Below are 57,671 nucleotides of genomic sequence, written 5' to 3'. Positions count from 1 at the left end.
CCGCCGCTGCGTCCCGACGTCACCCCGGCCGTCGAGGTCACCGATCTGACCAAGCACTTCCCGCTGATGAAGGGCTCGGTCTTCCCGCGCCGCATCGGCACGGTGCGCGCCGTCGACGGCATCTCGTTCTCGATCCAGCCCGGTCGCACCATGGGCCTGGTGGGGGAGTCGGGGTGCGGGAAGACGACGACGATCCTCGAGATCATGGAGATGGTCGCCCCCCAGAGCGGCAGCATCCGCATCAACGGCACCGACGTGGCCACCGTGAGCCGCACAGACAAGGCGACGCTGCGCAAGGGCATCCAGATCGTCTTCCAAGACCCGATGGGCGCGATCGACCCGCGCCTGCCGGTCGGCGAGGTCATCACCGAGCCGCTGCTGGTGCAGGGCGTGCCCCGTGCCGAACGCGACCGCAAGATGACCGAGCTGCTCGAGCTCGTCGGCCTCGACCCCAACATGTCGGACCGCTACCCGCACGAGTTCTCGGGCGGTCAGCGTCAGCGCATCGGCATCGCCCGCGCCCTCGCGACCGACCCCGCCGTCGTCGTGCTCGACGAGCCGGTCTCGGCCCTCGACGTCTCGATCCAGGCCGGTGTCATCAACCTGCTCGAAGACCTCAAGGAACGCCTCGGCCTGTCGTTCCTCTTCGTCGCGCACGACCTCGCCGTGGTCCGTCAGATCGCCGACGACGTCTCGGTCATGTACCTCGGGCGCATCGTCGAGCAGGGTCCCGTCGACGCGGTGTTCGACAACCCCCGGCATCCCTACACCAAGGCCCTCATCTCGGCCGCGCCCATCCCGGATCCGCGCATCGAGCGCGCGCGCACCCGCATCCTGCTCGACGGCGACCTGCCGAGCCCGACGCAGGAGATCTCCGGATGCCGCTTCCGCACGCGCTGCCCGCTGTACCGCCTGCTGCCCGACGCCGACCGGCGCCGGTGCGACTCCGACGACCCCGGTCTGCGCTCTTCGGCGCGCTCCGAGGTGGCGTGCCACTACGCCGAACGCTCCGACCTCGTCCTCGAGACGGCGTCGGTCGCGTCCCCCCGAACGTCTTCGATCGACGGCACCACGGCGTCGGAGACCCTCCCCGATCACCAACGAGAGGACTGATCACATGAAGATCCGCAAAGCGAAGGGGCTCGGCGCCCTCACGCTGCTGAGCGTCGCCGCCCTGGCGATCGCCGGCTGCGCGCCGGGCAACACGGCGGCTCCGTCCGCCAACCCCGAGGACCAGAACTCGCTGCCCTCGACCGCGTGGGTCCGCGCCGACGCCGCCGACGTGCAGGACGGCGGAACCCTCACGCTGGCCGTCGACTCGATGCCTGTCAACTGGAACAACTTCCAGATCGACGGCAATGAGGCCAACACCAACGACATCATCTCGGCGATGCAGGGTGGCCCCATCAAGATCGACGAGTCGGGCAAGCCGGTCGTCAACGAGGACTACGCCTCGTCGGTCGAGCTGACCAACGAGAGCCCCCAGACGGTCGAGATCAAGCTGAACCCGGATGCCGTGTGGGAGGACGGGACGCCCATCACCGTCGCCGACTACCAGGCGACCTGGAAGGCCAACAACGGCTCGAACCCCGAGTACGTCGTCATCTCCACCACCGGCTGGGACCAGATCGAATCGGTCGAGCAGGGCACGGACGAGTTCGACGTCATCATCACGTTCTCGTCGGTGTACGCCGACTGGCAGGGTCTGCTCGGTCAGATCCTCCCCGCCTCGGCCGCGAGCGACCCGAACACCTTCAACACGGGCTACCTCACCACGGCCCTTCCCTCTTCGGGTCCCTTCCTCCTGGGCTCGTTCGACTCGACGGCCGGCATCGCCACCCTCGAGCGCAACCCCAAGTGGTGGGGCCAGGCGCCCAAGCTCGAGACGATCGTCTACCGCGCGGTGAGCCAGGACCAGCAGGGCACCTCGTTCAGCAACGGTGAGATCGACGCGCTGAACATCAGCGCCAACGCCGACCTCTACCAGACCGCTCAGAACGTGCAGGGCGCCGAGATCCAGGCCTCCAACGGTCTGACCTGGACGCACATCACCATGCGCGCCTCCGACGGTCCGCTGGCCGACGTCAACGTCCGCAAGGCCGTGGCATCCATCGTCAACCGCGAGCAGATCGCCAACACGGCGAACTCGCCCGTCGGCGTCCCCGCCATCACGCAGGGCAGCTACGTGTTCATGCCCGGTCAGGACGGCTACACCGACGAGGCGCTGCCCTACGACACCGACGCCGGTGCCAAGTACCTCGAAGACGCCGGTTACACCAAGGACGGCGACTCCTGGGTCAAGGACGGCACCCCGCTGAAGTTCTCGGTCACCGTCCCCGCCGACACCGCCACGAACATCCAGCGTGCCGAGCAGATCCAGGCCGACCTCAGCGAGTTCGGCATCCCGGTCGATCTGAACACCGTGCCCGTGGGCGGCTACTTCAGCGACTACATCATCCCCGGTGACTTCGAGATGGTGACGTTCTCGTGGCGCGGTACCGCGTACCCGATCTCGTCGAGCGAGTCGCTGTTCTCGCCCGTCGACTCGGCGCAGAACTACACCGGCATCGCCGACCCGCAGCTCGCGGACCTGTGGCAGAAGGCCAACACCGACCTCGACCCCGACTCGCGCCTGAAGACGGCCGAGGAGATCGACAAGGTGCTGTGGTCGTACGTGCCGATCATCCCGATCGCGCCGCTGCCCAACGTCTACGCCGTCAAGCAGGGTCTCGTGAACTGGGGCGCCACCCAGTTCGAGACCGTCGACTGGACGATCGTGGGCTTCCAGAACAGCTGACGCACCTCGTGAAAAGGGGGGCGGGGTCCTGCGGGATCCCGCCCCTTTCGTGCGTCCGGACCGTTCCTGAACGTCCGCTGCCGGGAGTATCGGCGCGGGCCGGTAGACTAGAGACGCCCGATTCCGGGCACCACCCCGAATTTTCCTGGAGACCCTCCATGGCGCACGCCCTTCGTCCTGACCTCCGTAACGTCGCGATCGTCGCGCACGTCGACCACGGCAAGACGACTCTCGTCGACGCCATGCTCCGCCAGACCGGCTCGTTCGGCGACCACGCGCACGTCGAAGAGCGCGCGATGGACTCGAACGACCTCGAGCGCGAAAAGGGCATCACGATCCTCGCCAAGAACACGGCGATCACCTACAACGGTGTGCACACCGAGGTTCCGGTCACGATCAACGTGATCGACACCCCCGGCCACGCCGACTTCGGTGGAGAGGTCGAGCGCGGCCTGTCGATGGTCGACGGCGTCGTGCTGCTCGTCGACGCGTCCGAGGGCCCGCTGCCCCAGACGCGCTTCGTGCTGCGCAAGGCCCTCGAGGCCAAGCTCCCCGTCATCCTGCTGGTCAACAAGACCGACCGCCCCGACGCGCGCATCGCCGAGGTCGAAGAAGAGGCGCACGACCTGCTGCTGGGCCTCGCGTCCGACCTCGTCGACGACGTGCCCGACCTCGACGTCGACGCGCTGCTCGACGTCCCCGTCGTGTACGCCTCGGGCCGCGCGGGTGCCGCGTCGCTCAACCGTCCCGACAACGGCTCGCTGCCCGACAACGAAGACCTCGAGCCGCTCTTCGGTGCGATCCTCGAGCACGTCCCGGCTCCCGCCTACGACGACGAGGCTCCGCTGCAGGCCTGGGTCACCAACCTCGACTCCTCGCCGTTCCTCGGTCGCCTCGCGCTGCTGCGCGTGTTCAACGGCACGCTGAAGAAGGGCCAGACCGTGGCCTGGGTGCGCGCCGACGGCACCACCAGCAACGCCCGCATCACCGAGCTGCTGAAGACCCGCGCCCTCGAGCGCTACCCCGCCGAAGACGCCGGCCCCGGTGACATCGTCGCCATCGCCGGTTTCCCCGACATCACCATCGGCGAGACCATTGCCGACCCCGACGACGTGCGCCCGCTCAAGGCGATCACCGTCGACGACCCGGCCATCTCGATGACCATCGGCACCAACACCTCGCCCCTCATGGGCAAGGTCAAGGGCCACAAGCTCACCGCCCGCATGGTGAAGGACCGCCTCGACCGCGAGCTCATCGGTAACGTCTCGCTCAAGGTCGTCGACATCGGACGCCCCGACGCGTGGGAGGTCCAGGGCCGCGGCGAGCTGGCGCTGGCCATCCTGGTCGAGAACATGCGTCGCGAGGGCTTCGAGCTCACTGTCGGCAAGCCTCAGGTGGTCACCAAGCGCGGCGAAGACGGCAAGCTCAAGGAGCCCTTCGAGCACCTCACCATCGACGCGCCCGAAGAGCACCTCGGTGCGATCACGCAGCTGATGGCCGCCCGCAAGGGCCGCATGGACAACATGACGAACCACGGCACCGGCTGGGTGCGCATGGAGTTCGTCGTGCCCTCGCGCGGTCTGATCGGTTTCCGCAGCGAGTTCCTCACGATCACGCGCGGCACCGGCATCGCGAACGCGATCTCGCACGGCTACGACGACTGGGCCGGCTCGATCACGACCCGTCAGAACGGCTCGATCGTCGCCGACCGCATGGGTGTCGTCACCCCGTTCGCCATGATCGCCCTGCAGGAGCGCATGAGCTTCTTCGTGCAGCCCACCGAAGAGGTCTACGAGGGCATGGTCATCGGCGAGAACTCGCGCGCCGACGACATGGACGTCAACATCACCAAGGAGAAGAAGCTCACGAACATGCGTTCGTCGACCTCCGACTCCTTCGAGTCGATGACGCCCCCGCGCATCCTCACGCTCGAGGAGTCGCTGGAGTTCGCTCGCGACGACGAATGCGTCGAGGTCACGCCCGAGAAGGTGCGCATCCGCAAGGTCGAGCTCGACGCGACCGCGCGCGGTCGCTCCGCTTCGCGCCTGAAGCGTCAGGACGCCAACGCGTAAGCATCCCGTCCCGAACGGCCCCGCCCAGCCTCGTGCTCGGCGGGGCCGTTCGCGTTCCGGGATGCGTGGCCAGGTGGCTGAGCCTGGCGAAGCCCTCGGTTTCGCCGCGGAGGTGGCTGAGCCCGTCGAAGCCCCCGGTCCCGGCGCAGGTGGCTGAGCCCGTCGAAGCCCCCCGTCCCGGCGCAGGTGGCTGAGCCTGGCGAAGCCTCCGGTCCCGGCGTAGGTGGCTGAGCCTGTCGAAGCCTCCGGTTCCCCGCGTAGGTGGCCGATCCTGTCGCAGCCCCCGGTCCCTTCGACAGGCTCAGGGACCTTCGCCGGTCGCGCGCTGCGACCTCAGCCCTGGGCGGCAGGGGCAGGAGTGCGCATGACCTTCGCGAGCGCCTTACCCTTCGCCAGTTCGTCGACGACCTTGTCGAGCAGGCGGATCCGGTACATCAGCGGGTCGTCGATCTGCTCGACCCGCACTCCACACACCACGCCGGTGATCTCCGACGCCTGCGGGGTGAGTCGCGCGTCGTCGAAGAACTCGCGGAACGTGGTCGTCCCCCGGGCATGGCGGGCGAGCTCCGCCTCACTGAACCCGGTGAGCCAGCGGATCACGGCGTCGAGCTCGTCGACGGTGCGCCCTTTGCGCTCGACCTTCGCGACGTACAACGGGTAGACCGACGAGAAGGGCATGTCGAAGACGCGGGACATGCCTGCACGATAGCTTCGCCGCCGGCAGCTGTCGACGCGCGCCCTCGCTCGCTGGCGGCGGGTTCGAGACATCTCGAGTGTCCACAACACTCCGCTGGCCGTCGACAGATCCGGCGTGTCGTGGACACTCGACCGGGTGTCGCGCGGCGCAGACCTGTTGAGCGTCCCGGACACACCGCTGACCACAAAAAGGGTGCGGCGTGTTCTGAACACTCAACGAGGGGGCGGGGCGCCAGCCCGGGGCGTCAGCGCGACTCGACCACGCACACCGCGCTCATGCCGGGCGTGAGCGCCTCGAACACGTGCGGGGCATCGCCCGGATACGACAGGTAATCGCCGGGCGAGAGCTCGAAGGGGTCGTCGACCGGGCCGACCATTCCGCGCCCCGACACCATGACGAGGTGCTCGATCGTGCCGCGCGGGTGCGGGTCGGACCGTCGCGGCGTGCCGGGCTCGGCCGACAGCAGGTAGATGTCGCGGCGGGCGTGCGGCGGGCTTGCCGAGAGCAGGACGGCGATGTAGTCGGATGCCGACGACGCCACGGCCGTTCCGGCTTCGCCCGCGCGGATCAGGGTGGGGGAGTGCACCCCCTCGTCGACGAAGTCGGCGAACGGGATCTCGAGGGTCGACGCGAGAGCCCACAGCGTCTCGACACTGGGATTGCCGCCGCCGTTCTCCAGCTGCGACACGGTCGCCTTCGCCACGCCCGCGCGCCGCGCGAGCTCGCTGACGCTGAGATCGCGCCTCTCGCGCTCGCGCCGGAGGGTGGTCGCGATGCGGTCGCCGAGCTCGGTCATGCGTTCATTATGCTCACCGTTCGTTCGACTTGACGAACGACCGCCCGATCGTTCACGATGATGTCCATGCGTTCGATCCACCGAACACCCGAGGGGGTGGCCGCCCGGCAAGGTCTCGCCGTAGCCCTCGCCACGAGCGCCTACGGTGTCTCGTTCGGCGCCGTGTCGGTGGCATCCGGACTCGACGTGTGGCAGACGTGCGTGCTCAGCCTGCTCATGTTCACCGGCGGCTCGCAGTTCGCGTTCGTCGGGGTGATCGCGGCGGGAGGACTAGCAGCCGCCCCCGCGGCTATCGCGTCGTCGGTGCTGCTCGGTGTGCGAAACGCCGCGTACGCGATGCGCATGGCGCCGATCGTCGGTGGGGGAGGGTGGCGCAAGGCCGCCGCGACGCAATTCACGATCGACGAGTCGACGGCGGTCGCGCTCGCCCAGACCGAGCCGCGTGCGCGTCAGACCGGGTTCTGGGTCACCGGCATCGCGATCTGGGTCGGCTGGAACCTCTCGACTCTCCTCGGCGCGCTACTGGGGGACGTGTTGGGCGATCCGCGCACGTACGGCCTCGACGCCGCAGCCGCCGCGGCCTTCCTCGCCCTGCTCTGGCCGCGCCTGCGCGGGCGTCAGCCCCTCGCCGTCGCCGCAGGCGCCGCTGCCGTGGCGGCGCTGCTCACGCCGTGGCTCATGCCCGGCATCCCGGTCATCGCCGCAGCCGGCGTCGCGATCGCGGTCGGACTGTTCGACCGGCGCCCCGCAGCGGTGTCGTCAGAGGGGCGGATGCCATGACCCTGTGGACCGCCGTGCTCGCGGCATCCGTCATCTGCGTCGCCCTCAAGGCCACCGGCTATCTGCTGCCCGCGCACTGGCTCGACAAGCCCCGCCCCGCCCGCATCGCCGATCTGCTGACCGTGGCCCTCCTCTCGGCCCTCGTCGTGGTGCAGACCCTCGGCGTGGGCCAGGCGATCGTCGTCGACGCGCGGCTGCCCGCGGTCGGCGTCGCGGCCCTGCTGCTGTGGCTGCGCGCCCCGTTCCTCGTGGTCGTCGTCGGTGCGGCGGTGACGGCGGCGCTGCTGCGCCTGTGGGGCTGGGCGACCTGAGCCTCGGGTGGCGCATAGCCCGCACTCCTAGACTGATCCGATGGGTTCCACTGTGCTTCGGATCGTCGGCTGGGCGGTCGCTCTCCTCGTCGGCGCCTTCTACGGCGCGGCCGGAACCGTCGGGCAGGCGTTCATGCTCGGCCCCGTGCCGGTCGGCCTGGTGCTCGCCACGATCGGCAGTGCCGCGTTGCTGATCGCTCTGCGCACGCTCACGGGCGACCGCGTCAACGCGCTGTTCGGGGGCCTCGGCATCACGGCGGCGACCTTCCTGTTCTCGCAGGTGGGACCCGGAGGCTCCGCGATCGTGGCCGCACCGACCCCGGGTACCGAGTGGGTGCCGCTGCTGTGGACGATCGTCGGCCCCGCGCTGATGGCGCTGGTGGCGTTCTGGCCCGACCTCTCGCACCTGCGTGCGCCGGCGGCATCCGCCCAGTCCTGACGGCCGGGGAGGTGGCTGAGCTTGTCGAAGCCACCGGACGTGCGTGCGCGCGGTTCCGGTCGGGGAGGTGGCTGAGCCAGTCGAAGCCCCCGGGCGCGTGTGCGTGGGGTTCCGGCCGGGGAGGTGGCTGAGCCTGTCGAAGCCCCCGGGCGTGCGCGGGGGGTTCCGGCCGGGGAGGTGGCTGAGCCTGTCGAAGCCCCCGGGCGTGCGCGGGGGTCCGGTCCCTTCGACAGGCTCAGGGACCTGGGCGGGCGTGCGTCCCTTCGGTCGGGGAGGTGGCTGAGCCTGTCGAAGCCCCCGGGCGTGCGCGGGGGTTCCGGTCCCTTCGACGGGCTCAGGGACCTGGGTGGGCGGGCGTGCGTGGAGTCCGGTCCCTTCGACAGGCTCAGGGACCTGGGTGGGCGGGCGTGCGCGGGGGTCCGGTCCCTTCGACGGGCTCAGGGACCTGGGTGGGCGGGCGTGCGCCGGGTTCCGGTCCCTTCGACAGGCTCAGGGACCTAGGTGGGCGGGCGTCTGTGGGGTTCCGGTCCCTTCGACAAGCTCAGGGACCTGGGCCGCGGATCATAGGTCAGCGGCTCGGCGGCGAGGCCGGGTGCCCGGGCGCGATTAGACTGAGCGGGTGACTTACGTGATCGCCCTCCCGTGTGTCGATGTCAAAGACCGCGCCTGCATCGATGAGTGTCCTGTCGACTGCATCTACGAGGGTGAACGATCGCTCTACATCCACCCCGACGAGTGCGTCGACTGCGGTGCGTGCGAGCCGGTCTGCCCCGTCGAGGCCATCTACTACGAAGACGACCTTCCCGAAGAGTGGTCCGACTACTACAAGGCCAACGTCGAGTTCTTCGACGACATCGGCTCGCCCGGTGGTGCCGCCAAGGTCGGCGTGATCGCCAAGGACCACCCGGTCATCACCGCTCTGCCTCCGCAGGCGCACTGACCCGTGGGCGTCGCCGACCTCGCCGACTACCCGTGGGACGCGGTCGCCCCCTACGCGGAGCGCGCCCGACGCCACCCTGACGGCATCGTCGACCTGTCGATCGGATCGCCCGTCGATCCCACGCCGCAGGTCATCGCCGAGGCTCTGGCCGACGCGACCGATGCGCACGCTTACCCGCAGACCGCGGGCACCCCGGCGCTGCGCGAGGCGATCGCCGAGTGGTACCACCGCCGTCGCGGGGTTCCCGGCCTGAGCGCGGCGAACGTGCTGCCGACTGTCGGCTCGAAAGAGCTGGTGGCTCTGCTCCCGCTGCTGCTCGGCCTCGGACCGGGTGACGCCGTTGTGCACCCGCGGGCCGCGTACCCCACCTACGAGGTCGGCGCGCGTCTCGTCGGCGCCGAGCCGGTGGCATCCGACGACCCTTCCTCGTGGCCCGCGCACGCTCGGCTGATCTGGATCAACTCCCCGGGCAACCCCGACGGACGCGTGCTCTCGACGGACGAGTTGGCGGATGCCGTGGCGCGAGCCCGCGAGATCGGCGCGGTCCTGGCTTCCGACGAGTGCTACGCGGAGCTCGGGTGGGACGCCCCGTGGGACCAGCAGCCCGTGCCGAGCGTGCTGGATCCCGCCGTCGTCGGCGACGACCTCACCGGCGTGCTGTCGGTGTACTCGCTCAGCAAGCAGTCGAACCTCGCCGGGTACCGCGCAGCTTTTCTGGCCGGCGACCCCGCGATCGTCGAGCGCCTGCTGACCGGGCGCAAGCACCTCGGCCTCATGCCTCCCGCCCCCGTGCAGCGAGCGATGACCGTCGCGCTCGGCGATGACGAGCACGTGGCTGCGCAGCGCGAGCGCTACGCCCGCCGTCGTGCGGTGCTCAAGCCCGCGATCGAGGCCGCCGGCTTCACGATCGACCGCAGCGAGGGCGGCCTGTACCTCTGGGCCACCGAGGGGCGCGACGCCTGGGAGAGCCTCGACCGTCTGGCCGATCTCGGCATCCTGGTGGGGCCGGGGCACTTCTACGGCACGCACTTCCCGCAGCATGTGCGCTTCTCGCTCACCGCGACCGACGAGCGCGTCGCCGCCGCGGCGGAGCGTCTGCGGGCCTGACCAGGAGGTTCCCTCCATTCGATGGGGGCGACCTTTGGCGGTGTCATCTGTACGCCGGAGTGCCTACTAGGCTGTAAAGGCAGGTCGTTCGGGGTCATCCTCCGCGCGCCCCGCCGACCCGGATGCCATTCCCGTGGCATCCAGAGGGCGAGAAGATCGCGGGGTGCCGCAACCCCCCGCGTTCGACCACACGGGCGACCAGAAATCGCAAGGAGGCGCGGTGAGCGACGCGGGCACGCAGCAGGACAAGGCCACTCTGACGGTAGGGGGCTCCACCGCCGAATTCCCGGTCCTGCGAGGCACCGACGGCGTCCCGAGCATCGACATCGCGTCGCTGACCAAGCAGACCGGGCACACCACGCTCGACTACGGCTTCGTCAACACGGCGTCGACGAAGTCCGACATCACCTACATCGACGGCGACCAGGGCATCCTCCGCTACCGCGGGTACCCCATCGAGCAGCTGGCGAAGAACAGCACCTACCTCGAGGTCGCCTGGCTGCTCATCTACGGCGAGCTTCCCTCGGCATCCGAGCTGGCGTCGTTCGACGAGCGCATCCGCCGTCACACGCTGCTGCACGAAGACCTCAAGAGCCTCTTCTCGGCACTGCCGCCGACGGCTCACCCCATGTCGGTGCTCTCGGCCGCGACCGCCGCCCTCTCGACGTATTACGAGTCGGAGTCCGACCCGCACAACCCCGAGCACGTCGAGCTCAACACCGTCCGCATGCTCGCCAAGCTCCCCGTGATCGCGGCGTACGCGCACAAGAAGAGCATCGGTCAGGCGTTCCTGTACCCCGACAACTCGCTGTCGTTCGTCGACAACTTCCTCAAGCTCAACTTCGGCGTGCACAGCGAGCCCTTCGAGGCCAACCCGGTCATGACGAAGGCCCTCGACCTGCTGCTGATGCTGCACGAGGACCACGAGCAGAACGCCTCGACCTCGACCGTGCGCCTGGTCGGCTCGACCGGAGCGAACCAGTTCGCGTCGATCTCCGCCGGCATCCAGGCGCTGTCCGGCCCCCTGCACGGTGGCGCGAACGAAGCCGTGCTGCAGATGCTCGCGCGCATCCGCGACTCGGGCGAGAGCGTCGAACGGTTCGTCGAGCGGGTGAAGAACAAGGAGCAGGGCGTCAAGCTCATGGGCTTCGGTCACCGCGTCTACAAGAACTACGACCCGCGCGCGAAGCTCGTCAAGGAGTCGGCCGACGAGGTGCTCACCGCGCTCGGAGTCAGCGACCCGCTTCTCGACCTCGCCAAGGAGCTCGAGCAGATCGCCCTCGAGGACGACTACTTCAAGGAGCGTCGCCTCTATCCGAACGTCGACTTCTACACCGGCGTGATCTACAAGGCGATGGGCTTCCCCACGCGCATGTTCACGGTGCTGTTCGCGATCGGCCGCCTGCCCGGCTGGCTCGCCCAGTGGCGCGAGGCGATCAACGACCCCCAGACGAAGATCGGCCGCCCGCAGCAGCTGTACACGGGTGCCGCCGAGCGCAACTACCCCGGAGTCTGATCCGGCCGGAAACGCCCCGTCCCTCTTGCGAGGGGCGGGGCGTTTCGCCGTGTGCGGCGGGGATGTGTCGCTGATTCTCCCCATGTCCCACTTTGTGCTGTCTGGGGTGCCGCCAGGGAGCCGTTTTTGGGACATGGTCTGCGCACATCGGGACATGGTCGGCGAGGGCGGTTCGCCCTGCATCCATGTCCCACTTTGTGCTGCCTGGGGCGCTGCCAGGTAGCCGTTTGTGGGACATGGTCTGCGCATATGGGGACATGGTGGGCGAGGGCGGTTGGACCTTCACCCATGTCCCACTTCGTGCTGCCCGGGGCGCTGCCAGGCAGCCGTTTGTGGGACATGGTCTGCGCAGATGGGGACAGGGGGAGCGCCGAAGAGAACGGATGCCACGTGGCCCCGCCGACGCCGATGACGCGACCAGTAGGGTCGGGGCATGCCGCGTCTGTTGGTCCGTCGTCCGTCGCCCCGCCTCGCCGAGGGCGAGCTCACCCACCTCGACCGCGTGCCGGTCGATGCCGATCTGGCCCTCGCGCAGTGGCGCGGGTACGTCGAGGCGTTCCGCACGCGCGGATGGGAGATCGTCGAGATCGATCCGGCCGACGATCAACCCGACGGCGTGTTCGTCGAGGATGCGGTGGTGATGTTCGGCGACCTCGCCGTGCTGTGTCGGGCCGGCGCGGTCTCGCGGCGGGGCGAGGCGGAGAGCGTGCGGGCCGGGGTCTCGGCATCCGGGATCGCCCTCGAAGAGATCGCGGAGCCCGGAACCCTCGACGGGGGCGACGTGCTCAAGGTGGGCCGGACCGTCTACGTGGGCGCGTCGTCGCGGACGAACGCCGAGGGCATCGCCCAGCTGCGGGCTCTGCTCGAGCCGCGCGGGTGGGAGGTGCGCGAGATCCCGGTCACCAAGGTGCTGCACCTGAAGTCGGGGGTGACGGCGCTTCCCGACGGCACGGTGGTCGGGTTCGAGCCGCTCGTCGACGATCCGTCGCTGTTCCCGGCGTTCGCGGGCGTCCCCGAAGAGCACGGCACCGCCGTGGTGGTGCTCGACGACGACACGGTGCTGATGTCGGCGGACGCCCCGGCGACGGCCGAGGAGCACCGGTTCCGCGGCCTCGACGTGGTGACGGTCGACGTCAGCGAGTTCGAGAAGCTCGAGGGCTGCGTGACCTGCCTGTCGGTGCGGGTGCGCGACTGAGGCTCGCGGAGACCGCTCACCCCCACGCGCGATCCGCGCGCATAAACGCGATCCGCGCGAAAAGCGTTCATGCGTGAATCGGAGCCCGGCCTCAGGCGTGCAGCGCCTCGTTCAGCGTCACGCCGACGCCGGCGCGAGCCGAGGCCTCGACGGCGCCGGTGAGCGAGTTGCGGCGGAACAGGATGCCGTCGCGACCCGACAGCTCGCCCGCCTTGACCGTCTCGTCGCCGACGCGCACCTTCGTGCCGGCGGTGACGTAGAGGCCGGCCTCGACGACGCAGTCGTCGCCGAGCGAGATGCCGATGCCGGCGTTCGCGCCCAGCAGGGTGCGGGAGCCGATCGAGACGCGGTGCGTGCCGCCGCCCGAGAGGGTGCCCATGATCGAGGCGCCGCCGCCGATGTCGGTGCCGTCGCCGATCACGACGCCCTGCGACACGCGGCCCTCGATCATCGAGGAGCCGAGGGTGCCGGCGTTGAAGTTGACGAAGCCCTCGTGCATGACGGTCGTGCCGGGGGAGAGGTGCGCGCCCAGGCGCACGCGCGAGGCGTCGGCGATGCGCACGCCCGCGGGCAGCACGTAGTCGGTGAGGCGCGGGAACTTGTCGAGACCCTGCAGCTGGATGCCGTGGCGCTTCAGCTGCGGCAGCAGGCGAGCGGCGTCGTCGGGGTGCACGGGGCCGGCGTTGGTCCACGCGACGTTGGGGAGGTGACCGAAGATGCCGTCGAGGTTGATCTCGTTGGGACGCACGAGCAGGTGCGACAGCGCGTGCAGGCGCAGGTAGGCATCGACGGTCGAGGTGGGCGCGGCATCCGCGTCGATCTCGAGGGTGACGGTCTCGACCACGACGCCGCGACGCTCGTCCGGACCGGCCGACGACTCCAGCGCCGCAGCCTCGGCGGCGAGGTCGCCCACGGCGCCCAGGCGGGGGCTCGGGAACCAGGCGTCGAGCACCGTTCCGGCGGTGGTCCGCGTCGAGAGTCCGGCAGCACTGATGCGTCGTTCGTTGCTCACCGCTCCAGGCTACCGGCGGCATCGCGTGTGAAAGGATCGGGGCATGGCCGCGCTCGATCTGACCTCCTCCTCCGTCGCCCTCACGCGGGCCATCTGCGACGTCCACAGCGAGTCGGGCGACGAGACGACCCTGGCCGACGCGATCGAGGCCGCGGTGTCGGCGTATCCCCACCTCGAGGTCCTCCGCGACGGCGACACGATCGTCGCCCGCACGAACCTCGGGCGCGAGCGCCGCGTCGTGATCGCCGGGCACATCGACACCGTTCCGATCAACGCCAACCTGCCCGTGCAAGACCGCGAGATCGACGGCGAGGCGTTCCTCTGGGGTCGCGGCACCGTCGACATGAAGGCCGGTGTGGCCGTGCAGCTCAAGCTCGCGGCCGAGCTCTCGGCACCCCCGGTCGACATCACGTGGATGTGGTACGACCACGAAGAGGTCGACTCCTCGCTCAACGGCCTCGGTCGCCTCTCGCGCAACCGTCCCGACCTGTTCGTCGGAGACTTCGCGATCCTCGGCGAGCCGAGCAACGGCGAGGTCGAGGGCGGCTGCAACGGCACCCTGCGCGCGCTCGTGCGCACCGACGGCGTGCGCGCGCACAGCGCCCGTTCGTGGATCGGCGAGAACGCGATCCACAAGGCAGCGCCCATCCTCGCCCGCCTGGCCGAGTACCGCGCGCGCGAGATCGAGGTCGAAGGCCTGGTCTACCGCGAGGGACTCAATGCCGTGCGCATCTCGGGCGGGGTCGCGGGCAACGTCATCCCCGACGCGTGCGAGGTCGAGGTCAACTACCGCTTCGCGCCCAGCCGCGACGCCGCGGGCGCCGAACGGGTCGTGCGCGATGTGTTCACCGGCTTCGAGGTCGAGATCGTCGATGTGGCCGAGGGCGCGCGTCCGGGGCTCGACGCGGCTCTGGCGAAGGAGTTCGTGGATGCCGTGGGCGCCACGCCCAAACCGAAATACGGCTGGACCGACGTGGCCCGGTTCTCGGCCCTCGGCATCCCGGCCGTCAATTACGGCCCCGGCGACCCGCACCTCGCCCACCACGACGAGGAGCGCGTTCCGCTCGCCCAGATCGACGCCGTCGAGAGCGGCCTCCGCGCCTGGCTGAGCGGGTCGTGACCGCCGAGGCCACGGCATCCGCTCCCGTCCGTCGATGGGAGCGACTGCCCGTGGCGGCGCGCATCGCGATCGTCTACGTCGCGGCGCGCCTGGTGACCACCGGCTTCTTCGTGCTCGCCTCGGCGCTGTCGGGTCCGGGCTCGCGGTACGGCATCGCGCCTTCTCTCGGTGAGCTCTCGCTCGGCTGGGACGCGCAGTGGTATTGGCTGGCTGCGGTGTCGGGATATCCGTCCGACCTGCCCATCACCACGACCGGCCACGTCGCCGAGAACGCCTGGGCGTTCATGCCGCTGTACGCCTACCTCGCGGCGGGCCTCGGAACCCTGCTCGGGTCGTGGGGCGCGGGCGCCGTCGCCATCTCGCTCGCCTCGGGCTACGGCGCGTGCGTCGTGCTGCACGCGTTGCTGCGCGATCGCATCGGCGGGGCGGCGGCGATGTGGGCCGTGGTGTTCTTCGCCTGCGGGCCGCTGGCGGCGATGTTCCAGGTGGGCTACGCCGAGGCGCTGTTCCTCTTCCTTCTCTTCGCGGCTCTGTGGTGCGTCCAGCGGCGCCGCTGGGGCTGGCTGTACCTTCTCGTTCCCGCGATGGGATTCACCCGCCCCGGGATCCTCGCGTTCGCGCTGTTCCTCGGGCTCTACGGCATCCACCGCTTCCTCCGCCGCCGTACTGATGTCCTGCCGACGCGCGAGATCGCGCACATCGTGGCTCTGGGCGCCGTCGCGACGGTCGTCGGTTTCGCGTGGCAGACGATCGCGGCGGTCGTTACCGGACAGCCGGGGGCGTACCTCTCGACTGAGCTGGCGTGGCGCCGCAACTGGATCCCCGGCGACAGCGGCACCTTCGTCCCCGTCGAGGGGTGGGTGCAGGCGGCCGGCTTCTGGTTCACGCAGTGGGGACTCGGCCCCGTGGCGGGCTACGTCTTCCTCGCGCTGCTGGTGACCGCGGTCGTCCTCGCGCTCGTCACGCTGCCGCAGGTGAAGGCCCTCGGCATCGAGGTGCGGCTGTGGTCGGCGAGCTACCTCGTCTACCTCCTGCTGGTGTTCTTCCCGCAGTCGAGCATCTTCCGCCTGCTACTGCCGGTGTCACCGCTGGTCGGAGCCCTCGCCGTTCCGCGCTCCCGCGCGTGGCGCGTCGGCGTGCTCGCGGCGGCGCTGCTGGGGCAGTGGTGGTGGATCTACAACATGTACGCCTTGGGCAACACGTACTGGCAGATCCCCTGACGCGCATCGCCCTGTGCGTTACCCGATAAACTGAGTGCAAGACCAACGAGGAAAAGGGGGCCGCGATGGCAGCCATGAAGCCGCGTACCGGCGACGGACCGATGGAGGCCGTGAAGGAGGGCCGGTTGATCATCGTGCGCGTGCCGCTCGAGGGCGGTGGGCGACTCGTCGTCTCGGTGAATGACGCCGAAGCGAAAGAGCTCTACGACGTGCTCGGTGGTGTCGTCTCCGCCTGACGATCATCCGTTCGCCAAGGCCGGTCCCCTCGGGGGCCGGCCTTCGTCGTTCCCGGCGCAACCCAGATCCCTGAGCTTGTCGAAGGGCCCGGCGCAACCCAGGTCCCTGAGCTTGTCGAAGGGCCCGGCGCAACCCAGGTCCCTGAGCTTGTCGAAGGGCCCGGCGCAACCCAGGTCCCTGAGCCTGTCGAAGGGCCCGGTACCCGACGCAACCCAGGTCCCTGAGCCTGTCGAAGGGCCCGGTACCCGACGGGACGCCTCGGCCGGGCCGGGGGTCGGAAGACGCAAAATCCGGATGCCATGGCATCCGGAACCATCACACCTCGCTGGGGCGCGTGGTGAGCTGCAAGAGGCCTTCGCCGGTGGTCGACAGGGCGCCGATGACCGCGGGGGAGGACTGCACCTCTTGGATGAGCGAGCGGTAGGCCGTGGTGATCGCGTCGCGACGCACCGGGTCGGCGACCGCGCCGTGCGACAGGACGCGCGGGATGAGCACGGTTCCGCCGGCGCGCACGAGACGCAGGCCGTGCTCGACGTACTCGATGACGCCCTCGGGGTCGGCGTCGATGAAGACGATGTCGTACGACGCCTCGTTCATGCGAGGGAGGACATCGGATGCCCGGCCGGTGATGAATCGTGCGCGAGCAGGGGCGATGCGCGCATCGGCGAAAGCCTGACGGGCGGCGCCGAGGTGCTCGGGCTCGCTGTCGATCGTCGTGATCGTGGCGCGCGGCGAGCCGTGCATGAGCCACAGGCCCGAGACACCGCCGCCGGTGCCGACCTCGACGATGTTGAGGGCACGCGATGCCGCCGACAGCACGGCCGTCTGCGCGCCGATCGCGGGGCTGATGGGCGCAGCGCCGAGCTCGAGTGCGTGGGCCCGGGCGCGAGCGATGTGCTCGGGCTCGACCGTCGACTCTTGCACGAACCGCTCGTTCGCCTCATGACCGCTCACGTGGACCTCCTTCTCTCAGGCTAGACGGCCGGGGGTGCCTCGACCTCCAGGCGCGGCCGGTAATCTGGACGCATGTTCTTCGGCCTCACGATCGAGAAGCTGATGCTGATCGGCGTGATCGCCGCCCTGCTCGTCGGCCCCGAGCGACTTCCGCGGTACGCCGAGGCGCTCGCGAAGTTCACCAAGCGCGCGAAAGAGACCCTGCAGGGTGCCCGCACGCGCATGCGCGACGAGATGGGCCCCGAGTTCGACGACGTCGACTGGAAGAAGCTCGACCCGCGCCAGTACGACCCGCGCCGCATCATCCGCGAGGCGCTGCTCGACGACACCCCCACCGCGACCATGCGCGCGGCCGGTGCCGCCGCCCTCGCGGCCCGCGAGAAGCCCGACACGACGCCGTTCGTGGCCGGCGAGCGCCCCCCGTTCGACGACGAAGCCACCTGACGCGGGGGGGTTGCGGTGGCGGAGGTCCCTGAGCTTGTCGAAGGGACCGGGCCTGCGGGGGGCTCCGGTGGAGGAGGTCCCTGAGCCTGTCGAAGGGACCGGGCCTGCGCGCGGGTTGCGGTGGCTTCGACAGGCTCAGCCACCTGGGTTGCGGAGGTCCCTGAGCTTGTCGAAGGGACCGGGCGTGCGCGGGGCGTCGGTGGCTTCGACAGGCTCAGCCACCTTGTGCCGGGTCTGCGCGGGTTGCGGTGGCTTCGACAAGCTCAGCCACCTTGTGCCGGGTCTGCGCGCGGGTTGCGGTGGCTTCGACAGGCTCAGCCACCTTATGCCGGGCCTGCGCGCGGGTTGCGGTGGCTTCGACAGGCTCAGTCACCTGGGTTGCGGAGGTCCCTGAGCTTGTCGAAGGGACCGGGCGTGCGCGGGGCGTCGACGGCTTCGACAAGCTCAGCCGCCTTGTGCCGGGCCTGCGCGGGTTGCGGTGGCTTCGACAGGCTCAGCCACCTTATGCCGGGGCTGCGCGGAGCTCCGGTGACTTCGACAGGCTCAGCCACCTGACGACCCAGCCTTTCGGGCGGCGCGTCAGACGTTCAGACGAAGCGGCTTGCCCGAAAGACCGCGGGGACGCACGGCCAGCGCGGCCGCGGCGGCGTCGATCGCGCGGGCGGCCGGGTCGTCGGGATCGGCGAGCACGACCGGGCGGCCGTCGTCGCCACCGGTGCGCAGCGCGGTGCTGAGGGGCACGGATGCCAGCAGCGGCACCTCGACGCCTTCGCTCGAGAGCGCGCGGGCCACCTCTGCTCCGCCGCCGGAGCCGAACAGGTCGAGGACGGTCCCGTCCGGGAGGGTCAGCGCGGCCATGTTCTCGATGACGCCGATGGGGCGCTGCCCGGTCTGACGGGCGACGAGTCCCGAGCGCACGGCGACCTCGGCCGCCGCGGCCTGGGGCGTGGTGACGACGAGCACATCGGCGTGGGGGAGCAGCTGGCCCACCGAGATCGCGACGTCCCCGGTGCCGGGCGGCATGTCGAGCAGCAGCACGTCGAGGTCGCCGAAGAACACGTCGGTGAGGAACTGCTGCACGGTGCGGTGCAGCATGGGTCCGCGCCACGCGACCGCTCCGGCCGCTTCTTCACCGGGTCGGCGCAGGAACATCCCGATCGAGATGACCTTCACGCCGTAGGCGACCGGCGGGAGGATCAGGTCGTCTAGCTTGGTCGGCGCGGGCGGCAGCCCGTCGGCGTCGACGAGGCCGAGCAGACCCGGGATCGAGAACCCGTGCACGTCGGCGTCGATCAGACCCACGCGCAGCCCGCGGGCGGCGAGGGCGACGGCGAGGTTCGCGGTGACGGTCGACTTGCCGACCCCGCCCTTGCCGCTGGTCACGGCGATCACGCGGGTGAGCGAGTCGGGGCCGAAGGGCATCTCGCGCTTCGCCCGTCCGCCGCGGAGCTTCTCGGTCAGCGCCTTGCGCTCGTCGGGTGACATCACACCGACCCGTACGTCGACCGCGTCGATGCCGTCGACCGACGCCGCGGCATCCGCCACGTCTCTTTCGATGCGGTCGGCGGCCGGGCATCCGACGATCGTCAGGGCGATGCCCACCTCGGCCGTGGTGCCCGAGACGGTGATCTCGCGCAACATGTCGAGCTCGCCGAGCGGACGCCGCAGCTCCGGATCGGTGACCGCCGCGACGGCGGAACGCACCCGCTCGGTGAGGTCGATGCTCACGAGCCGGGCCGCGCGGGCTCGGAGTGCGTGCCCCGGCGGAGGTCTCCGCGCCCGGCTTCCGCGCGTCCGGACTCCGCCCGCGGGGCGTCGTCGTCGGCGTCGAGACGCTCGAGCGCGGCCCGGAGTTCGGCGCGCAGCGAGTCCTTCGTGATGACCTCGTCGGTCAGATCGCGCACGGCCATGCGCAGCGCCACGATCTCGCGGGCCAGGTACTCGGTGTCGGCGAGGTTGCGCTCGGCGCGCTGACGGTCCTGCTCGATCTGCACGCGGTCGCGGTCGTCCTGACGGTTCTGCGCGAGCAGGATCAGGGGAGCGGCATACGACGCCTGCAGAGAGAGCACGAGGGTCAGGGCGGTGAAGCCGATCGCGGCGGAGTCGAAGCGCAACTCGTCGGGGGCCAGCGAGTTCCACCCCATCCACACCACGCAGAACAGCGTCAGCGACAGCAGGAAGGTGGGCGTGCCCATCGCGCGGGCCACCCACTCGGTGAAGCGGCCGAAGCGGTCACGAGAGGGCTGCGGCGCCCGCGGGGCGAGCACGCCGGTGCGGCCGCGGGGCGCATCGAGGGCGGGGGTGCGGTTGTTGCGTGCCATCAGCGCCTCCTCGGGGTCTGGGGGATCTGGGTCGGAATGCTCGACGTGTGCGTGGGTCTGATCGTCGCCTTGGGTTTCGGATCATCGCTGTCGTGCGTGCGCCAGTCGTCGGGCAGCAGGTAGTCGAGCACGTCGTCGACGCTCACGCAGCCGACGAGGCGGTGCGCCTGATCGACGACCGGCAGCGACACGAGGTTGTAGCTCGCGAGCAGGCGCGCGACCTCGGCCGCGGTGGCGTCGGCGGGCACGGGCTCGAGGGTGTCGTCGATGATCGCGCCGAGACGCTCGTGCGGGGGATAGCGCAGCATCCGCTGGAAGTGCACGGTGCCCAGCAGGCGCCCGGTGGGCGTCTCGTACGGCGGGAGGGTGATGAACACGGATGCCGCGAGCGCGGGGTGCAGCTCGTGCCGGCGGATCAGCGCGAGGGCCTCGGCCACCGTGGCATCGGCCGACAGCACGATGGGCTCCGGCGTCATGAGGCCACCGGCGGTGTCGGGGCCGTACTGCAGCAGGGCGCGCACGTCGTCGGCCTCTTCGGGCTCCATGAGCTCGAGCAGTTGCTCGGAACGCGACTCGGGCAGCTGACCGAGAAGGTCGGCCGCGTCGTCGGGCTCCATGGCGTCGAGGATGTCGGCGGCGCGCTCGTCGCCGAGCTGCTCGAGGATGTGCACCTGCTCGTCTTCGGGCATCTCTTCGAGGGCGTCGGCGAGGCGGTCGTCGCTGAGCTCTTCGGCGACCTCGATGAGGCGCTCTTCGGGTAGATCGAGCAGGGTGTTCGCGAGGTCGGCCGGCTTGAGCTCGGAGTAGGTCGCCACCAGCTGCTCGGCCGACTGGGCCTCACCGGGGGCCTGGTTCTCGCGCACCTCGGTCCACGCGGCGAAGGTCGTCGCGCCCTTGGCGAAGGGCGACGCGCTCGTGCGGGGGCGGCGCAGGAACAGCTGCCCCACGTCCCACTCGCCGAGGCGGTTGCGCTCGATCGCGACGTCTTCGATGACCGCGGTGCCCGAGCCGTCGACGAGGCGCACGCGGCGACCGAGCATCTCGGCCATCACCCGCACCTCACCGCCGCGCTGCTGGAAGCGGCGCACGTTGATGAGGCCCGTCGTGATGACTTGGCCCGACTGGATCGAGGTGACGCGTCCGATGGACACGAACACATGTCGACGGCCGGGGATCTCGACGACGAGGCCCACGACGCGCGGCGCCGCCGACGCGCGGTAGATCACCACGACGTCGCGCACCTTGCCCAGACGGTCTCCCGCTGGGTCGAACACCGTGCAGCCCGCCAAGCGGGCGACGAAAACCCTCTGCGTGCTCACCGGTACAGCGTAGTCCGCGCCTCGTCCGCAACACCTCGGGAACGGTCAGGCGCGCGTGACAGGATGGTGAAATGAGTATGTTCGCGCAGCGTCCGGGTGCCGGACGCGACGAGGTCGGCGACAAGATCGCCTCGTTCCCCACCTACGAGCAGGCGCAGAAGGCGGTCTCGTCGCTGATCGCCGGCGAGGTGCCCGCGCGCGACATCGTGATCGTCGGATCGGGCCTGCGCTCGATCGAACGCATCACCGGCAAGCTCGGCTACGCCACCGCCGCCCGCTCGGGTGCGCTCAACGGCCTCATGCTCGGTCTGCTCTTCGCCTTCATCTTCGTGCTGGGCACGCCCACGGTGCAGATCTCGGCCTTCATCGGCGTGCTGCTCGTCGGCATGGCGCTCGGCATGCTGCTGAGCCTCGGTACGTACTCGATCGTGCGCCGCCGCCGCGACTTCGCTTCGGTCATGCAGGTCGCCGCCGACCACTACGACGTGTGCGTCGCGTCCAGCAGCGCGCAGAAGGCCCGCGGGATCGTCGGGCCGACCGGCGCGGGTCAGCGCACCGTGGTCTCGCGTCCGACGTCGACGGATGCCGCTCCGCCCCAGTACGGCGAGCGCGTGACCCCCGGCTCGCATGCCCCGTCGGCTCCTCCGCGTCCGCCCGTGCCCTCGTCGACACCCGTGCCCTCGTCGACGCCCGCGCGCGACGACGAGCCCCCGCGCTACGGCGAGCGGATCTCGCCCAAGCCCCCGGTGACGCAGTCGCGCCCGAGCGAGCCGCGGGCTGATGAGCCGCGTGCGGATGAGCCGCGGGCCGAAGAGCCGCGGGCCGATGAGTCGCACGGCGAGCAGCTCCGTGAGGCCGCACCCGACGGCTCCCACCCGACCGAGCGGTGAGTTCCGAGGCCGCTCCGGTCACAGAGCCTGTCCGCATCCCCGTCGCCCTGCCCGCCGGGGCGACGGAGGTGTCGGGCCTGTGGTCAGTGGCATCCGGAACCGATGCCGTGGTCGCCCTCGCCCACGGTGCCGGTGCGGGCATGAACCACCCGTTCCTCGCGGGGCTCGCCGATGCGCTGGCCGCCTCGGGAGTCTCGGTGCTGCGCTTCGTCTTCCCCTACGTCGAGGCGGGGAGACGCATGCCCGGCCCCGCGCCGCACGCCGTGGCGACGTGGGCCGGCGTCGAGGCCTGGCTCGCCTCGACCGCCCCGGGGCCGTACGCGGCCGTGGGCAAGTCGTACGGCGGGCGCATGGCGTCCGTCGCCGCGGCGGAGGGCGTGATCGCCCCCGCCGGTCTCGCCTACCTCGGGTACCCGCTTCACCCGCCCGGGCGGCCCGACAAGCCGCGCCGCGAGCATCTGCCCGCCATCGCCGTTCCGCAGCTGTTCGTCGAGGGCGAGAACGACCCGTTCATCGATCCGCGCGCGCAGTTCGATGAGGTCGTGACCTCGTGCCAGAACGCGACGGTGCACTGGATCGCCGGCGGCAACCACTCGTTCGAGGTGAAGGGTGCGCGGCGGCCCGCCGACGAGATCGGCGCGGCGCTCGCTCCGGTGGTCGCGGAGTTCGCGCGCTCGCTCTGACGCTGTGGGCGTCGGGGAGCCGCCGCGGCGGGCGTAACGCAGGAGTTTCGGCGTCGGTGCGGTGCACGACTCCTGCAGTTCCGCGCCGGGGAGGCCGCGGAGGCCGCGGGTGCGTCGAAATCTCCGGAGTTGTGTCCGGGTCGCGGCGTCCCTGCCGGGTGCCGGGGAGGATCGCAGCTGCAGGCGTCAGTGCCCCGCCGCGTAGCCGAGCGCCCCGCGGAAGTCTCGCCGGCGTGAACGCAACGCAGGAGATTCGGCGCCGGCGCGGTGCACAACTCCTGCAATTCCGTGGCGGAGAAGGCGCGGACGCCGCTGGTGCGCCGGAATCTCCGGAGTTGTGTCCGGGGAGCGTCGCCCCTGTGGGCCGCGTCGCCCCGTCCGCCCGGCTCTGCCACTGACGCCGTCCGGCGCCGCGCCGCGTCGCCCCCGTCCGGCGCCGCGTCGCGTCGCGCCCCTCCGCCGCAGAGTCCCCCCGCCGCGTCCGCGCCCCGCCGCGTCAGCGGCCGGCCGCGTAGCCCTGCGCCCCGCGGGGGTTCGCCGCGGCCCACAGCGCGCCGTCGGCTCCGCGTCCTACGGCGGTGACACGGCCGAGGGCCCAGTCGCCCGCCCGGCGCACGCGATGCCCGCGCTCCTCGAGAGCCTCGATGACCTGCTCGCCCAGCCGGTCCTCGACGGCCACCCCGGCGGGCACCCACGTGCGCGGCCAGAACGAGTCGATGAGCGCGGTGATGTTGAGGTTCGGCGCGTCGATAGCCTGCTGCGCGCTGTATTCGCCGACGAGCATGCGCAGCAGCACCGTCAGCTGCCACTGGTCCTGCTGGTCGCCGCCGGGGGAGCCGATCGCGATCACCTCGTCGCCGCGCGACACCAGCGTCGGGGTCAGCGTGGTGCGCGGGCGGCTGCCGGGAGTGAGCGATGCCGGGTGCCCCGGCACGAGCCACGTGGCCTGCAGGCGCGTTCCCAGGCAGAAGCCCAGTGACGGCACGGTCGGCGACGACTGCAGCCAGCCGCCCGACGGGGTCGCCGACACGACGTTGCCCCAGCGGTCGATCACGTCGAGGTGGCACGTGTCGCCGCGGGTCTGCCCTGATCGGTCGACCGTGGGCTCTCCGGTCGAGCCGTCGGTGCTGGCGTGGTCGGTGCGCAGCGGCGGGAGCACCGGGTCGCGGCCTTCGGGGGATCCCGGATGCCACCCGGCCGAAGCCTCGCGCCCGATCAAGGTCCGCCGGGCGGCGATGTAGTCGTCGGCGAGCAGCGCGTCGATGTCGACGGCTCCGCCCGCGTCGCCGAACCACGCGTCGCGATCGGCGTAGGCGAGCTTCTGCGCCTCGAGCAGCAGGTGCGCGCCCTCGACCGACGACGGGTCGAGGTCGTCGGCGTCCTCGATCAGCCGAAGAGTGTGCAGCAGAGCGGGTCCCTGGGTCCAGGTTCCGGCCTTGAAGACGTCCCATCCGCGGAAACTCGTCGACACGGCGGGCTCGAACGACGCCCGCCAGGTAGCCAGATCGTCGGCATTCAGGATGCCGGGATGATCGGCGCCGTCGGCGTGCCGGTGCGGCTGCGCGGTGAAGGCCGCGGCCTCCGGCAGCACCGTCGTCATCCAGTGCTCACGGGCCGCGTCGATCCGCGCGGCACGGTCGTCGCGTAGCGCGCGCTCGCGCTGCGCGGGTTCCGTCTGCGCGCGATCCGCCAGCGCCCGGTCCGCCTGCCCCCGGTCCGCCTGCGCGTCGCTGCCCAGCACCCGGTCCGTCGGCGCGTGATCCGTCTGCGCTCGGTCGTCGCCCCGCGCCCGCTCCGCCTGCTCCCGGTCCCATTGCGCTCGGTCCGCCTGCGCGTCGCCGCCCCGCGCCCAGTCCGCCTGCGCGTCGCCGCCCCGTGCCCGGCCCGCCGGCGAATCATCCGCCTGCGCGTGATCCGCCCGCGCCCACTCGCCCCGCGCCCCCGCCGCGACGAGTCCGTCGAGCACGTCGGCGTACGCCGGGTTGCGCACCAGCGAGTCCGTGGCGGGAGGCATGCCTTCCGGCATCCATCGCTCTGCCGAGGTCGGCCAGTGGTCGCGGAACAGCTCGGCGACCCGGGCGATCGTCGCCGCCGCCCCCGCCACGAGCGGGTGCCCGTCGCGGGCGTATCCGGTCGCGTAGGCGAGCACGTCGGCGAGCTCCCAGGTGCCGTGATCGCGGAGCAGCAGGAGCCACGCGTCGACGGCTCCCGGCACGGCGGCGGCGAGACCTCCCGCTCCGGGCACGAGGTCGAGGCCACGGCCGCGGAAGTGCTCGATCGTCGCGCGCGCCGGCGCCGGGCCCTGGCCCATGAGCACGACGGGTTCCGCCGCGCCCGCGGGCCGGATGAGGGCGACGAGGTCGCCCCCGGGGCCGTTCAGGTGCGGCTCGATGACGTGCAGCACGAACGCCGCGGCGACCGCCGCATCGAACGCGTTGCCGCCGCGCTCGAGCACGGACTGCGCCGTGGCGGTCGCCGTCCAGTGCGTCGAGGCCGACATGCCGAACGTGCCCCGCAGGGTCGGCCGGGTGGTGAACGATGCCGCCGGCGCGAACGTCATCGCTTGAGCCGGGCGATCCACTCCTCGACCTCGTCGGCCGTGCGCGGAATGCCGGCCGAGAGGTTGACGGGTCCGTCGGCGGTCATCACGATGTCGTCCTCGATGCGCGCACCGATGCCGCGGTACTCCTCGGGAACCGTGAGGTCGTCGATCTGGAAGTACAGGCCGGGCTCGATCGTGAAGACCATGCCGGGCTCGAGCAGTCCGTCGTAGTACATGTCTCGCCGCGCCTGTGCGCAGTCGTGCACGTCGATGCCGAGGTGGTGGCTCGTGCCGTGCACCATGTAGCGGCGGTGCTGGCCGCCGTTGTCGGCGTCGAGCGCCTCTTCGGCGGTGACGGGCAGCAGACCCCACTCGGCGACGCGCGCGGCGATGACCTCCATCGCGGCCTCGTGCAGGCGGCGGAACGGCACGCCCACCTTTGCCGCGGCGAACGAGGCGTCGGCCGCCTCGCGCACGGTCTCGTAGATGCGGCGCTGGATGTCGGTGAAGGTGCCCGACACCGGCAGCGTGCGGGTGATGTCGGCGGTGTAGAGGCTGTCGACCTCGACGCCCGCGTCGAGCAGGATCAGATCGCCCGGCTTGACGGGTCCGTCGTTGCGCGTCCAGTGCAGGTAGCAGGCGTGCGGGCCCGAGGCGGCGATGGTGTCGTAGCCGACGCTGTTGCCGTCGCTGCGCGCGCGCTGGTGGAACACGCCCTCGACGATGCGCTCACCGCGCGGGTGCTCGATGATGCGGGGGAGCTCGGCGATCACGTCGTCGAATCCACGGCCGGTGACCTCGACGGCGAGGGCCATCTGAGCCAGCTCGTACTCGTCCTTCACCAGGCGCAGCTCCGAGACGAAGCGCGTCAGCTGGTCGTCTTCGCCGACGGTGCGGTCGTCGTCGCCGGCGGTGAAGTCCGACAGGTGTGCGGTGGCCAGGCCCAGGTCGGCGGCCACGCCGTCGAGCGCGGGGCGCGGACCGATCCAGAACTCGCCGATCGAGGCATCCGAGTAGAACTCCGACGTCGTGCGGTCGGCACGCTCGCGGAAGTACAGCACGGCCTCGTGTCCCTCGTCGCGCGGCTCGAAGACGAGCAGGGCGTCGGGCTCGGCGTCACTGCCCCAGCCGGTGAGGTGCGAGAAGGCCGAGTGGGCGCGGAAGGGGTAGTCGCAGTCGTTGCTGCGCTGCTTCAGGCCGCCCGCGGGGATCACGAGACGCTGGCCGGGGAAAGCCGCCGAGACCTTCGCGCGTCGGCGCGCCGTCCACGACGCCTGCTCGCGCGGCTCCGAGAGGGCGGCGGGGTGCTCGGCCCAGCCGGTCGAGATCGTGTCGAGGAAGCCGCGGGGGAACGGCGCCTTGCGATTGCTGGGGGCGTCGAGCTTCTGCTCTTCGGCCTGGGGCTCGGCGGTCGTGGCGTCGGCGGTCTGCGTGGCGGTGTCGGTGGAGGAGGGGGCGTCCATCGTTCCAGTCTCGCACCGCCGCGCGCGTTGTGCACGGATGCGCGGCCGTGGTGAGAACGCGGCGCCGGGCGGGTGGCATCCGGAGCCTCGTGCGAGGGCGGGTCGCTTCAGCCGCCGGTGCGCTCGAGCTGCACGACGATCGGCCGGTGATCGCTGCCCGAGCCGTCGAGAGTCCGCATGACGACGGAGCCCGACACGGTCCAATCGGGGGTGGCCATCACGTGGTCGATGGGCGCGCCCAGCAGGGCCGGGGCGTTCGTGGGCCAGGTGCCGACGCCGCCGTTTCCGCTGTCGGATGCCGTGTCGTGGCAGCGACCGAGGGTGCCGCCGTCGACGCCCATTCCGGTCATGTGGTCGAGCGTGGCGTTGAAGTCACCGGCGAGGATGACGTTGTCGCTCGCGCACTGATCCGCCAGCCACTGCAGGTCGCTGCGCCACTGCGTCATGTACTCCTCGCGGGGAGCGACGGCGTGGGCGGCGACGATGATCGGTCCGTTGCCCGAGACGGGCATGGCGACCGCACTCGGCACGGTCGAGGTGTTGCTCGAGCCGTCGAGCGACGACTGGATCACCGAATAGTCGCCCAGCTCGGGCTTGATGAGCACCGTGGTCGAGGTGGCATCCCACCCGGTGATGCCGTACTCGCCGTACTCGGCGTGGTGCGCCCACATCGGCTGCCCCATGTCGCGCATCAGCTTCGCGACCTCGGCGCCGGTGTCGATGGTCGTCTCGGGCAGGGTCACCACGTCGGCCTGCATGCCGACGGCGAACTGCGCGATCGACTCGGCCGAGGTCGCCGAGCCCGCGGTGTTCCAGGTCATGACGCGCAGGCTCGTGTCGGTCTTCGCCGGCAGGGCCTCGGTGCCGAGACCGCGCTGGTTCAGCAGGGCGACGTTGACGCCGCCCGAGATGCCGAAGATCAGCGCCAGCACGAGCGCGAGGGCGCGGATCGGCCGGATGAGCGCGAACAGCAGCATCAGCAGGGTCGCAGCCAGCAGCGCGGCCGCGATCGGGGCGCGGAAAGAGATGATCTGCGCAAGCGGAAAGGTGCGCTCGAGCCCGAACGCGGAGGGCCACGTCAGCACAGCGGCGCCCGCCGCGAAGGCGAGCGCGACCAGGAGACCGAGCAATCGACGCACGCCCCCGACCATAGGTGAGCCGTCTGGGAGATCGGCGGATGCCGCCCGGGTGGCACCTGCGCGCGGGGCGCTGTGCGGTGTGCTTCGGAGGGTTTGGGGCGAATTCCGCAGGGTGGGGCGCGACATATCCGCCCCGACCTGCAGAACCTGCCCCAAACCGCGCCGCTCGCCCGTCCCGCGCCGCTCGCTTGTCCCGCGCACGGAGGGCCGGCGCGATACGCTCGACGGGTGCCGCAGCATCGTCGATTCGAAGGACCGACCGACCTGCACCTGCACTCGTCGCACTCCGACGGCACCGAGCCCCCGGCCGAGGTCATGGCCGCGGCGCACCGGCACGGTCTTCACACCGCGGCGCTCACCGACCACGACACGACGTCGGGCTGGGCCGAGGCGGCCGAGGCTGCGACCTCTCTCGGCATGACGTTCGTGCCGGGCATGGAACTGTCGGCCCGACACCGCTGGCGCAGCGTGCACCTGCTCGCGTACCTCGTCGATCCCGACGACGCCGACCTGCGGGCGATGACCGATCGCATCCGTTCGTCGCGCCTGGACCGCGCGCAGATCATGGCCGAGCGCATCTCGCACGACTACGACATCGCGTGGGACGACATCGTCGCCCAGACCACCGACGGCGCCACGGTCGGCCGCCCGCACATCGCCGACGCGCTCGTCGCTCGGGGCATCGTGGTGGATCGGACCGAGGCGTTCGCGAGCATCCTCCACCCGTCGGGCGACTACTACGTTGCGTTGTACGCACCCGATCCCGTCACGGCAGTGGAGCTCGTCGTCGGCGCGGGCGGGGTGCCGATCATCGCCCACCCGGCCGGCCGCGCCCTGCTCCCCGACAGCGTGCTGACGGCGATGCTCGATGCGGGCCTCGCCGGCTTCGAGCTGCACCACCGCGAGAACCTCCCCGAGCCCACGGCGCTGCTCGCCGACCTCGCCGCCGAGCGCGACCTCATCGTGACGGGGTCGAGCGACTACCACGGTCTCGGCAAGCCCAACATGCCGGGCGAGAACACCACGGCCGACGACATGGTCGCGCGCATCTTCGCCCTCGGCCGCGGCACGGCGCCGGTCTTCCCCTAGGCGGCGGCGATCCCGGCGTGATCGAGATCCCGGATGCCGGGACCCCGGCGCCACGCTGACACGGCGCCGACCCCCGCGAGGGGGATCGGCGCCGTGTCAGCGTGGGTCGCTCAGGAGACGGGGGCCGTCGGGGCGCCCGACGAACCGCCGCTGCGGCGGCGACGGCGACGACGCGGAGCCGTGTTGCCGTCGTGGTGCTCCTTGCCCGCACCGTCGTGCGTGCCGCCGCCGCCCTCGGAGCGGTCGGCTGCACCGGCGTCGGTCGAGGTCGCGCCGCCCGTCGCCGAGTCGCCACGGCGGCGACGACGCGGACCGCGGGAGCCCTCGGCATCCGGAGTCTCGTTCTTCTTCTCGGCCTGCTTGGGCGCGACGGCCTTCGGCGCGGTCACGAGGCGACCCTTCGTGCCCTCGGGGATGTCGAGGTCGGTGTACAGGTGCGGGCTCGACGAGTAGGTCTCGGTGGGCTCGGGCTGGCCGAACTCGAGGGCGCGGTTGATGAGCGCCCACTTGTGCAGGTCGTCCCAGTCGACGAACGTGACCGCGATCCCGGTCTTGCCGGCACGGCCGGTGCGACCCGCGCGGTGCAGGTACGTCTTCTCGTCGTCGGGGATCGTGTGGTTGATCACGTGGGTGACGTCGTTGACGTCGATACCGCGGGCGGCGACATCGGTCGCGATCAGCACGTCCTTCTTGCCGGCCTTGAACGCGGCCATCGAGCGCTCGCGCGCCTCCTGGCTCATGTCGCCGTGCACGGCGGCGGCGTTGAAGCCGCGGTCGCCGAGCTCATCCACGAGCTTCTGGGCGGCGCGCTTGGTGCGCGTGAAGATGACGGCCTTCTCGCGACCCTCCGACTGGAGGATGCGGGCGATGACCTCGTCTTTGTCGAGCGAGTGCGCGCGGTAGACGAGGTGCTTGATATTCGCCTGGGTGAGGCCCTCGTCGGGGTCGTTGGCGCGCATGTGGATGGGGTTCGACATGAAGCGGCGGGCGAGCGCGACGATCGGTCCGGGCATCGTCGCCGAGAACAGCTGCGTGTGACGCACCGGCGGCACCTTCGAGAAGATCTTCTCGATGTCGGCGAGGAAGCCGAGGTCGAGCATCTTGTCGGCCTCGTCGAGCACGACCTCGGTCGCGTGCGACAGGTCGAGCAGGCGCTGGTTGGCGAGGTCGATGAGGCGACCGGGGGTTCCGACGACGATCTGCGCGCCGGCCTTGAGCTGGTCGATCTGGCCCTCGTACGCCTTGCCGCCGTAGATGGCGACGACGCTGGTGGGGCGGTTCGAGGTCAGCATGTCCATGTCTTCGTACACCTGCACCGCGAGCTCGCGGGTGGGGACCACGATGAGGGCCTTCACGCCGGGCTCGGGGTTCGGTCCGAGGCGCTGCACGACGGGGATGCCGAAGCCGAAGGTCTTTCCGGTACCCGTCTTGGCCTGGCCGATGATGTCCTGGCCGGGAAGGCCGAGGGGGATCGTCTGCTCCTGGATGGGGAAGGCATCGATGATGCCCTTGGTCGCGAGGGCGTCGACGATGTCCTGGTCGACGCCGAGATCGGCGAAAGTCGTCATAGTGCGTGCCTGTTCCGGCGGCGAGAGACCGCCTGGGGGAGTCGTATCCACGCCGTCACTCGTCCACAGGCGCGGGGTCCCGATCCATCGCCGGGACTCCTCCACTCTACCCGGCGTGTCTCGCGGGCCCCCGACGCCTAGGCTGTGGTCTGTGTTCGAGTGGTTCCGTCGTCGTCAGCGCCCGGTGGGCCGCACGCTGCAGTTGCGCTCGCGCGGAGACCTCGGCGAGGCCATGCGGGTCGACTTCGCGGAGCTCGCTCCCGAGGTCGAGACCTTCCTCGGACAGGCGGCCTATCTGCAGCTCGGTTTCTTCGAGACGCTGAGCGAGCTGATCGCTCTGACGCCCGAGCTCGCCGAGAAGGAGTCGCTGTCGCGCGCGGCCGGCGCGGCGCTGATCAAGCATCAGGAGCTCGTCGCTGTGATCCGCGAGCGCGGGGCCGACCCGACGCAGCTGATGCTGCCCTTCCGCGAGTCGCTCGACGCGTTCCGCCGCAACACGCACGGCATCCGCCCGCAGGAGACCATGCTCACCGTGCACATCACGGCGGGCATGCTCGACGACTTCTACCTCGCACTGTCGTCGAGCTATGGGGACACCGGCCGTCGCGTCGCGCGCATCCTGCAGGCCGACGACGACCGTCAGGCGATCGTCGACATCCTCGGCCAGACGATCGAGAGCGACGAGGAGTGGCGCTGGCTGCTCGCGCTGTGGGGCCGTCGACTCGTCGGAGACACGCTGCTCGTCGCCCGCGCCGCGCTGCGCCACGGCCACCTCGACAGCGCCGAAGAAGCCAAGGTCGAGCCCGTCTTCAGCGAACTGATGGGTGCACACGCACGGCGAATGGATGCCATGGGGCTCGCGGCCTGAGAGCTGGGTGGCTCTGTTGGGCGGGGGTGTGAACCCGTATAGCGGCTCGGGAACACTTCCCGTGACGGCAGGGCGCCAACCTCGCAGCAGGTTCGGCGCCGTTCGGGCACCGGTCTCGTAGCCGGTCGCTCAGGCCCCGCCGGCGGGGGCTTGCGTCAGGTCAGGCGCCCAGGCGCACGCGGTCGGCCTCGTCGCGGGCGAGGCGAGCGCGGCTGACGAGGGTGACGAGCACGAAGCTCGTGAGCGCCGGCGCGAGCACGGCGACGATCCACAGGACCGGGGAGTCGACGCCCAGACCCGCCCAGGTGAGCGCCGTCCAGACGACGGCCGCGGCGGCGGCCCCGGCGAGGGGCGCGAGCGCAACTCCACGCAAGGAGCGGTGCGGCAACGCGATGTGCGCCGCGAGGCCGACGACCGCTCCGAGGATCACACCGAGCAGGATCTGCACGGTCGTGGGATCAGGCGACGAAGCCGACGCGGCGCGACTCTTCGGTGCCGAGCTCGACGAAGGCCAGGTTGGCGGTGGGAACGAGGTAGGAGTTGCCCTTCACGTCAGTGAAGGAGACGTGGCTGGCCGAGTTGTCGAGAGCGGCGGCCACGGCCGACTTGACGGCGTCGGAGCTCTCGTTCGTCTCGAAGTTGAGCTCGCGGCCGGTGTTGGTGATGCCGATGCGGATCTCCACGATGCGTCCTTTCCCCGCGGGCCGCGGTCGGCCCGGCGCGTGATTCGACTCTAGGGCAGGGTTCCGACACCGCGTCCCGGAGCGGGCCCCGCTTCGCGGACGGCGAACGCGCGGATGCCCGGGGCCGTTCTCGGCGGCGTCCGGGCGTCACGCGACCCGATGTCGGAGGTCGCGTTTAGCGTGGAGACATGCAGATCCCGGATGCCGCTGAGCTCGACGCCTCCGCCGTCGACGGGCACGCGCTCGACGACGATCAGCGGGCAGTCGCGGGGTGGGCCCCCGAGACGAGCGGCGTCGTGGTGGGGGCGCCGGGGTCGGGCAAGACGACGGCTCTACTGGCGCGGGCGCGCGGGCTCGTGGCATCCGGAATCGACCCCGACCACCTGCTCGTGCTCACGCCCACGCGACCGGCGGCGACGGCCCTGCGCGACCGGCTCGCGCTCGCGGTCGGCCAGGCCACCGCCGGTGCGCTCGCGCGGTCGCTGGCGTCGTTCGCCTTCCAGCTCGTGCGCGGAGCCGAGGTGCGCCGCGGGGGCGAGCCGCCGCAGTTGCTCACCGGCGGCGACGAAGACCAGATCATCCGCGACCTGCTCGACGGCGACGCCCTCGACGAGGCCGAGGGGCACTCGCGCTGGCCCGCCTGGCTCGGGTCGGCGATCCGCGCGACTCGCGGCTTCCGCGGCGACCTGCGCGCGTTCCTCGCGGAGTGCACCGATCTCGGCGTCACCTCGGCCGACCTCGCCGAGCTCGCCAGGCAGCACGAGCTCCCCGTCTGGGCCTCGCTCGCGTCTTTCGCCGACGAGTACCGCGCGGTGCGCGCGGCCATGCGCGGTGCGCATCGCGACGCGGCCGACCTGGCGCGCGAGGCCGTCGCGGTGCTCGACGAAGCGCTCGTCGATCGCGACCTGCTCGGCCGTTTCGCCTCGCTGAAGTGCGTGCTGGTCGACGACGCGCAAGAGCTCACCTCCGGCGGAATCGACCTGCTGCGGGCCTGTCGGGCCCTCGGCATCGGAGTCGTGGCCTTCGGCGACCCTGACGTGGGGTCGGGGGCGTTCCGGGGCGCGACCCCCGAGAACTTCGCCCGGCTGGCGCGCGAACTCGGCACCACGGCGGCGCTCGGCACTCCGCATCGCGGCACCGCCGAACAGGTCGACCTCGTGCGCCAGGTCGCGTCGCGCATCGGCGCGGCCGGGGTCGTCGCGCATCGCCGGGCGCCGCTCGGCGCGCCGGTCGAGGGCTCGGTGCGCACCTACCTGTTGCGTTCGCCCGCCGAAGAGGCCGACGCCATCGCCCGTCTGCTGCGCGAGCGTCACGTGCTCGACGGCGTGCCGTGGGGTCGCTGCGCCGTGATCGCCCACGATTCGCGACAGGTCGCCACGCTCGAGGCCGAGCTGTCGGCGCGCGAGGTGCCGGCTCGGGCCAGCGGTCCGGGTCTCGCACTCGGCGTGCAGCGTCCCGTGCGCGATTTGGTCGCTCTGGTCGAGCTCGGCATGCGCGACCCCGACGAGTGGGCTCCCGAGCAGGTGGTCGACGCACTCCTCGGCACGTTCGGCGGGCTCGACCCCATCGAGCTCCGGCGCCTGCGCACGGCGCTGCGTCACGACGAGGTCGGGGCCGGGGGAGTCCGCTCCGCCACCGAACTGCTGGTCTCGGGAGTGCGATTCCCGCTCGAGCTCGAGACCATCGACTCGCGCGAGGCGCGGCGGGCGATGCGGCTGGGCGAGACGCTGACCGCGCTCCGGGCCCAGGCCCTGCAGCGCGCGACGGCGCACGAACTGCTCTGGACGGCCTGGGAGCGCAGCGCGCTCGCCCGCACCTGGCGCGAGGCAGCCCGCGGTCACGGGCCCGTGGCCGAGCAGGCCGACCGCGACCTCGATGCGATCGTGGCGCTGTTCCAGGCGGCCAAGCGCTTCACCGAGCGCGAGCCCGACGGCGAGGCGTCGGTGTTCCTTCGCGGGGTGCTCGACAGCGACGTGGCCGAAGACCGCATCGAACAGCCCGCGGTCGTCGACACCGTGCGCGTGCTGACGCCGGCCGCTGCCGCGGGAACCGACTTCGACACCGTCGTGGTCGCCGGTGTCCAAGAGGGTGTGTGGCCCAACACACGCCTGCGCGGCGGGCTGCTCGAGACCTGGCGTCTGGCCGACGCCGTGCAGAACCCCGATCTGCCGGCCGCCGGTATGCTCGATCGGCGCCGCGCCGCGATGCACGACGAGCTGCGGCTGTTCGTCCGCGCGATCAGTCGCGCCGACGCTCGGCTCATCGTCACCGCGGTCGACGACGACGACACCGGCCCCAGCGTGTTGTTCGAGATGTTGCCGGCGCCCGAGCCCGCGGCATCCATCCCCGAGCACCCGCTATCGCTGCGCGGACTCGTCGCGCGCCACCGCCGCTCGCTGACTACCGCGCGCGTTCCAGCGCCCGAGCGCACGCACGCCGCCGGTCAGCTGGCGCTGCTGGCCGCCGCCGGAGTCGCCGGTGCCGCCCCCGAGCAGTGGTACGGCGTCGTGGCACCGAGCTCGTCGGCCCCGCTGCGCGACCTCACGCGCGAAGACGTCCGCGTTTCGCCTTCGCGCCTCCACGCGCTCGAAGAGTGCCAGCTCGACTGGGTGATCGCCGACCTCGGCGGCGACCGTGGTGGCACGACCGCCGGCATCGGCACGATCATCCACGCGGCGCTCGAGACCGCGGCCTCGTCGTCCGAAGAAGACCTGTGGGCCGTCGTCGACGAGCGCTGGGGCGAGCTGGTGTTCGACGCCGCGTGGCGCGAGAAGGCCGAGCGCACGCGCGCCCGCGACCTCGTGCGACGCCTCGCGACCTACCTGCGGCGCTTCGACGATGCCGGCGGTCGACTCGTGGGCGCCGAGCGGCACTTCGAGGTGCCGATCCCGATCCCGGATGCCGGCGGGCAGCACCCCGACGGCGTCGACGACGGCGCGGCCGTGCCCGACGGCGCCACCGTGCACGGCGCCGTGCTCAGCGGTGACATCGACCGCGTCGAGGTGACCCCGGCCGGAGAGGTCGTGATCGTCGACCTCAAGACGGGCAAGAACGAGCCGCAGACCGACCTCAAGGTCGCCGACAACCCGCAGCTAGCCGCCTACCAGTTGGCGTTCTCGTCGGGGGCGATCGAGCAGGTCGAGGGGCTTCCCTCCGGCGGGGCCAAGCTCCTCGTGCTGCGCCCGAGCGCGGCGAAGAAGGACTACGCCGAGCCGACGCAGCCGCCGTTCGACGACACCCAGCGCGAGGAGTTCGTCGGGCGCGTGCAGCGCGCGGTCGACGTCATGCGCGGCACGAGCTTCGCGGCACCGTACGAGGTGCACTGCCGCGACGAGTTCTCGTACGGGCTCTGCCGCATCCACACGGTCTCGGCGGTGAGCGCGTCGTGACCACGTTGTCCGCCGCGACGATCGCGGCCGCCCTCGGCCAGTTCCCCCCGACCCTCGAGCAGACGGCCGTCATCGAGGCGCCGCTGGAGCCTGCCCTCGTCGTCGCCGGTGCCGGCAGCGGCAAGACCGAGACCATGGCCGGCCGCGTGGTGTGGCTGGTCGCCAACGGGCTGGTCCGCCGCGACGAGGTGCTGGGCCTGACCTTCACGCGCAAGGCCGCCGGTGAACTGGCCGAGCGCATCCATCGGCGTCTGCAGCGTCTGTCGGAGTTCGAAGCCCGGGGGCTCCTGCCCGCACTTCCCGCCCTGCACGAGGCGGGACGCCTCGCGGTGTTCGCCGAGCTCGCGCAGCTCGAGGGCGCGAGCGCCGACGCCGCGCGTCGCGAAGCCCTCGACATGCTGACCGCCGAGGTCGGCGCAGGAGAGAGCACGCCCGACGACGGCGACCAGTTGTTGCACCGCCCGACGGTGTCGACTTACAACAGCTTCGCCGACGCCATCGTGCGCGAGCACGGCCTGCGCATCGGGCGCGACGCCGAATCGGCGGTGCTGTCCGAATCGGCAGCGTGGCTGTTGATGCGGCGCGTGGTGTTCGCCTCCGACGACCCGCGTCTCGAAGAACGCCAGGAGTCCCCGCGGACGCTCATCGACGCCGCGCTGCGGATCGCACGCGACGGTGTCGACAACCTCGTCGACCTCGATCGACTCGCCGCCTTCCCCGAGGAGTTCGCGCGCATCACCGAACGCCCCTCGACCACCGCGCGGGTGAGCGTCTACAAAGAGGTCGGCGACGCCGCGGCGAAGGTCTCGGCGCTGTCGCTGCTCTCGGCCCTCGCGGCCGACTACAACCGCGAGAAGGCGCGCTTGGGCGTCATGGACTTCGCCGACCAGGTCGCGGGAGCCCTGCAGATCGCGACCGAGCACCCGGCCGTCGTCGCCGAGCTGCGCGCGCGGTACCGCGTGGTGCTGCTCGACGAATACCAAGACACCTCGGTCGTGCAGACCGACCTGCTCTCCACGCTGTTCGGCGGCACGGGCGTCATGGCGGTGGGCGACCCCCACCAGGCCATCTACGCCTGGCGCGGGGCGAGCGCCGGCAACCTCGGCGGCTTCCCCGCCGCGTTCGCTCCCGAGGGCGGATGCCGCCAGTTCGCCCTGCTGACCAGCTGGCGCAACAGCGACCGGGTGCTCGACGCCGCCAACGCGGTGCTCGCCCCGCTCGCCGATCGGGCGGCCGTCGCGGTCGAAGAGCTGCGCTCCCGTCCCGGTGCGCCCCAGGGCGTGGTCGAGATCGTGTTCGAGAACGAGCTCGATGCCGAGGCCGATCGCGTGGCGTCGTGGTTCGCCGGAGTCCGCGCCGCGCGCGCCGCCCAGGGCAAGGCGACCACCGGAGCCGTGCTGTTCCGCAGCAAGAAGCACATGGTCCGCTTCGGCGATGCGCTCGGACGCCGCGGCATCCCGCACCGCATCCTCGGACTCGGCGGTCTGCTCACCACCCCCGAGGTTGTCGACGTGGTGTCGACCCTGCGGGTGATCAGCGATCCCGAGGCCGGGTCAGCCCTGATCCGCCTGCTGTCCGGGCCACGCTGGGCCGTCGGACTCGCCGACCTGCGTGCCCTCGCGCAGCTCGCCCGTCGGCTCGCCACCCACGACGTGGCGCTGCAGCCGTTGGGGGCCGAGGTCGTCGACCGCCTCCGCTCGACACCCGGGGCCGACCGTGCCTCGCTCGTCGACGCCCTCGACTTCATCGCCCGGCAGACCGACGGCCACGGCTGGCTCACCGACTTCACCCCCGAGGGGCGCGCGCGGTTGCGCGAGGCCGGTGCGGTGTTCGCGTCGCTGCGGCGCAGCGTGGGGGCGCCGATCCCCGAGTTGATCCGCCTGATCGAGGCTGAGCTGCGTCTCGACATCGAGCTCGCGGCGAACGAGTCGCGCGGCCCCGCGCGCATCGCGTCGGCCCAGTTGCGCGCGTTCGTCGACGAGATCCGCGGGTTCCTCGCCGCCGATGAGTCGGGGTCGGTCGCGAGCCTGCTCGCCTGGCTCGACCACGCCGAACAGGCCGACGAGTTCGCCCCGCGCACCGAGCCGCCCGAAGACGACGTCGTTCAGCTGCTGACGATCCACGGGTCCAAGGGCCTCGAGTGGGACGCGGTGGCCGTGGTCCGCCTCGTCACCGATGAGTTGCCGTCGCTCCCGCGTGACACCAAGGGGTGGTTGGGCTTCGGCATCCTGCCCTCGGAGTTCCGCGGCGATTCCGCCTGGCTGCCGGTCTTCGGCTGGCGCGGAGCCGAGACGCAGCAAGACCTGAAGGCGGCGATCGACGCCTTCGTCGCCGACAACCGCGCCCGCCAGCTCGACGAAGACCGCCGTCTCGCCTACGTCGCCTTCACCCGCGCGCGCGATCTGCTGATGCTGTCGGGGTCCAGCTGGTCGGGGACCAAGAAGCCTCGACGCCCCAGCGTGTTCCTCGACGAAGCGGCCGAGGCGCTCGCGATCGATCTCGAGGTGTCCGAGCCCGGAGACGACCCCTACGACGGCGAACGTCGGCTGCTGCACTGGCCGCTCGATCCGCTGGGGGCGCGACGCACCGCGGTGTCGGCCGCGGCGTCCGCCGTCGCCGCCGCGCGGGACGAACCGGCGGCGGCACCCGATGATGACCTCGAACTGCTGCTCGCCGAGCGGGCCGATCGGCTGCGTCCGACGCACGCGCCCGCCCCGACGCGCATCCCGGCGTCGCGGTTCAAAGACTTCGTCGCCGACTACAGCGGCACGGTCGAAGACCTGCGACGCCCCATGCCCGAGCGCCCCTACCGGCAGACGCGCCTCGGCACCCTCTTCCACGCGTGGGTCGAGCAGCGCTCGGGCCTAGTGGGGGCGGGCGCCGGGCTCGACGACGACGGCCTGTGGGATGACGACGACGTCGTGGGGGCATCGGCGGCGGATGCCGTGGAACTCCAGCGACTGCGCGAGTGCTTCGAACGGTCGGAATGGGCCGGCCTCCGGCCGCTCGAGGTCGAGACCGAGATCGACTTCGTCACCACGCGTCTCGACGGACGCGAGCATGTCGTCATCTGCAAGCTCGACGCCGTCTACCGACGCGGCGATCGCTACGAGATCGTCGACTGGAAGACCGGTCGACCGCCGTCGTCCGAGGCCGAGCGTCGGTCGCGCATGCTGCAGCTCGAGCTGTACCGCGACGCGTACCACGCGAAGCACGGGATCGACATCGACCTGATCGACGTCGCGCTGTTCTACGTCGGCGACGAGTTGGTGCTGCGCGGCTGAGGTGCTCCGGCGATGGTCGGTGCACTATCACGACGTCGCTTCGGGCCGTGGTGCCCGGTGACCGGGTGAATCATCAGCCTGGAACGGTGTCGCGCGAAGGGCGACGAGGCACGACGCTCAAACGCGCGCGCACGAGACGCCCGACGGTTCAGCGCTCACCGGGTGACGTCGCCGCGACCACTCCTCGGCCCCGCGGAGCGGATGAAGCGGTGCGTTCGTGGTGCGGACGAGCACGCCGCTGTCAGGCGTTGTCGCCCGACACACCCCAGCGGCGCAGCGCGGCGCGGCTCGCGCGGGCGGCATCGGCCTCGTCGTCCACGTGGGAGTCGTCGTGCGCGGCATCCGCCCGCTCGTTCCGCCCGTTGGTGGCGCCATCGAGCGGCAGGCCGTCGAGACGGTCGGTCGACGACTCGTCGTGCGCATCGACGGAGGCGGCGTTCTCGTCATCGCGCGCGGCGAACGAGGTGGCGTCCGATACGGCCGGTCGAGCTTCTTCGGGCTTGCCCCAGAGCGACGTCGCGGCGGTATCGCCGCGGAGTGCCGGTCCGTGGACGGGGTCGTAGCGGCCGTCCCACCCGTTCAGTTCGAGCGGGGCCGTGGCTTCGGGGTCGTCCTCGCGTGCGGGGAGGTCGTCGATGCGGATCGGGCCGGAATCGTCATCCGATTCTTCGGCGTTCGCCAGGGCGTCTGCGGCGGCCGCGCGGTCGCGCTCGGCAGACAGGTACAGCGACAGCGCCTCCGGGTCGTAGGCGTCGGTCTGCATCGACGTGTCGACGCCGTCGGCGGGAGCGACCGCGGGCGAACTCTCGACGAGGGCCATCGCGTCGTCGATGTCGCTGCGGGTGTCGGGCACGATCTGGTCGCCGCGCACACCGTCGGCCAGCGCCGTCAGCAGGGCCACGGCGTCGTCGATGACGTCGGTCTCGCCGGCGTCGTGTCCGTGCACGAGCCAGCGCGCGAACTCGAGCTCGGCGTAAAGGCGGGCGCGTTCGCGCAACAGGGGGTCGGGGGAGCGGTCGCCCGCGGCGGCGTATCCGGCGTGCACGTCGTCGGCGGCGAGCGGAGCGGATGCCAACCAGCGCAGGTCGACGGCGGGGTCGCCGACGCTGAGGCCGGCCCAGTCGAGAATGCCGACCACGTGCGGAATCTCGTCGGCGTCGTCGGCGAGCACGATCGAGGTGCTCGTGGCACCGCCGAGCACGACGGCGGATTCGAAGCGCCACAGGTCGTCGACGTCGAGCGCACGGCGCCAGCGCATCATGAGGTCGTCGCTGACGCGTCCGGTCGAGTCGGCACGGTCGAGCAGGCGCTTGACGTCGTCGCGCACCTGCTCCGGCGAGCGCACCGGCAGTCCGTCGGTCCGCACGATCGAGACGGGCAGCGCGTGCACGGCGGCGAGGGCGCCACCGATCGCGGGCGCGTAGCCCGGTCCCTTGGGCAGGTGAGCCGGGTCGATGCGGTAACCGCGAATCCGGTCGACGACCAGCACGCGCTGGGCCCCCGAGCCGCTTTCGCCGACGACCTCGGGCACGGCGAACGGCAGCAGGGCGCGCACTCCGGCGGTCAGGGCGTGCAGGGCTCGCGCCTCGGCGGCGAGCTCGCCGGCGGTGTCGTCGTCGGCGGGCATGCGCACGATGAGCTCGCGCCCGTCGGCCGTCCGAGCGAGCGCGGCGTCGAAGCGACCGGCCGTGTTCTCGGTCAGCGCGCTGACGCTCGTGAAGGCGGTGCCGGGAAGGGCCGCCGTCGCCGACGCGGCTAAAATGAGGGGCGAGCGTGCCATGCCCCCAGGGTAGGTCGGGCCCGTGCTCACCGGCCCGCGCCACGCCCTTGATGGGGGGAGGTCGAGCCCTCGACCCTCCGCTCACCCCAACCGTTCGGGCTTCTGCTCGTGCTCGCACCGGAAAGAAGTGTTCGATGTCGCTTCCCGCGTCTTCGTCGTCGCAGAACCCGCCCTCGTCGAGTGCGGCTGACAGCGGGCCGCAGGACAGGTCCGCGGATGCCGCTGACCTTGCCGTCGACCGCGCCGGCGCCGAGCGTCACCAGCCCGGCCTGCTCGGGAACCTCGCCGCGGATCCCCGCACGCTCGTGCTCGCCGTGCGCCGCGACGCTGCTCCGCTGATCGATGGCCGTCTCGCGCTCGTCTCGTTCGCCGACCTCGCCTCGTCGGCCGCCGGGTCGCAGAAGACTGCCGGGCCCGAGGCAGCTGCCTCGGCCGGACCGCAGCAGCCCGCCGAGCACGCGGCATCCGCGCCGTCGCTGCAGCTCGCCGAGCCCTCCGCTTCGGCCGAATTAGCGCGCCCCGCCGAGTCCACGGCATCGGCCGAATCAGCGCGCCCCGCCGAGTCCACGGCATCGGCCGAGTCAGCGCACCCCGCCGAGCCCACGGCATCCGCCCCCGCCCCGTCGGCGCGCCCTGCCGCACCCGACGCAGCAGCCCCCCACGACATCCCCGGCATCACCCACTGGGCGTTCCTCGGCCGCACGCCCGACCACCGCGCGGTCCTGCTCGCGGTCGTGGCCGACGGCGCGGGTGATGAACTGGTTCCGGATGCCGACTGGGCGCCCCTCCGCGCCGCGGGCGGCGACCTGCCGGCCGGCGAGGCCGAACTGCTGACCACCGCGGTCGCCCTGTCGGGGTGGCTGCGCGATGCCGCGTTCTGCCCCGCGTGCGGCGCGCTCACCGAACTGCGCCAGGCCGGCTGGTCGCGGCACTGCCCGGTGTGCGGGCGCGAGCACTTCCCGCGCACCGACCCCGCGGTCATCGTGCTGCTGACCGCTGCCGAGGGCGACCGCGTGCTTCTGGGCGCCAACGCCGCGTGGGGCGGCGACCGGTACTCGTGCTTCGCCGGGTTCGCCGAGGCGGGGGAGTCGCTCGAAGACGCCGTCGCGCGCGAGGTGAACGAGGAGTCGGGCGTGCGTCTGCGCGAGATCGTGTACCGCGGGTCGCAGGCGTGGCCGTATCCGCGGTCGCTCATGCTCGGGTTCCGCGCGGTCGTGGTCGACGAGGTCGAGGCCCTGGCCGACGGCGAGGAGATCGTCGAGGTGCGCTGGTTCACCCGGGAGGAGATCGGGTCGGCGCTCCGGGGTGAGAGCGCGGTGCACCTGCCGGGGGCCGCGTCGATCGCCCGCCGGTTGATCGAGGACTGGTACGGAGAGACCGCGTGACCGGACCTCTCGACGGACTCGACGAGCATCAGCTCGAGGCGGCGCGGGCGCTGCGGGGTCCGGTGTGCGTACTCGCGGGCGCCGGCACCGGCAAGACGCGCGTGATCACGCGGCGCATCGCCCACGGCGTCGACACGGGCGCGTACTCGCCGCAGCGCGTGATGGCGGTGACCTTCACCGCGAAGGCCGCGGGTGAGATGCGGGGACGCCTGCGCGCGCTCGGCGTGTCGGGGGTGTCGGCGCGCACGTTCCACGCCGCGGCCCTCGCCCAGGTGAACTTCTTCTGGCCCACGCTCGCGGGCGATCAGGCGCCGTCGATCATCGACAACAAGGTGCGCATGCTCGCGCACGCGGCCGACGGCGTCGGACTGAGTCCCGACACGGCGACACTGCGCGATATCGCGTCTTCGATCGAGTGGCGCAAGGTCACGCTGCGCTCGATCGAGCAGTACGCCGCCGACCGCCCCGACGGCGTGGGGCGTCTCAACGTCGACCAGGTCGTCGCCCTGCAGCGGGCGTACGAGAAGCTCAAAGACGAGCGTCGGCAGATGGACTTCGAAGACGTGCTCCTCACCTGCGCCGGCATGATCGAGGCCGAGCCGCGCGTGGCCGCCGCCGTGCGCGAGCAGTACCGGCACTTCACGGTCGACGAGTACCAGGACGTCTCGCCGTTGCAGAACCGCGTGCTCGAGCTGTGGCTGGGCGATCGTCGCGACCTGTGCGTGGTCGGCGACGCCAGCCAGACCGTGTACTCGTTCACCGGCGCCGATGCGCGCTACCTGCTCGACTTCGAGCGCACGCACGAAAACGCCCGCGTCGTGCGGCTCGAGCGCAACTACCGCTCGACGGCACCCGTGCTGGCGGTGGCCAACGACCTCATGCGCGGGCGGGCCGGCGCGCTCGAGCTCGTGGCCGCGACCGACGCCGACACGCCGGTGCCGACGGTGCGCGGCTTCGACGACGACGAGGCCGAAGCCACGGCGGTCGCGCGATCGATCGCCGACTCGCTGTCGCGCGGCGTCGATCCGCACGACGTCGCGGTGCTGTACCGCTCGCACGCCCAGTCGGCCGCACTGCTGAGCGCGCTGTCGGCGGTGGGGGTCGCGGCCTCCGTGCTGGGTGGGCGCAAGTTCTTCGATATGCCCGAGGTACGGCAGGCGCTCATGGCGCTGCGGGCCGCGTCGGTCGCGCCGATGGAGACCGGCTTTCTCGCCACGGTCCGCGACGTGCTGCGCAGCGTCGGTCTGACCGACGACCCGCCCGCCGCGGGCGGAGCCCTGCGCGAAGCGTGGGAGGCGCGGGCCGCCCTGCTGCGCCTGGCCGAAGAGGCCCCAGCCGGAACCGACCTGCGCTCGTTCACCGACGACCTGCAGGCCCGAGCGCGCGACCAGCACGAGCCGACGACGCGCACGGTGACGCTGGCCACGCTGCACGCGGCGAAGGGTCTGGAGTGGGATCACGTCTACCTCGTCGGGGTCAGTGAGGGTCTGCTGCCGATCTCGTACGCGACCACCTTCGAGGCGGTCGACGAAGAGCGGCGTCTTGCGTACGTCGGGGTCACACGTGCGGCGCGGACGCTGTCGCTGAGCTGGGCGCGCGGTCGGGGCCGGATGGAACGCTCGCCGTCGCGCTTTCTTCGAGAGATCGGCAGCGGCAGTCTGCGCTCGGCCGATGCAGCCCCCAGGCCCGCCGGAACGAATCGACGCGCAGGTGCAGCGACCTCGTCGTCTGCTCGATCGGCGCGCTGAGCAAGAAGCGCGCCGCCCGCGCCGCTTCGGCGGCCAGCGCCGGGTCGATCGCGGGCCGCGGCCGGCCGAGCAGTTGCGACGACACCGCCGGCCAGTGCGGATCGCCGCGCTGGCTCTCGGCATCGAGGCACGACAGGCAGGCCGTGCGCCCGGGCGCGACGACTGGCCCGACCGTCGCCGAGGCTCCGTCGAGCACCAGCGGCAGGTGGGTCACGCCGTCACGCGTGTACGCCGCGGCCCGCCGCGGATCCACGCGATGCGCCGCGAGCAGGATCACGCACGACCCCGGTGACGCTCGCTCGCTGGATGCCCCCGCCCACGCGACGATGCGGGTGAGCGGCGGCAGTCCCGCGAGCACGGCGCGGCCGACGCGCGGGTGAAGGTCGTCGGCGATCTGCAGCACGAGCGGAGGCTCGTCGCGGTGCGGCACGAGCGCCGGCGTGACAGCGTCGAGCACCGCATCGGTCGCGGCATCCGACACCCCGTGCACCCGCGCGAGCGCCCGCAACTCCTCGCGGGTCGTGCCGTTCACAAGGGCGGCGACAGCGGCATCCGTCCACCGATCCGAGATCGGCAGGGTCGCGATCGCGCGCGGGCCGAACTGCACGCTGCCGTCGTCACGCCAGAGCGGGGGAGAGGCGGGGTCGAGTCGAAGCATGCCCCGATCCTGACGGGCCGAAAGACTCCGGATGCCGTTGTCCACAGCAACCGACGTCGATCACGCCCCTGGGGAGAAGTGCACTCCGCCGCGCGCGCGACCCTCACACGGGCGTGCGACCGCCCGTCGACCGGCGAGCGACCCGCGAGACTGCACCTCGCTGACAAACCCGCGTCAGGCTGCAACGACGTTGTCAGCGAGTTGCAGTCTCGGAGTGAACGGCGGGCCGCCACGCCTGCGCTCGGGTCGATCGACGGCAAAAGGTCCGCGAAACTGCACCTCGCTGACAAACCCGCGTCAGGCTGCAACGACGTTGTCAGCGAGTTGCAGTCTCGGCGCGAACAGCACCCCGCCACGCGACCCCAACGCCGCGGACACCGCCGCAGCGGTCACACGGGCCGCTGGTCTCCCGGAGCGCCGTCCTCGTCGCCCTCACCTGCGCCGTCGCCGGACGCGTCGTCGGAGCGACCTTCTCGCAGGTCTCGCCGTAAGAGGCCCTCACCCGAAGCATCGCCCGAACCAGGCGTCTCGCCCGTCTCCTCGGCATCCGCACCCGAATCCCGCCCACCTTCGGCCTCTTCCGCCAGCAGCTGCGCGAGCGCGTCGTCCATCTCGTCCGAGGGCGCCGCTTCACCGCGCGACGCGGCCGTCACCCGCGCGATGAGTGCGGCGGGGTCGTCGATGTCTTCCGACGACGGCATGAGGTCGGGGTAGTCCCACAGTGCATCACGGCCCTCGACGCCCACGGCGTCGGTGACAGCGCGCCACATCGCGGCGGCTTCGCGCATGCGGCGCGGGCGCAGTTCGAGGCCGACCAGCGCGCCCAGCGCCTGCTCGGCGGGTCCACCGACGGCGCGGCGTCGGCGCACAGCCTCGGCGATGCGTCCCGCCGACGGAAGCCGCGAGGTGGCGTCTTCAGTCACGACGTCGACCCAGCCCTCGATCGTGGCCAACAGGTTCTCCAGCCGCGTCAGCGCCGCGGTCTGCTCGGGGCTGCGCTCGGGCAGCAGGGCTCCGCTCTCGAGCGCCCCGCGCAGTTCGTCGGGCTGCGAGGGGTCGAAGCGCGAGGCGAGTTCCTCGAGGGCGTCGGTGTCGACGCGGATGCCGTGGGCGAAGTCGCGCACCTGCGAGATGACGTGCAGGCGCAGCCACCGCGCGTGGCGGAACAGGCGTGCGTGCGCGAGCTCGCGCGTCGCGAGGTACAGCGCGAGCTGGTCGTCGGGGATCTCGAGGTCGCGGCCGAAGTCGGCGAAGTTCTGCGGCAGGATCGCGGCGTCACCCTCGGGCATGATCGGGATGCCGACGTCTCCGCCACCCACGACCTCGGTCGACAGGCGGCCGACGACGTGGCCGAGCTGCGTGGCGAAGAGCGAGCCGCCGACGGTGCGCATGAGGCGTCCGGCGCCGGCGATCATCTCCTGCATGTCTTCGGGGGCCTGCTGGCCGAGGGCGGTGGTCAGCGCGTCGGCGATGCTCGTGGCGACGGGCTCGGCGAGCTCCTGCCAGACGGGCAGCGTGGCGGTGACCCACGCACCGCGCGTGACGGCGCGGGGAGGGCGGGGCAGGTCCGAGATGGTGGTCGCCGCGCCCAGCCAGAGGGCGGCGAGCGTGAACGCCTGGTCGAGGTCGGTCTTCTGACCGGTCGTGACGCCCAGGCCGTCCTGGTTGGCGATGTGCAGGGCCTGACGCTCGGTGAGGCTCCAGTCGACGCCTTCCTGCGTGCCGGCGAAGGCGCCCTGCAGCTGGTTCATGACGGCCTGCAGCATGGCGGGGTCGATCTGCATGCCCGACAGGCGCGAGAGCATCTCGGGGTCGATGCCGCTGGTGTCGCCCGACATCAGGCGGCGCATGAGCTCCTGGAACTCTTCCTCGGGGCTCTGCTCGCCGCCACGGTCGTCGTCTGCCACTTCAGCCGCCTTTCAGCCAGGTCTGGGGAATGGTTCTCTACGCTAGTCGCAGGTTTCCCCGCATCTACCGGCCGGGCCCCGCGGCGCTTACGCCCCGCGCGAACGACCCCGGTCAAGGATTGAGCTTCGTGTCCCTTTTCGACGAGAACGTCCGCCTCGAGCCCGCGCCCCGACAGCCGTGGCGTCGCGGCACCGTCATCGGCGTGTGGTCGCTGACGGTGGCCGTGATCGTGCTCTTCGTGCTCACCTTCGTGCCCTCGGCGTACGTCATTCAGCAGCCGGGTCCGGTGTACAACACCCTCGGCACCTCGCCGAACGCCGACGGCGAGCAGGTGCCGCTGATCACCGTCCCGAACGAGCAGGACGACACCACCACCGGCCAGCTCGACCTGCTCACGGTGCAGGTCAGCGGCAACCGCGAGCGCACCCCGTCGTGGATCGAGCTCGCGATGGCGTGGTTCGACCGCTCGCGCGCCGTGGTGCCGATCGACCGCATCTTCCCCGCGGGCCAGACCACCGAGCAGCGCACGAGCGAGAACGCCGCCCTCATGAGCGACTCGCAGCTCGAGGCCAGCGCGGCCGCCCTGCGACAGCTCGGCTACGACGTGCCCGCCGAGATCGCGGTCGGCACGATCGACGACCAGGGCGCGGCGGCGGGTCTGCTGCAGCAGGGCGACGTGCTGCTGTCGGTCGACGGCGCTCCGGCTTCGAACGTGGATGCCGTGCGCTCGGCCGTCCAGAAGGCCGCGGGCGCACCGGTCACCGTGGCCTACCAGCGCGACGGCGCCGACGCCACGGTGCAGATCACGCCGCAGCAGACGACGGTCAACGGCCAGCAGCAGTACCTGCTGGGCGTCGGACTCATGCAGTCGTTCGACCTCCCCGTCGACGTCAAGATCCAGCTGAACGACGTCGGCGGTCCGAGCGCCGGCATGATGTTCGCGCTCGGCATCATCGACAAGATGTCGCCCGGCGACCTCACCGGAGGCCAGCACATCGCCGGCACCGGCACGATCGACGCCGACGGCAACGTGGGCCCGATCGGCGGCATCCGTCAGAAGCTCTACGGCGCGCTCGATGCCGGAGCCACCTACTTCCTGGCCCCGGAGTCGAACTGCAACGAGGTCGTGGGGCACGTGCCCGACGGCATCCGCGTTTTCTCGACCTCGACGCTCGACCAGTCGATGACGGTGCTCGAGACGATCCGCGACAACGGCGATCTCGACGCGCTTCCGACGTGTGGTTCGGGATCGTAGCTTTCACGGCGAACCCCGAGAACCCCGCGCCTAGGATGAAGGGGTGACCACGACCTCAGCGCCGAACCAGGCCACGCCGCCGAACCGCTCCCGACGGATCATCTCGATCACTTTGGCGGTGATCGCAGCGCTCGTCGTCGCGTTCTTCGTCTTCGCGAACCTCTATTCCGACTGGCTGTGGTTCTCGCAGCTGGGCTTCACCACCGTTCTGACCACCCAGTGGATCGGTCGCACGGTGATGTTCGTCGTCGGCTTCCTCGCGATGGCCGTGCCGGTCTGGGGCGTCATCCAGCTCGCCTACCGCCTGCGTCCCGTGTACGCGCGTCTGAGCTCGCAGCTCGACCGCTACCAAGAGGTCGTCGAGCCGCTGCGGCGCCTCGCGATGTGGGGAATCCCGATCTTCTTCGGCTTCTTCGCCGGCTTCGCCGCCTCCGCGCAGTGGGAGACCACCTGGCTGTGGTTCAACGGCGTCAGCACCTCGGTGACCGACCCCCAGTTCGGGCTCGACACGGGCTTCTATCTGTTCGGGATGCCGTTCTACGCGGCAGCGCTCGGTTTCGCCTCGGCCGTGGTGCTGGTGTGCCTGCTGCTGACGGCCGTCGTGTCGTACCTCTACGGCTCGGTCCGCGTCGGACAACGCGAGCTGCGCATCTCCAAGGCCGCGCGCATCCAGCTCGCGATCCTCGCCGGCGTCTACCTGCTGCTGCAGGGTGCGAGCCTGTGGCTCGACCGCTTCCGCACGCTCGTCGAGCCGTCCGAGCGCATCACCGGTCCCGGCTACGTCGGCACCAACGCCGTGATCCCCGGCCAGACGATCCTCGCGATCGCCGCCGTCATCGTGGCGCTGGCGTTCTTCGTCACGGCCTTCATCGGCCGCTGGCGCTACCCGCTGATCGGTACCGCGCTGCTCGTCGTCTCGGCGATCGTCGTGGGTGCGGCCATCCCGTGGGCCGTCACCACCTTCCAGGTGCGCCCCAACGAGCTCACGCTCGAAAGCCAGTACTACCAGCGCAACCTCGATGGCACGAAGGCCGCCTACGGCATCGACAACATCGAGAAAGAGAACTTCCAAGCCGAGACGCAGGCCCAGGCGGGCCAGCTGCGCAACGACGCCGACTCCACCGCGCAGCTGCGCATCATGGACCCGGCCATCATCGGCCCGACCGTCCGTCAGCTCGAGCAGTACCGCGCGTACTACCAGTTCAACACCCCGCTCGACGTCGACCGCTATACGATCAACGGACAGACGCAAGACACCGTGGTGTCGCTGCGCGAGCTCAACATCGGTCAGCTCGGCGACGCGGCCTCGTGGCAGAACACGACCCTCGTCTACACGCACGGCTACGGCATGGTCGCGGCCGCCGGTAACGAGCGCACCGCCGACGGCGACCCCGTCTTCCTCGAGCAGGCGATCCCGGGCACCGGCTTCCTCACCGACCGCAAGTACGAGCCGCGCATCTACTTCGGCGAGCAGTCGCCGCCGTACTCGATCGTGGGCGGCCCCGAGGGCGGCGAGCCGATCGAGCTCGACTACCCGCTGGGCGCCGACGGCGGCACCGAGACGCGCACGACCTTCACCGGCAACGGTGGACCCAGTGTCGGCAACGTCTTCAACCGCCTCATCTACGCGCTGAAGTTCCAGTCGGAGCAGATCCTGTTCTCCGACAACGTGAACCCCGACTCGCAGATCCTCTACGACCGCAACCCGAAGGAGCGCGTGCAGAAGCTCGCGCCCTACCTGACGCTCGATAGCGACCCGTACCCCACGGTCGTCGACGGTCGCATCAAGTGGGTCATCGACGGCTACACGACGAGCGCGAACTACCCGTACTCGTCGAGCGTGTCGCTCTCGCGGGCGATCGCCGACTCGAACAACCCGGCTCCGACCTACGCGCTCGATGACATCAACTACATCCGCAACTCGGTCAAGGCCACGGTCGACGCCTACGACGGCTCGGTGAGCCTGTACGCGTGGGACGACCAAGACCCGCTGCTCAAGGCGTGGCAGAACATCTACCCCACGACCCTCAAGCCGTGGACCGACATGTCGGCCGACCTGATGAGCCACGTGCGGTACCCGACCGACCTGATGAAGGTGCAGCGCTCGATGCTCGGCGTCTACCACGTCGACGACGCGCTCTCCTTCTACCGCCAGGACAACCGGTGGACCACTCCGAACGACCCGCAGGACCCGGCGACCTTCCAGCCGCCGTACTACCTGACGATGAAGATGCCGAACCAGGACGACCCGTCGTACTCGATGTTCACCAGCTTCATCCCGGCGTCGCAGGGCGGTCAGGCGCGAAACGTGCTGACGGGCTATATGGCCGTCGACTCCAACGCGGGCGACCAGCAGGGCACCAAACGCGACGACTACGGCAAGCTCCGAATGCTCGTGATCGATTCGTCGACCACGGTCCCCGGACCCGGCCAGGTGCAGAACACCTTCGACTCCGATACCAACGTGTCGTCGCAGATCAACATCCTGAAACAGGGACAGTCGCAGGTGCTCAACGGCAACCTGCTGACCCTGCCGGTGGGTGGCGGTCTGCTGTACGTGCAGCCGGTCTTCGTCCAGTCGTCGGGTGACACCAAGCTGCCGCAGCTGCGGCGCGTGCTCGTCGCGTTCGGCAACAAGATCGCGTTCGAGAACACGCTGAGCGAAGCGCTCGACTCGCTGTTCGGCGGTGACTCCGGAGCGAATACGGGCGACGAGACCGTCACCCCGACCGACCAGGGTTCGGGCACGACGGGTGGCACAGGTGGCGGCACGACCGTTCCGACGGGCGACTACGCCGCGGCCCTGCAGGAGGCGCGTGACGCGTTGAACGCTCGCCAAGCGGCGCTGACCAGCGGTGACCTCGCGGCCTTCGCCACGCAGGATGCCCGCCTGACCGCGGCCGTCCAGCGCCTGCTCGACCTCGAGACGAACGGCCAGGGCGGCACGGCGACCACGTCGCCCACCCCGGCTCCGTCGGAGACCCCCGCGGGCTGACCCCCGCTCGACCGATCGCCGGCGTCCCGCTCCAGCGGGGCGCCGGCGTCGTCGTTCCTGGCAAGGTGGCTGAGCCTGTCGAATCAAGGTGGCTGAGCTTGTCGAAGCCCCCAAGTCGCGCGGCGGTAGAGGTGGCTGAGCCTGTCGAAGCCACCGGTGCACAGCGGGTCCCGGTCCCTTCGACAAGCTCAGGGATCTAGCAAGGTGGCTGAGCCTGTCGAAGCCACCGGGCCACCGCGGGTCCCGGTCCCTTCGACAAGCTCAGGGACCTGGCAAGTTGGCTGAGCCTGTCGAATCAAGGTGGCTGAGCTTGTCGAAGCCACCGGGCCACCGCGGGTCCCGGTCCCTTCGACAAGCTCAGGGACCTGTGTCGCGCGCCGGGGCACAGCGGGTCCCGGTCCCTTCGACAAGCTCAGGGACCTGGGTCACCGCGGGTCCCGGTCCCTTCGACAAGCTCAGGGACCTGGCTGCCCACCGCGGGTCCCGGTCCCTTCGACAAGCTCAGGGACCTGGCTGCCCACCGCGGGTCCCGGTCCCTTCGACAAGCTCAGGGACCTGGGTCACCGCGGGTCCCGGTCCCTTCGACAAGCTCAGGGACCTGTGTCACGCGCCGGTGCACAGCGGGTCCCGGTCCCTTCGACAAGCTCAGCCACCTGGGTCACCGCGGGTCCCGGTCCCTTCGACAAGCTCAGGGACCTGGCTGCCCGGTCCGTTCGACAAGCTCAAGAACCTGGCTGCCCGGTCCCTTCGACAAGCTCAGCGACCTGCGCTCACGCGCTGATAAACCACCACCAGATCAACAGCATCGTCGTGCCGAAGCCCGCGATCTGATTGAGCCACAAGAAGCGGTTCCAGCCGGCGGTGGCGCGGTCGCTCTCGGCATCCGTCACGTTCCGGTACGGCCAGCACACGACGAGGTACGGAATCACCAGCAGCGCGGCCAGCGGCCCCGGCCACGCGGTGAACAGCATCGCCACCCCCGCGAGCCCGTAGCAAACCAGCGCGAAGCGCACGGTCCATCGCGCCCCGCGGGCGGTGGCGATCGATGAGATGTCGGCGGCGCGGTCGGCCTCGACGTCTTGCACGGCGCCGAACGCGTGCGAGGCGATGCCCCACAGCGCGAACGCGATGAACACGAACACGAGCTGCCAGGTCCACACAGCTCCCGCGAGCACGAGGCCATAGATCGCGGGCGAGAAGAAGTGGATGCTGCTGGTCATCGAGTCGAGGAACGGGCGTTCCTTCAACCGCAGCGGCGGCGCGGAGTAGAACACCACGAAGAACAGGCTCAGCGCGAGCACGAGCCACGACAGCGGCGACCCGATGATCACGAGGTACACCACGAACGGCAGGCACGACAGTGCCGAGGCCCACAGCGTGATGGGGTGCATGCGCTTGGCGAGCACGGCGCCGTGGGTTCCGCCCTTGCGGGGGTTGCGCAGGTCCGACTCGTAGTCGAACACGTCGTTCACCCCGTACATCGCGAGGTTGTACGGCACGAGGAAGAAGATGATCCCGACGATCAGCGGCGCGTCGATCTGGCGCGTGGTCAGCAGGTAGGCCGCAGCGAAGGGGAAGGCCGTGTTGATCCAGCTGACGGGCCGTGACGACACGAACAGTTCGCGCACCACGCGTCCGGGGGTGAGGGCAGGGGTGGTCATGCGGTGTCCTTCGGGGCGTGGCGAGGCGAGAGCAGGGTGAACAGCGACGGCACGAGGAACGCCGCGCACAGCGGGTAGGCGAAGTCCTCGATCGGCGCGAGTCCGAGCTTGAGTCCGCTGAGGTGCTCTTGAGGGTACGAGAACAGATCGACGGCGATCATGAGGTTGTCGAACACGAGGGTGAGGCCCACCAGCACGAGGGCGGTGAGGGCGGCGGATGCCATGCGCTCGCGGAACCGCGGACGCCGCGCCGTCGCCAGCGTCACGATCAGCGTGATCACCACGAACGGCACGACGATGAGCGGGTAGGTCACGACGCCCCCCGCGCGTCCGTGGCCGCGGAGCCCGAGCCCCGCGCGTCCGAACCCGCCGAGCCCGAACCCCGCGCGTCCGACGCCGACACAGCAGACCGAGCAGCAGACCGCCGCTCGAACACCGCGAACATCACGATCGCCAGGTAGCTCAGGAACAGCAGGAAGAACAGCTCCTCCAGCGGCAGGTGCGGGGCGAGCATCACGCCGACGAACAGCGGGCTCTCACCCTTGACGAACACGCCGGTGGCGATGCCGACGAGGTCCCATGCGAGGAAGAACACCGTGCCGCCCAGCACCGCGAGCGCGGTGCGGAGAGGAGCGACCCGCAGCGCGAGCGAGTACTTCCAGTCGATCAGCATCATGCCGATCAGCGAGAAGAGGATCGCGCCCAGGTAGATCCCCGGCACCTCAGACCGCCGCGTGCGCGGGTTCCGCCAGGGGGCCGGCGGTGGTGTCGCCGGTCATGCGCTTGACCACGAGCTCGGCCGAGATGAGGCACATCGGCAGGCCGATGCCGGGCAGCACCGAGGTGCCGGCGTAGAAGAGGTTCTCGACCTTGCGCGAGCGGTTCTTCGGGCGGAAGATCGCGCTCTGGTTGAGCGTGTGCGCAAGTCCCAGCGAGTTGCCGTGCCAGGCGTGCAGGTCTTCCTTGAAGTCCTCGGGAGCGATGGTCTTTCGCACCACGATGCGGTCGGCGAGATCCGGGATGCCGGTCCATTCGGCGATCTGCGCGATCACGCGGTCGGCGGCCTTCTCGATCCGCTCGTCGCCGGCGCCCGAGACGCCTCCGCGGCCGCTGTCGGGGTCGGCGGGCACGGGAACGAGCACGAACAGGTTCTCGTGTCCTTCCGGCGCGACGGAGTCGTCGGAGGCGCTGGGACGGCAGATGTAGATCGACGCGGGGTCGGGGATCATCTTGTTCTCGCCGAAGATGGCGTCGAAGTTGGTGTGCCAGTCGTCGGTGAACAGCAGCGTGTGGTGGGTGAGCTGCGGCAGCTCGCCCTTCACGCCGAGCAGCAGCAGCAGGGCACCGGGGCTGGGCACCTTGTCCTTCCACCAGCGCTCGGGGTACTGGCGGTCCTTCTCTTCGAGCAGCTCGTTCTCGGTGTGGTGCAGGTCGGCGCCCGAGACCACGGCATCCGCGGCGATCACTCGACCGTCGGCGAGGCGCACGCCGCGCGCGAGGCCCGACTCGGTGATGATCGCTTCGACCGGCGACGAGGTCTCGATGCGCACTCCGCGTTCGCGCGCGAGCTTCTCGATGGCCTTGATGATCTCGGTCATGCCGCCCTTGGGGTACAGCACGCCGTCGCCCAGGTCGAGGTGGCTCATCAGGTGGTACAGGCTCGGCACCTCGAAGGGCGATCCGCCGAGGAACACCGCGGGGTAGGCGAGGATCTGCTGCAGCCGCGTGTTCCTGAAGTCGGTGGTGACACGCTTCCACAGGGTGCGGGTGAGCAGGGGGATGAGCGTGGGGAGGCGCTTCACCAACGCGGGGTCGCGCAGGCCCTTGGTCGACGAGTACGGGTCGTAGAGGAACTTCGACGTCGACAGCTCGTAGGCGTCTTTCGCGGAGTCGAGGTAGGCGTCGATCTTGTCGCCCGAGCCGGGCTCGTGCTTCTCGAACAGTTCGCGCACGGCTTCGCGGCCCGACACGATGTCGATCGGCTCGCCTTGCCCGGGAGGGCCGTACACGCGGTACGCGGGGTCGAGGCGCACGAGGTCGAGCTCTTCCGCGGCGCTCGTGCCGAGCAGGCGGAAGAAGTGGTCGAACACCTCGGGCATGAGGTACCAGCTGGGGCCGGTGTCGAAGCGGAAGCCGTCGCTCTCCCACGAGCCGGCGCGCCCGCCGAGGGCGTCACGGCCCTCGAAGAGCTGGACGTCGTATCCGCGGTCGGCGAGCAGGGCGGCGGTTCCGAGACCGGCGATTCCGCCTCCGACGACGACGATGCGCTGGGCGCTCATGAGCGTGAACCTTTCGGGGGGCGACCAAGCAGGGCGCGGGCGGCGAGGGTGGCTTTGACACCGTCGGGAACGCGGACGCGGGGTGCGCCGGCGGGGGAGGAGCGGAGTCGCCGAGACAGCTCGGCGAACAGGTCGTGGGCCGTCGTGACCGCGGCGCGGCAGTCGGGCGGCAGGTGGGGGATGACGGATGCCGCGGCGACGAGGTCGGCGTCGATGCGGTCGAGAACCGCGACGCGGCGTTCGTCGTCGGCCGCGCCGTCGAGGTAGTCGCGGCCGAGGCGGTCGGCGTCGTCGGCGAGGTCGCGGAGGAAGTTGACGTCTTGGAACGCCGCTCCCAGCCGCCGCGCGCCGTCGACGAGGTCGGCCGCGGGCTGCGCGGGGGCCGACATGCCGGCGTTGAGGAACACCTGCAGGCACATGAGTCCGACGACCTCGGCCGAGCCGTAGACGTAGGCGTCGTGCGAGAGGTCGTCGTGCTCGGCGGTGTCGATGTCGGTGCGCATCGAGGTGAAGAACGGCGCGATCAGGTCGTCGCCGATGCCGCACTCGCGCGCGGTGCGGGCGAAGGCGTGCACGACGAGGTTCGCGCTGAACCCGGTCTCGATGGCATCCCGCACCTCCTGCTCGAGGCCGTCGAGCACTTGGCGCTCGCGCTCGGGCGAGAGGCCGGCGTCGCGCGCGGGGCCGTCGACGATCTCGTCGGCCACCCGCACGAGGGCGTAGATGTTGCGCACGTGCGGGCGCGGGCGGGGCCCGAGCAGGCGTGCGGCGATGCCGAACGAGGTGGAGTAGCGCTGGATGACGGCGGCTGCGGCCGCGTCGGCGGTTTGCGAATACAGTTTGAGGCCCGTGGGCGCGGTGCTCACGGAACGCGCTCCTGCACCGCGTCGACGAGTTCGAGCAGCATCGCGCGGCACGCGGCCGGAAGCGTGGATGCCGTGACGATGGCCCGCGCTTCGTCGAGCGTCTCGCACACGAGGTCTTCGAGGCGGGCGCGGGCTCCCGAGGCCGACAGCGCGACCTGTGCGGCGCGAATCGCCACCGGACCCGTGTGAGCCTGGGCGAGGGCCTCGCTGACCTCAGGCCAGCTCTCGGTCTCGCGCGCGAGCGAGATGAGGTGGGTCTTCTTCGCCTCGCGCAGGTCGCAGCCCTCGTCCTTGCCGGATGCTGCGGCCGTACCGAACGCACCGATGAGGTCGTCGATCAGTTGGTAGCCGAGACCCAGGCGCTGGCCGAAGCGCTGCAGAGCGTGGCGTGTGGGGGCGTCGGCCTCGGCCATGACGGCTCCGGCTTCGAGCGGGGCCGAGAACGAGTACACCGCGGTCTTGTCGTGCGTGGTGCGCAGCACCGTGTCGGGGTCGGCTTCGCCGGGCGACACGGCGTTCTCGACGTCGGCGAGCTCTCCGGCCGCCGACACGAGCACGGCCTCGTCGAACAGGGCCAGCAGCTCGGCGCGCAGCGTCGAGGGGATCTCGGCCAGGGCGATCAGGCGTCCGGCCTCGTGCAGCAGAAGGTCACCGGCGAGGATCGCGGCGGCGTCTCCGAGCAGGGCAGCGCCCGCGGCATCCGCCCCCTTGTCGCTGGCGCGCAGGCGGAACTCCCCGCCGACGTTGGGCACGCCACGGCGTTCGGTGTCGTGGTCGATCACGTCGTCGTGCACGACGAAGGCGGTGTGCAGCAGTTCGAACGCGGCGGCCACCTGGTACAGCGCGGGCAGTGCGATGTCGGGGCCGTCGAGCGTCTCGAACGCGGCCACCACCAGCAGCGGGCGGAAGCGCTTGCCACCGTCCGTCGCGCGGCGGATGGCGGATGCCAGGGCCTGGGCGCCGTCGCCGAGTCGCTGCGAGCGCGCCTCGAGGCGAGAGAGCGCCGCGTCGATCTCGGCGTCGATGCCGTGACGGGCCACGGAGGTCGAGGCGAGGGCGATCATGACGCGCGCCTCACCGCTTGGGGTGTCTCGAAGAGGTGAAGCTGCTGCGCCTGCAGAACGAGCCACGGGCTGAACGCCCACGGCGTGGCCTCGAGCGAGGCGGCCAGCTCGAGCGGGTCGACCCAGCGGTACTCGGCGACCTCGTCGGGGTTGGGCTGGGGCTCGGCGTCGGTGCGCGCGACGTAGACGGGGCAGATTTCGTGCTCGACGATGCCGCTGGCGTCGACCGCGCGGTAACGGAATAGGGGGAGTGCGAGCTCGAGGTCGCGCACGGCGAGACCCACTTCGAACTCGGCGCGACGGTGAACCGCCGACAGCACGGGCTCGGCGGGACCGGGGTGGCCGCAGAAAGAATTGGTCCAGACACCCGGCCAGGTCTTCTTGTGCAAAGCGCGACGCGTGACGAGAACCTCTCCGGCTGCATTCACAACGTGACATGAGAATGCGAGGTGAAGCTGGGTGTCGGTGCCGTGCACGCTAGCCTTGGGCGCCGTGCCAATCTCGTTGCCGAAGTCGTCCAGGAGGACGACATATTCGGTCTCGCTCATCGTGCCTCCCGTTTGCTAGTTTAGCTAGCGATGTGAGCCTGACTATACCTAGGGTGAAAGGGGGTGTCCACTGTGACGGATGCCGTGTCGACCTCTGGTACAAGGCCTTCGGTGATGCAAACGCTCACCGCGGTGCAATCGCTCAGTGACGCTCTCGACCGCATGCACAGCGGCATGAAGGGCGATATGGATATGAATGCCAGCGACCTCGCGACGCTGCGCATGCTGACCATTCGCGAACGTCGCGGGCAAATGGTCAGCCCGCACGACGTGGCGACGCATCTGCGCATTTCGACCGCGTCGACCACGAAGCTCATCGATCGTCTCGTCGCGGCGGGTCATCTCGAGCGTCGGCCGCACCCCTCCGACGGCCGTGCCCGCGTGGTGGTACTTACCGAGAAGTCGCGGCGCGAGTTCTTCCGGCACTTCGGCGGTCATCTGATGGCCATGAGCGAGACCGCGGCGGCGTTCGACGACGAGCAGCTCGAGACCATCACCCGCTTCATGGACGAACTCACCACCGCCATTTCGACGGACGACTGAGGCCCTCTCCGCACCCCGTTCGCGGGCACTCGGTTTCGCCCGCGCTGAGGCGCAACCTCACCCGAGACCGGGGATCGGCCCCCGCGCGACCCGCACGCCGACGTCG

The 57,671-nt window shown here is 71.0% G+C and carries 48 protein-coding genes and 1 CRISPR repeat array (2 of these 49 running past the window's edge); of the genes, 25 read left to right on the top strand and 23 right to left on the bottom strand.

Annotated elements, in window-relative coordinates; genetic code table 11:
• From LPW41_RS11240 to typA, 3 genes are all read left to right on the top strand, one after another.
• On the top strand, window positions 1–1,113 hold the 3' portion of the coding sequence (locus LPW41_RS11240; protein ID WP_187358379.1) for an ABC transporter ATP-binding protein. 1,080 nt of this gene lie to the left of the window's left edge; the window shows 1,113 of its 2,193 coding nt (coding positions 1,081–2,193); the start codon falls outside the window, past its left edge; it ends in the stop codon at window positions 1,111–1,113.
• A gap of 4 nt (window positions 1,114–1,117) precedes the next feature.
• Window positions 1,118–2,797: an ABC transporter family substrate-binding protein gene (locus tag LPW41_RS11235; protein WP_144835175.1), complete on the top strand. Its 1,680-nt coding sequence runs from the start codon at window positions 1,118–1,120 to the stop codon at window positions 2,795–2,797.
• A 158-nt stretch (window positions 2,798–2,955) separates the two neighbouring features.
• Window positions 2,956–4,869 carry a translational GTPase TypA gene (gene typA / locus LPW41_RS11230; RefSeq protein WP_144835173.1) on the top strand — a complete coding sequence of 638 codons (1,914 nt, stop codon included), beginning with the start codon at window positions 2,956–2,958 and terminating at the stop codon, window positions 4,867–4,869.
• Between the two features lie 333 nt (window positions 4,870–5,202).
• On the opposite strand, the gene LPW41_RS11225 is transcribed toward typA, so the two are convergent.
• Together LPW41_RS11225 and LPW41_RS11220 are read right to left on the bottom strand one after the other, a co-directional pair.
• Window positions 5,203–5,565 carry a DUF2200 domain-containing protein gene (locus LPW41_RS11225; protein WP_230704850.1) on the bottom strand — a complete coding sequence of 121 codons (363 nt, stop codon included), beginning with the start codon at window positions 5,563–5,565 and terminating at the stop codon, window positions 5,203–5,205.
• Between the two features lie 245 nt (window positions 5,566–5,810).
• Window positions 5,811–6,362 (bottom strand): helix-turn-helix domain-containing protein, encoded by a 552-nt coding sequence (locus LPW41_RS11220; protein ID WP_144835169.1) that lies wholly within the window; start codon window positions 6,360–6,362, stop codon window positions 5,811–5,813.
• Window positions 6,363–6,428: 66 nt separating this feature from the next.
• Between LPW41_RS11220 and LPW41_RS11215 the strand changes: the two genes are divergently transcribed.
• The 7 genes from LPW41_RS11215 (at window position 6,429) to ddaH (ending at window position 12,650) form a co-directional block, all read left to right on the top strand.
• Window positions 6,429–7,142 carry an AzlC family ABC transporter permease gene (locus LPW41_RS11215; RefSeq protein WP_144835168.1) on the top strand — a complete coding sequence of 238 codons (714 nt, stop codon included), beginning with the start codon at window positions 6,429–6,431 and terminating at the stop codon, window positions 7,140–7,142.
• Window positions 7,139–7,453 (top strand): AzlD domain-containing protein, encoded by a 315-nt coding sequence (locus LPW41_RS11210; RefSeq protein WP_230704849.1) that lies wholly within the window; start codon window positions 7,139–7,141, stop codon window positions 7,451–7,453. The genes LPW41_RS11215 and LPW41_RS11210 overlap by 4 nt, the downstream gene beginning before the upstream one ends.
• Window positions 7,454–7,493: 40 nt before the next feature.
• Window positions 7,494–7,892, top strand: coding sequence for a histidinol dehydrogenase (locus LPW41_RS11205; RefSeq protein ID WP_144835164.1), 399 nt, complete (start codon window positions 7,494–7,496; stop codon window positions 7,890–7,892).
• 619 nt (window positions 7,893–8,511) lie between these two features.
• Window positions 8,512–8,832, top strand: a complete 321-nt coding sequence (fdxA, locus tag LPW41_RS11200) for a ferredoxin (protein WP_055836218.1) — start codon at window positions 8,512–8,514, stop codon at window positions 8,830–8,832.
• A 3-nt stretch (window positions 8,833–8,835) separates the two neighbouring features.
• Window positions 8,836–9,939: a succinyldiaminopimelate transaminase gene (dapC, locus tag LPW41_RS11195; protein WP_230704848.1), complete on the top strand. Its 1,104-nt coding sequence runs from the start codon at window positions 8,836–8,838 to the stop codon at window positions 9,937–9,939.
• Between the two features lie 220 nt (window positions 9,940–10,159).
• Window positions 10,160–11,455 (top strand): citrate synthase, encoded by a 1,296-nt coding sequence (locus tag LPW41_RS11190; RefSeq protein ID WP_144835339.1) that lies wholly within the window; start codon window positions 10,160–10,162, stop codon window positions 11,453–11,455.
• A 433-nt stretch (window positions 11,456–11,888) separates the two neighbouring features.
• Window positions 11,889–12,650, top strand: coding sequence for a dimethylargininase (gene ddaH / locus LPW41_RS11185; protein ID WP_144835161.1), 762 nt, complete (start codon window positions 11,889–11,891; stop codon window positions 12,648–12,650).
• Window positions 12,651–12,741: 91 nt separating this feature from the next.
• Here ddaH and dapD read toward each other — a convergent pair whose 3' ends face one another.
• Complete coding sequence (gene dapD, locus LPW41_RS11180; RefSeq protein ID WP_230704847.1) at window positions 12,742–13,662, bottom strand: 2,3,4,5-tetrahydropyridine-2,6-dicarboxylate N-succinyltransferase; 921 nt, start codon at window positions 13,660–13,662, stop codon at window positions 12,742–12,744.
• Between the two features lie 43 nt (window positions 13,663–13,705).
• Between dapD and dapE the strand changes: the two genes are divergently transcribed.
• From dapE to LPW41_RS11165, 3 genes are all read left to right on the top strand, one after another.
• Window positions 13,706–14,782, top strand: a complete 1,077-nt coding sequence (gene dapE, locus LPW41_RS11175) for a succinyl-diaminopimelate desuccinylase (RefSeq protein WP_230704846.1) — start codon at window positions 13,706–13,708, stop codon at window positions 14,780–14,782.
• A complete protein-coding gene (locus LPW41_RS11170) occupies window positions 14,779–16,002 on the top strand; it encodes a hypothetical protein (RefSeq protein ID WP_230704845.1) in 1,224 nt (407 codons plus the stop codon). The genes dapE and LPW41_RS11170 overlap by 4 nt, the downstream gene beginning before the upstream one ends.
• A 65-nt stretch (window positions 16,003–16,067) precedes the next feature.
• Window positions 16,068–16,238 (top strand): DUF3117 domain-containing protein, encoded by a 171-nt coding sequence (locus tag LPW41_RS11165; protein ID WP_144835152.1) that lies wholly within the window; start codon window positions 16,068–16,070, stop codon window positions 16,236–16,238.
• Window positions 16,239–16,554: 316 nt separating this feature from the next.
• Here LPW41_RS11165 and LPW41_RS11160 read toward each other — a convergent pair whose 3' ends face one another.
• The gene (locus tag LPW41_RS11160) at window positions 16,555–17,193 is read right to left on the bottom strand and encodes an O-methyltransferase (RefSeq protein ID WP_154096380.1); all 639 of its coding nucleotides are present in this window, start codon (window positions 17,191–17,193) and stop codon (window positions 16,555–16,557) included.
• A gap of 72 nt (window positions 17,194–17,265) precedes the next feature.
• Between LPW41_RS11160 and LPW41_RS11155 the strand changes: the two genes are divergently transcribed.
• A complete protein-coding gene (locus tag LPW41_RS11155) occupies window positions 17,266–17,637 on the top strand; it encodes a Sec-independent protein translocase TatB (RefSeq protein ID WP_144835148.1) in 372 nt (123 codons plus the stop codon).
• Between the two features lie 579 nt (window positions 17,638–18,216).
• Here the strand turns inward: LPW41_RS11155 and LPW41_RS11150 are convergent.
• From LPW41_RS11150 to LPW41_RS11140, 3 genes are read right to left on the bottom strand one after another with little or no spacing between them, the layout of a single operon-like run.
• Entirely contained in the window at window positions 18,217–19,365 is a 1,149-nt protein-coding gene (locus tag LPW41_RS11150; RefSeq protein WP_230704844.1) for an Mrp/NBP35 family ATP-binding protein, read from the bottom strand.
• The gene (locus LPW41_RS11145) at window positions 19,362–19,958 is read right to left on the bottom strand and encodes a DUF1003 domain-containing protein (RefSeq protein WP_230704843.1); all 597 of its coding nucleotides are present in this window, start codon (window positions 19,956–19,958) and stop codon (window positions 19,362–19,364) included. Before LPW41_RS11145 ends, LPW41_RS11150 begins: the two co-directional genes overlap by 4 nt.
• Entirely contained in the window at window positions 19,958–21,277 is a 1,320-nt protein-coding gene (locus LPW41_RS11140; RefSeq protein ID WP_230704842.1) for a magnesium transporter, read from the bottom strand. The genes LPW41_RS11145 and LPW41_RS11140 overlap by 1 nt, the downstream gene beginning before the upstream one ends.
• A gap of 71 nt (window positions 21,278–21,348) precedes the next feature.
• Between LPW41_RS11140 and LPW41_RS11135 the strand changes: the two genes are divergently transcribed.
• Together LPW41_RS11135 and LPW41_RS11130 are read left to right on the top strand one after the other, a co-directional pair.
• Complete coding sequence (locus LPW41_RS11135; RefSeq protein ID WP_230704841.1) at window positions 21,349–22,167, top strand: general stress protein; 819 nt, start codon at window positions 21,349–21,351, stop codon at window positions 22,165–22,167.
• Window positions 22,168–22,235: 68 nt separating this feature from the next.
• Window positions 22,236–22,850 (top strand): alpha/beta family hydrolase, encoded by a 615-nt coding sequence (locus LPW41_RS11130; RefSeq protein WP_230704943.1) that lies wholly within the window; start codon window positions 22,236–22,238, stop codon window positions 22,848–22,850.
• A 496-nt stretch (window positions 22,851–23,346) separates the two neighbouring features.
• Here the strand turns inward: LPW41_RS11130 and LPW41_RS11125 are convergent, their stop codons facing one another.
• The 3 genes from LPW41_RS11125 to LPW41_RS11115 all read right to left on the bottom strand — a co-directional run bounded on the left by LPW41_RS11125 (window position 23,347) and on the right by LPW41_RS11115 (window position 27,994).
• On the bottom strand, window positions 23,347–25,410 hold the full coding sequence (locus tag LPW41_RS11125) for a gamma-glutamyltransferase (RefSeq protein ID WP_230704840.1): 2,064 nt from the start codon (window positions 25,408–25,410) through the stop codon (window positions 23,347–23,349).
• Complete coding sequence (locus LPW41_RS11120; protein WP_230704839.1) at window positions 25,407–26,855, bottom strand: aminopeptidase P family protein; 1,449 nt, start codon at window positions 26,853–26,855, stop codon at window positions 25,407–25,409. The genes LPW41_RS11125 and LPW41_RS11120 overlap by 4 nt, the downstream gene beginning before the upstream one ends.
• 107 nt (window positions 26,856–26,962) lie before the next feature.
• Window positions 26,963–27,994 (bottom strand): endonuclease/exonuclease/phosphatase family protein, encoded by a 1,032-nt coding sequence (locus LPW41_RS11115; protein ID WP_154096383.1) that lies wholly within the window; start codon window positions 27,992–27,994, stop codon window positions 26,963–26,965.
• A gap of 228 nt (window positions 27,995–28,222) precedes the next feature.
• Between LPW41_RS11115 and LPW41_RS11110 the strand changes: the two genes are divergently transcribed.
• The gene (locus tag LPW41_RS11110; protein WP_230704838.1) at window positions 28,223–29,083 is read left to right on the top strand and encodes a PHP domain-containing protein; all 861 of its coding nucleotides are present in this window, start codon (window positions 28,223–28,225) and stop codon (window positions 29,081–29,083) included.
• Between the two features lie 110 nt (window positions 29,084–29,193).
• Here the strand turns inward: LPW41_RS11110 and LPW41_RS11105 are convergent, their stop codons facing one another.
• Window positions 29,194–30,651 (bottom strand): DEAD/DEAH box helicase, encoded by a 1,458-nt coding sequence (locus LPW41_RS11105; RefSeq protein WP_230704837.1) that lies wholly within the window; start codon window positions 30,649–30,651, stop codon window positions 29,194–29,196.
• A 151-nt stretch (window positions 30,652–30,802) separates the two neighbouring features.
• On the opposite strand from LPW41_RS11105, the gene LPW41_RS11100 reads away from it, so the two are divergent.
• Entirely contained in the window at window positions 30,803–31,519 is a 717-nt protein-coding gene (locus LPW41_RS11100; protein ID WP_144835134.1) for a ferritin-like fold-containing protein, read from the top strand.
• Window positions 31,520–31,679: 160 nt separating this feature from the next.
• On the opposite strand, the gene LPW41_RS11095 is transcribed toward LPW41_RS11100, so the two are convergent.
• Together LPW41_RS11095 and LPW41_RS11090 are read right to left on the bottom strand one after the other, a co-directional pair.
• Window positions 31,680–31,967 carry a hypothetical protein gene (locus tag LPW41_RS11095; protein ID WP_230704836.1) on the bottom strand — a complete coding sequence of 96 codons (288 nt, stop codon included), beginning with the start codon at window positions 31,965–31,967 and terminating at the stop codon, window positions 31,680–31,682.
• Between the two features lie 10 nt (window positions 31,968–31,977).
• On the bottom strand, window positions 31,978–32,202 hold the full coding sequence (locus LPW41_RS11090; RefSeq protein WP_144835131.1) for a DUF3107 domain-containing protein: 225 nt from the start codon (window positions 32,200–32,202) through the stop codon (window positions 31,978–31,980).
• Window positions 32,203–32,390: 188 nt separating this feature from the next.
• Here LPW41_RS11090 and LPW41_RS11085 point away from each other — a divergent pair, with 188 nt between their 5' ends.
• Window positions 32,391–35,591: an ATP-dependent DNA helicase gene (locus LPW41_RS11085; RefSeq protein WP_230704835.1), complete on the top strand. Its 3,201-nt coding sequence runs from the start codon at window positions 32,391–32,393 to the stop codon at window positions 35,589–35,591.
• A complete protein-coding gene (locus LPW41_RS11080; RefSeq protein ID WP_230704834.1) occupies window positions 35,588–38,875 on the top strand; it encodes an ATP-dependent DNA helicase in 3,288 nt (1,095 codons plus the stop codon). The genes LPW41_RS11085 and LPW41_RS11080 overlap by 4 nt, the downstream gene beginning before the upstream one ends.
• A gap of 241 nt (window positions 38,876–39,116) precedes the next feature.
• Here the strand turns inward: LPW41_RS11080 and LPW41_RS11075 are convergent, their stop codons facing one another.
• Window positions 39,117–40,655 carry a phosphotransferase gene (locus LPW41_RS11075; protein ID WP_230704833.1) on the bottom strand — a complete coding sequence of 513 codons (1,539 nt, stop codon included), beginning with the start codon at window positions 40,653–40,655 and terminating at the stop codon, window positions 39,117–39,119.
• Between the two features lie 134 nt (window positions 40,656–40,789).
• On the opposite strand from LPW41_RS11075, the gene nudC reads away from it, so the two are divergent.
• The gene (gene nudC / locus LPW41_RS11070; protein ID WP_308071715.1) at window positions 40,790–42,040 is read left to right on the top strand and encodes an NAD(+) diphosphatase; all 1,251 of its coding nucleotides are present in this window, start codon (window positions 40,790–40,792) and stop codon (window positions 42,038–42,040) included.
• Entirely contained in the window at window positions 42,037–43,788 is a 1,752-nt protein-coding gene (locus LPW41_RS11065; protein ID WP_230704832.1) for an ATP-dependent helicase, read from the top strand. Before nudC ends, LPW41_RS11065 begins: the two co-directional genes overlap by 4 nt.
• Before the next feature lie 1,047 nt (window positions 43,789–44,835).
• On the opposite strand, the gene LPW41_RS11060 is transcribed toward LPW41_RS11065, so the two are convergent.
• Window positions 44,836–46,296 carry a zinc-dependent metalloprotease gene (locus LPW41_RS11060; RefSeq protein WP_230704941.1) on the bottom strand — a complete coding sequence of 487 codons (1,461 nt, stop codon included), beginning with the start codon at window positions 46,294–46,296 and terminating at the stop codon, window positions 44,836–44,838.
• A 185-nt stretch (window positions 46,297–46,481) separates the two neighbouring features.
• Between LPW41_RS11060 and LPW41_RS11055 the strand changes: the two genes are divergently transcribed.
• Window positions 46,482–47,609 carry a S16 family serine protease gene (locus LPW41_RS11055; protein WP_230704831.1) on the top strand — a complete coding sequence of 376 codons (1,128 nt, stop codon included), beginning with the start codon at window positions 46,482–46,484 and terminating at the stop codon, window positions 47,607–47,609.
• A gap of 43 nt (window positions 47,610–47,652) precedes the next feature.
• Window positions 47,653–50,604: a UPF0182 family protein gene (locus LPW41_RS11050; protein ID WP_144835122.1), complete on the top strand. Its 2,952-nt coding sequence runs from the start codon at window positions 47,653–47,655 to the stop codon at window positions 50,602–50,604.
• 344 nt (window positions 50,605–50,948) lie between these two features.
• Window positions 50,949–51,371: a CRISPR direct-repeat array (repeat unit 24 nt; unit sequence CCCTTCGACAAGCTCAGGGACCTG).
• Window positions 51,372–51,374: 3 nt separating this feature from the next.
• Here LPW41_RS11050 and LPW41_RS11045 read toward each other — a convergent pair.
• The 7 genes from LPW41_RS11045 to idi are packed head-to-tail and all read right to left on the bottom strand — an operon-like array spanning window position 51,375 to window position 57,022.
• Window positions 51,375–52,265 (bottom strand): prenyltransferase, encoded by an 891-nt coding sequence (locus LPW41_RS11045; RefSeq protein ID WP_230704830.1) that lies wholly within the window; start codon window positions 52,263–52,265, stop codon window positions 51,375–51,377.
• Window positions 52,262–52,579, bottom strand: coding sequence for a lycopene cyclase domain-containing protein (locus LPW41_RS11040; RefSeq protein WP_230704829.1), 318 nt, complete (start codon window positions 52,577–52,579; stop codon window positions 52,262–52,264). The genes LPW41_RS11045 and LPW41_RS11040 overlap by 4 nt, the downstream gene beginning before the upstream one ends.
• Window positions 52,576–52,986: a lycopene cyclase domain-containing protein gene (locus tag LPW41_RS11035; RefSeq protein WP_230704828.1), complete on the bottom strand. Its 411-nt coding sequence runs from the start codon at window positions 52,984–52,986 to the stop codon at window positions 52,576–52,578. The genes LPW41_RS11040 and LPW41_RS11035 overlap by 4 nt, the downstream gene beginning before the upstream one ends.
• 1 nt (window position 52,987) lies before the next feature.
• Window positions 52,988–54,544, bottom strand: coding sequence for a phytoene desaturase family protein (gene crtI / locus LPW41_RS11030; protein ID WP_230704827.1), 1,557 nt, complete (start codon window positions 54,542–54,544; stop codon window positions 52,988–52,990).
• Window positions 54,541–55,410 (bottom strand): squalene/phytoene synthase family protein, encoded by an 870-nt coding sequence (locus tag LPW41_RS11025; protein ID WP_230704826.1) that lies wholly within the window; start codon window positions 55,408–55,410, stop codon window positions 54,541–54,543. Before LPW41_RS11025 ends, crtI begins: the two co-directional genes overlap by 4 nt.
• The gene (locus tag LPW41_RS11020; protein ID WP_144835112.1) at window positions 55,407–56,474 is read right to left on the bottom strand and encodes a polyprenyl synthetase family protein; all 1,068 of its coding nucleotides are present in this window, start codon (window positions 56,472–56,474) and stop codon (window positions 55,407–55,409) included. The genes LPW41_RS11025 and LPW41_RS11020 overlap by 4 nt, the downstream gene beginning before the upstream one ends.
• Complete coding sequence (idi, locus tag LPW41_RS11015; RefSeq protein WP_230704825.1) at window positions 56,471–57,022, bottom strand: isopentenyl-diphosphate Delta-isomerase; 552 nt, start codon at window positions 57,020–57,022, stop codon at window positions 56,471–56,473. Before idi ends, LPW41_RS11020 begins: the two co-directional genes overlap by 4 nt.
• Before the next feature lie 63 nt (window positions 57,023–57,085).
• Between idi and LPW41_RS11010 the strand changes: the two genes are divergently transcribed.
• Entirely contained in the window at window positions 57,086–57,565 is a 480-nt protein-coding gene (locus LPW41_RS11010) for a MarR family transcriptional regulator (RefSeq protein ID WP_308071714.1), read from the top strand.
• A 57-nt stretch (window positions 57,566–57,622) separates the two neighbouring features.
• Here LPW41_RS11010 and LPW41_RS11005 read toward each other — a convergent pair whose 3' ends face one another.
• Window positions 57,623–57,671: the 3' portion of an SUMF1/EgtB/PvdO family nonheme iron enzyme gene (locus tag LPW41_RS11005; protein WP_144835108.1), read on the bottom strand. Its footprint extends 611 nt past the window's final position; the window shows 49 of its 660 coding nt (coding positions 612–660); its start codon lies off the right edge, out of view — the gene reads right to left on this strand; it ends in the stop codon at window positions 57,623–57,625.

Origin of the sequence: Microbacterium sp. JC 701 (genome assembly GCF_021026215.1) — a bacterium.
In the GTDB taxonomy this organism is placed as follows: domain Bacteria; phylum Actinomycetota; class Actinomycetes; order Actinomycetales; family Microbacteriaceae; genus Microbacterium; species Microbacterium algihabitans.
This window is presented reverse-complemented; position numbering and strand designations above follow the sequence as displayed.

Coding starts and splice junctions, on each gene's coding strand:
- LPW41_RS11235 (WP_144835175.1), top strand. CDS start 1,118: ATGAAGATCCGCAAAGCGAAGGGGCTCGGCGCCCTCACGCTGCTGAGC.
- typA (WP_144835173.1), top strand. CDS start 2,956: ATGGCGCACGCCCTTCGTCCTGACCTCCGTAACGTCGCGATCGTCGCG.
- LPW41_RS11225 (WP_230704850.1), bottom strand. CDS start 5,565: ATGTCCCGCGTCTTCGACATGCCCTTCTCGTCGGTCTACCCGTTGTAC.
- LPW41_RS11220 (WP_144835169.1), bottom strand. CDS start 6,362: ATGACCGAGCTCGGCGACCGCATCGCGACCACCCTCCGGCGCGAGCGC.
- LPW41_RS11215 (WP_144835168.1), top strand. CDS start 6,429: ATGCGTTCGATCCACCGAACACCCGAGGGGGTGGCCGCCCGGCAAGGT.
- LPW41_RS11210 (WP_230704849.1), top strand. CDS start 7,139: ATGACCCTGTGGACCGCCGTGCTCGCGGCATCCGTCATCTGCGTCGCC.
- LPW41_RS11205 (WP_144835164.1), top strand. CDS start 7,494: ATGGGTTCCACTGTGCTTCGGATCGTCGGCTGGGCGGTCGCTCTCCTC.
- ddaH (WP_144835161.1), top strand. CDS start 11,889: ATGCCGCGTCTGTTGGTCCGTCGTCCGTCGCCCCGCCTCGCCGAGGGC.
- dapE (WP_230704846.1), top strand. CDS start 13,706: ATGGCCGCGCTCGATCTGACCTCCTCCTCCGTCGCCCTCACGCGGGCC.
- LPW41_RS11165 (WP_144835152.1), top strand. CDS start 16,068: ATGGCAGCCATGAAGCCGCGTACCGGCGACGGACCGATGGAGGCCGTG.
- LPW41_RS11155 (WP_144835148.1), top strand. CDS start 17,266: ATGTTCTTCGGCCTCACGATCGAGAAGCTGATGCTGATCGGCGTGATC.
- LPW41_RS11145 (WP_230704843.1), bottom strand. CDS start 19,958: ATGGCACGCAACAACCGCACCCCCGCCCTCGATGCGCCCCGCGGCCGC.
- LPW41_RS11135 (WP_230704841.1), top strand. CDS start 21,349: ATGAGTATGTTCGCGCAGCGTCCGGGTGCCGGACGCGACGAGGTCGGC.
- LPW41_RS11125 (WP_230704840.1), bottom strand. CDS start 25,410: ATGACGTTCGCGCCGGCGGCATCGTTCACCACCCGGCCGACCCTGCGG.
- LPW41_RS11120 (WP_230704839.1), bottom strand. CDS start 26,855: ATGGACGCCCCCTCCTCCACCGACACCGCCACGCAGACCGCCGACGCC.
- LPW41_RS11105 (WP_230704837.1), bottom strand. CDS start 30,651: ATGACGACTTTCGCCGATCTCGGCGTCGACCAGGACATCGTCGACGCC.
- LPW41_RS11085 (WP_230704835.1), top strand. CDS start 32,391: ATGCAGATCCCGGATGCCGCTGAGCTCGACGCCTCCGCCGTCGACGGG.
- LPW41_RS11075 (WP_230704833.1), bottom strand. CDS start 40,655: ATGGCACGCTCGCCCCTCATTTTAGCCGCGTCGGCGACGGCGGCCCTT.
- nudC (WP_308071715.1), top strand. CDS start 40,790: ATGTCGCTTCCCGCGTCTTCGTCGTCGCAGAACCCGCCCTCGTCGAGT.
- LPW41_RS11060 (WP_230704941.1), bottom strand. CDS start 46,296: ATGCGCCGCCTGATGTCGGGCGACACCAGCGGCATCGACCCCGAGATG.
- LPW41_RS11045 (WP_230704830.1), bottom strand. CDS start 52,265: ATGACCACCCCTGCCCTCACCCCCGGACGCGTGGTGCGCGAACTGTTC.
- crtI (WP_230704827.1), bottom strand. CDS start 54,544: ATGAGCGCCCAGCGCATCGTCGTCGTCGGAGGCGGAATCGCCGGTCTC.
- LPW41_RS11020 (WP_144835112.1), bottom strand. CDS start 56,474: ATGATCGCCCTCGCCTCGACCTCCGTGGCCCGTCACGGCATCGACGCC.
- idi (WP_230704825.1), bottom strand. CDS start 57,022: ATGAGCGAGACCGAATATGTCGTCCTCCTGGACGACTTCGGCAACGAG.